Source organism: Roseburia sp. AF20-18LB (assembly GCF_003461185.1).
In the GTDB taxonomy this organism is placed as follows: Bacteria; Bacillota; Clostridia; order Lachnospirales; family Lachnospiraceae; genus Roseburia_C; species Roseburia_C amylophila.
The window spans coordinates 1-50,338 of sequence record NZ_QTWP01000010.1 but is presented as its reverse complement, the minus strand read 5'-3'; the positions used below and the strand labels follow the sequence as shown (position 1 = coordinate 50,338).

53 protein-coding genes are annotated in these 50,338 nt (G+C 41.2%); 44 read left to right on the top strand and 9 right to left on the bottom strand.

The window, feature by feature from the left end:
- Nucleotides 1-289: 289 nt before the first annotated feature.
- The 19 genes from DWX65_RS13460 (at nucleotide 290) to DWX65_RS15220 (ending at nucleotide 18,407) form a co-directional block, all read left to right on the top strand.
- A complete protein-coding gene (locus tag DWX65_RS13460) occupies nucleotides 290-478 on the top strand; it encodes a hypothetical protein (RefSeq protein WP_117699007.1) in 189 nt (62 codons plus the stop codon).
- 182 nt (nucleotides 479-660) lie between these two features.
- Entirely contained in the window at nucleotides 661-1,089 is a 429-nt protein-coding gene (locus tag DWX65_RS13455; protein ID WP_055291182.1) for a hypothetical protein, read from the top strand.
- A 69-nt stretch (nucleotides 1,090-1,158) separates the two neighbouring features.
- On the top strand, nucleotides 1,159-1,353 hold the full coding sequence (locus DWX65_RS13450) for a hypothetical protein (protein ID WP_117691176.1): 195 nt from the start codon (nucleotides 1,159-1,161) through the stop codon (nucleotides 1,351-1,353).
- Between the two features lie 112 nt (nucleotides 1,354-1,465).
- A complete protein-coding gene (locus DWX65_RS13445) occupies nucleotides 1,466-1,666 on the top strand; it encodes a hypothetical protein (protein ID WP_055237874.1) in 201 nt (66 codons plus the stop codon).
- A gap of 342 nt (nucleotides 1,667-2,008) precedes the next feature.
- On the top strand, nucleotides 2,009-3,004 hold the full coding sequence (locus tag DWX65_RS13440) for a LuxR C-terminal-related transcriptional regulator (protein ID WP_117947267.1): 996 nt from the start codon (nucleotides 2,009-2,011) through the stop codon (nucleotides 3,002-3,004).
- A 277-nt stretch (nucleotides 3,005-3,281) separates the two neighbouring features.
- Nucleotides 3,282-4,238, top strand: coding sequence for a LacI family DNA-binding transcriptional regulator (locus DWX65_RS13435; protein ID WP_117947268.1), 957 nt, complete (start codon nucleotides 3,282-3,284; stop codon nucleotides 4,236-4,238).
- 327 nt (nucleotides 4,239-4,565) lie between these two features.
- Nucleotides 4,566-5,828: an ABC transporter substrate-binding protein gene (locus tag DWX65_RS13430; protein WP_117842209.1), complete on the top strand. Its 1,263-nt coding sequence runs from the start codon at nucleotides 4,566-4,568 to the stop codon at nucleotides 5,826-5,828.
- 65 nt (nucleotides 5,829-5,893) lie between these two features.
- Nucleotides 5,894-6,763, top strand: a complete 870-nt coding sequence (locus DWX65_RS13425; protein WP_117947269.1) for a carbohydrate ABC transporter permease — start codon at nucleotides 5,894-5,896, stop codon at nucleotides 6,761-6,763.
- A complete protein-coding gene (locus tag DWX65_RS13420; RefSeq protein ID WP_117842211.1) occupies nucleotides 6,763-7,611 on the top strand; it encodes a carbohydrate ABC transporter permease in 849 nt (282 codons plus the stop codon). The genes DWX65_RS13425 and DWX65_RS13420 overlap by 1 nt, the downstream gene beginning before the upstream one ends.
- A 15-nt stretch (nucleotides 7,612-7,626) precedes the next feature.
- Nucleotides 7,627-9,936 carry a glycoside hydrolase family 65 protein gene (locus DWX65_RS13415; protein WP_118173607.1) on the top strand — a complete coding sequence of 770 codons (2,310 nt, stop codon included), beginning with the start codon at nucleotides 7,627-7,629 and terminating at the stop codon, nucleotides 9,934-9,936.
- Between the two features lie 28 nt (nucleotides 9,937-9,964).
- Nucleotides 9,965-10,786: an alpha/beta hydrolase gene (locus tag DWX65_RS13410; RefSeq protein ID WP_117947271.1), complete on the top strand. Its 822-nt coding sequence runs from the start codon at nucleotides 9,965-9,967 to the stop codon at nucleotides 10,784-10,786.
- A 1-nt stretch (nucleotide 10,787) separates the two neighbouring features.
- Nucleotides 10,788-11,429: a beta-phosphoglucomutase gene (gene pgmB, locus DWX65_RS13405; RefSeq protein ID WP_117947272.1), complete on the top strand. Its 642-nt coding sequence runs from the start codon at nucleotides 10,788-10,790 to the stop codon at nucleotides 11,427-11,429.
- Entirely contained in the window at nucleotides 11,426-12,214 is a 789-nt protein-coding gene (locus DWX65_RS13400) for a polysaccharide deacetylase family protein (protein WP_242997877.1), read from the top strand. Before pgmB ends, DWX65_RS13400 begins: the two co-directional genes overlap by 4 nt.
- Nucleotides 12,215-12,386: 172 nt before the next feature.
- A complete protein-coding gene (locus DWX65_RS13395; protein WP_117842215.1) occupies nucleotides 12,387-13,787 on the top strand; it encodes an alanine/glycine:cation symporter family protein in 1,401 nt (466 codons plus the stop codon).
- A 114-nt stretch (nucleotides 13,788-13,901) separates the two neighbouring features.
- Complete coding sequence (locus DWX65_RS15040) at nucleotides 13,902-14,078, top strand: hypothetical protein (RefSeq protein ID WP_158564748.1); 177 nt, start codon at nucleotides 13,902-13,904, stop codon at nucleotides 14,076-14,078.
- A gap of 90 nt (nucleotides 14,079-14,168) precedes the next feature.
- Nucleotides 14,169-16,220 carry a DHH family phosphoesterase gene (locus tag DWX65_RS13385; protein ID WP_022242557.1) on the top strand — a complete coding sequence of 684 codons (2,052 nt, stop codon included), beginning with the start codon at nucleotides 14,169-14,171 and terminating at the stop codon, nucleotides 16,218-16,220.
- Complete coding sequence (gene rplI, locus DWX65_RS13380; protein ID WP_117699175.1) at nucleotides 16,217-16,663, top strand: 50S ribosomal protein L9; 447 nt, start codon at nucleotides 16,217-16,219, stop codon at nucleotides 16,661-16,663. Before DWX65_RS13385 ends, rplI begins: the two co-directional genes overlap by 4 nt.
- A 16-nt stretch (nucleotides 16,664-16,679) precedes the next feature.
- Complete coding sequence (dnaB, locus tag DWX65_RS13375) at nucleotides 16,680-18,011, top strand: replicative DNA helicase (RefSeq protein ID WP_117699176.1); 1,332 nt, start codon at nucleotides 16,680-16,682, stop codon at nucleotides 18,009-18,011.
- 201 nt (nucleotides 18,012-18,212) lie between these two features.
- Nucleotides 18,213-18,407 carry a hypothetical protein gene (locus DWX65_RS15220; RefSeq protein WP_147339170.1) on the top strand — a complete coding sequence of 65 codons (195 nt, stop codon included), beginning with the start codon at nucleotides 18,213-18,215 and terminating at the stop codon, nucleotides 18,405-18,407.
- A gap of 97 nt (nucleotides 18,408-18,504) precedes the next feature.
- Here the strand turns inward: DWX65_RS15220 and DWX65_RS13365 are convergent, their stop codons facing one another.
- From DWX65_RS13365 to DWX65_RS15710, 5 genes are all read right to left on the bottom strand, one after another.
- Entirely contained in the window at nucleotides 18,505-19,578 is a 1,074-nt protein-coding gene (locus DWX65_RS13365) for an N-acetylneuraminate synthase family protein (protein ID WP_118173606.1), read from the bottom strand.
- The gene (locus tag DWX65_RS13360) at nucleotides 19,575-21,215 is read right to left on the bottom strand and encodes a cytidylyltransferase domain-containing protein (RefSeq protein ID WP_118173605.1); all 1,641 of its coding nucleotides are present in this window, start codon (nucleotides 21,213-21,215) and stop codon (nucleotides 19,575-19,577) included. Before DWX65_RS13360 ends, DWX65_RS13365 begins: the two co-directional genes overlap by 4 nt.
- A 350-nt stretch (nucleotides 21,216-21,565) precedes the next feature.
- On the bottom strand, nucleotides 21,566-21,895 hold the full coding sequence (locus DWX65_RS13355; protein WP_118173604.1) for a hypothetical protein: 330 nt from the start codon (nucleotides 21,893-21,895) through the stop codon (nucleotides 21,566-21,568).
- 234 nt (nucleotides 21,896-22,129) lie between these two features.
- Nucleotides 22,130-22,321 carry a hypothetical protein gene (locus DWX65_RS13350; protein WP_117842360.1) on the bottom strand — a complete coding sequence of 64 codons (192 nt, stop codon included), beginning with the start codon at nucleotides 22,319-22,321 and terminating at the stop codon, nucleotides 22,130-22,132.
- A 103-nt stretch (nucleotides 22,322-22,424) separates the two neighbouring features.
- On the bottom strand, nucleotides 22,425-22,541 hold the full coding sequence (locus DWX65_RS15710) for a hypothetical protein (RefSeq protein ID WP_334294170.1): 117 nt from the start codon (nucleotides 22,539-22,541) through the stop codon (nucleotides 22,425-22,427).
- Nucleotides 22,542-22,932: 391 nt separating this feature from the next.
- On the opposite strand from DWX65_RS15710, the gene DWX65_RS13340 reads away from it, so the two are divergent.
- Nucleotides 22,933-23,514, top strand: coding sequence for a MerR family transcriptional regulator (locus tag DWX65_RS13340; protein WP_118173603.1), 582 nt, complete (start codon nucleotides 22,933-22,935; stop codon nucleotides 23,512-23,514).
- A gap of 108 nt (nucleotides 23,515-23,622) precedes the next feature.
- Here DWX65_RS13340 and DWX65_RS13335 read toward each other — a convergent pair whose 3' ends face one another.
- Nucleotides 23,623-23,793, bottom strand: coding sequence for a DUF362 domain-containing protein (locus tag DWX65_RS13335; protein WP_022242564.1), 171 nt, complete (start codon nucleotides 23,791-23,793; stop codon nucleotides 23,623-23,625).
- A 218-nt stretch (nucleotides 23,794-24,011) separates the two neighbouring features.
- Here DWX65_RS13335 and DWX65_RS13330 point away from each other — a divergent pair, with 218 nt between their 5' ends.
- The 5 genes from DWX65_RS13330 to DWX65_RS13310 all read left to right on the top strand — a co-directional run bounded on the left by DWX65_RS13330 (nucleotide 24,012) and on the right by DWX65_RS13310 (nucleotide 28,347).
- Entirely contained in the window at nucleotides 24,012-24,221 is a 210-nt protein-coding gene (locus DWX65_RS13330) for a DUF1858 domain-containing protein (protein WP_118173602.1), read from the top strand.
- Between the two features lie 653 nt (nucleotides 24,222-24,874).
- Nucleotides 24,875-26,059: a hypothetical protein gene (locus DWX65_RS13325; protein WP_147339169.1), complete on the top strand. Its 1,185-nt coding sequence runs from the start codon at nucleotides 24,875-24,877 to the stop codon at nucleotides 26,057-26,059.
- Nucleotides 26,060-26,063: 4 nt separating this feature from the next.
- Nucleotides 26,064-26,861 carry a hypothetical protein gene (locus DWX65_RS13320; RefSeq protein ID WP_117947278.1) on the top strand — a complete coding sequence of 266 codons (798 nt, stop codon included), beginning with the start codon at nucleotides 26,064-26,066 and terminating at the stop codon, nucleotides 26,859-26,861.
- On the top strand, nucleotides 26,858-27,700 hold the full coding sequence (locus DWX65_RS13315; protein WP_118173600.1) for a hypothetical protein: 843 nt from the start codon (nucleotides 26,858-26,860) through the stop codon (nucleotides 27,698-27,700). Before DWX65_RS13320 ends, DWX65_RS13315 begins: the two co-directional genes overlap by 4 nt.
- A 2-nt stretch (nucleotides 27,701-27,702) precedes the next feature.
- Nucleotides 27,703-28,347, top strand: a complete 645-nt coding sequence (locus tag DWX65_RS13310; protein ID WP_117698866.1) for an ATP-binding cassette domain-containing protein — start codon at nucleotides 27,703-27,705, stop codon at nucleotides 28,345-28,347.
- Between the two features lie 54 nt (nucleotides 28,348-28,401).
- Here DWX65_RS13310 and DWX65_RS13305 read toward each other — a convergent pair whose 3' ends face one another.
- Entirely contained in the window at nucleotides 28,402-29,184 is a 783-nt protein-coding gene (locus tag DWX65_RS13305; protein ID WP_118173599.1) for an adaptor protein MecA, read from the bottom strand.
- Between the two features lie 227 nt (nucleotides 29,185-29,411).
- Between DWX65_RS13305 and DWX65_RS13300 the strand changes: the two genes are divergently transcribed.
- The 4 genes from DWX65_RS13300 (at nucleotide 29,412) to DWX65_RS13285 (ending at nucleotide 34,430) form a co-directional block, all read left to right on the top strand.
- Nucleotides 29,412-30,695, top strand: a complete 1,284-nt coding sequence (locus DWX65_RS13300; protein WP_158564747.1) for a serine/threonine protein kinase — start codon at nucleotides 29,412-29,414, stop codon at nucleotides 30,693-30,695.
- Between the two features lie 6 nt (nucleotides 30,696-30,701).
- Complete coding sequence (locus DWX65_RS13295) at nucleotides 30,702-31,262, top strand: hypothetical protein (protein WP_118087993.1); 561 nt, start codon at nucleotides 30,702-30,704, stop codon at nucleotides 31,260-31,262.
- A gap of 359 nt (nucleotides 31,263-31,621) precedes the next feature.
- Nucleotides 31,622-33,445 carry a glycosyl hydrolase family 18 protein gene (locus tag DWX65_RS13290; RefSeq protein ID WP_199535055.1) on the top strand — a complete coding sequence of 608 codons (1,824 nt, stop codon included), beginning with the start codon at nucleotides 31,622-31,624 and terminating at the stop codon, nucleotides 33,443-33,445.
- Between the two features lie 238 nt (nucleotides 33,446-33,683).
- Complete coding sequence (locus DWX65_RS13285) at nucleotides 33,684-34,430, top strand: N-acetylmuramoyl-L-alanine amidase (protein WP_242997876.1); 747 nt, start codon at nucleotides 33,684-33,686, stop codon at nucleotides 34,428-34,430.
- Between the two features lie 86 nt (nucleotides 34,431-34,516).
- Here DWX65_RS13285 and DWX65_RS13280 read toward each other — a convergent pair whose 3' ends face one another.
- A complete protein-coding gene (locus DWX65_RS13280) occupies nucleotides 34,517-35,557 on the bottom strand; it encodes an aldose epimerase family protein (RefSeq protein WP_118173597.1) in 1,041 nt (346 codons plus the stop codon).
- 172 nt (nucleotides 35,558-35,729) lie between these two features.
- Between DWX65_RS13280 and DWX65_RS13275 the strand changes: the two genes are divergently transcribed.
- From DWX65_RS13275 to DWX65_RS13205, 15 genes are all read left to right on the top strand, one after another.
- Entirely contained in the window at nucleotides 35,730-36,779 is a 1,050-nt protein-coding gene (locus tag DWX65_RS13275) for an L-threonylcarbamoyladenylate synthase (protein WP_117698872.1), read from the top strand.
- Nucleotides 36,780-36,790: 11 nt separating this feature from the next.
- A complete protein-coding gene (locus DWX65_RS13270; protein WP_117698873.1) occupies nucleotides 36,791-37,249 on the top strand; it encodes an arsenate reductase/protein-tyrosine-phosphatase family protein in 459 nt (152 codons plus the stop codon).
- 1 nt (nucleotide 37,250) lies between these two features.
- Nucleotides 37,251-37,880: a uracil phosphoribosyltransferase gene (upp, locus tag DWX65_RS13265; RefSeq protein ID WP_022242835.1), complete on the top strand. Its 630-nt coding sequence runs from the start codon at nucleotides 37,251-37,253 to the stop codon at nucleotides 37,878-37,880.
- A 591-nt stretch (nucleotides 37,881-38,471) separates the two neighbouring features.
- Nucleotides 38,472-38,957 carry a deoxycytidylate deaminase gene (locus DWX65_RS13260; protein ID WP_022242836.1) on the top strand — a complete coding sequence of 162 codons (486 nt, stop codon included), beginning with the start codon at nucleotides 38,472-38,474 and terminating at the stop codon, nucleotides 38,955-38,957.
- A gap of 580 nt (nucleotides 38,958-39,537) precedes the next feature.
- Nucleotides 39,538-39,792 carry an AtpZ/AtpI family protein gene (locus DWX65_RS13255; RefSeq protein ID WP_118173596.1) on the top strand — a complete coding sequence of 85 codons (255 nt, stop codon included), beginning with the start codon at nucleotides 39,538-39,540 and terminating at the stop codon, nucleotides 39,790-39,792.
- Nucleotides 39,773-40,180: a hypothetical protein gene (locus DWX65_RS13250; RefSeq protein ID WP_022242838.1), complete on the top strand. Its 408-nt coding sequence runs from the start codon at nucleotides 39,773-39,775 to the stop codon at nucleotides 40,178-40,180. Before DWX65_RS13255 ends, DWX65_RS13250 begins: the two co-directional genes overlap by 20 nt.
- Nucleotides 40,181-40,259: 79 nt before the next feature.
- Complete coding sequence (atpB, locus tag DWX65_RS13245; RefSeq protein WP_117698891.1) at nucleotides 40,260-40,946, top strand: F0F1 ATP synthase subunit A; 687 nt, start codon at nucleotides 40,260-40,262, stop codon at nucleotides 40,944-40,946.
- 25 nt (nucleotides 40,947-40,971) lie between these two features.
- The gene (gene atpE, locus DWX65_RS13240) at nucleotides 40,972-41,226 is read left to right on the top strand and encodes an ATP synthase F0 subunit C (protein ID WP_007890533.1); all 255 of its coding nucleotides are present in this window, start codon (nucleotides 40,972-40,974) and stop codon (nucleotides 41,224-41,226) included.
- Between the two features lie 48 nt (nucleotides 41,227-41,274).
- Complete coding sequence (gene atpF / locus DWX65_RS13235) at nucleotides 41,275-41,790, top strand: F0F1 ATP synthase subunit B (protein ID WP_117698877.1); 516 nt, start codon at nucleotides 41,275-41,277, stop codon at nucleotides 41,788-41,790.
- Nucleotides 41,778-42,344, top strand: a complete 567-nt coding sequence (gene atpH, locus DWX65_RS13230; protein ID WP_118057587.1) for an ATP synthase F1 subunit delta — start codon at nucleotides 41,778-41,780, stop codon at nucleotides 42,342-42,344. The genes atpF and atpH overlap by 13 nt, the downstream gene beginning before the upstream one ends.
- The gene (gene atpA / locus DWX65_RS13225; RefSeq protein ID WP_118173595.1) at nucleotides 42,341-43,846 is read left to right on the top strand and encodes a F0F1 ATP synthase subunit alpha; all 1,506 of its coding nucleotides are present in this window, start codon (nucleotides 42,341-42,343) and stop codon (nucleotides 43,844-43,846) included. Before atpH ends, atpA begins: the two co-directional genes overlap by 4 nt.
- A gap of 32 nt (nucleotides 43,847-43,878) precedes the next feature.
- Complete coding sequence (gene atpG / locus DWX65_RS13220; protein WP_117841865.1) at nucleotides 43,879-44,733, top strand: ATP synthase F1 subunit gamma; 855 nt, start codon at nucleotides 43,879-43,881, stop codon at nucleotides 44,731-44,733.
- Nucleotides 44,734-44,774: 41 nt separating this feature from the next.
- Nucleotides 44,775-46,166 (top strand): F0F1 ATP synthase subunit beta, encoded by a 1,392-nt coding sequence (gene atpD, locus DWX65_RS13215; RefSeq protein ID WP_117841866.1) that lies wholly within the window; start codon nucleotides 44,775-44,777, stop codon nucleotides 46,164-46,166.
- 11 nt (nucleotides 46,167-46,177) lie between these two features.
- A complete protein-coding gene (atpC, locus tag DWX65_RS13210) occupies nucleotides 46,178-46,585 on the top strand; it encodes an ATP synthase F1 subunit epsilon (protein ID WP_022242845.1) in 408 nt (135 codons plus the stop codon).
- Nucleotides 46,586-46,956: 371 nt separating this feature from the next.
- The gene (locus DWX65_RS13205; protein WP_199535054.1) at nucleotides 46,957-49,422 is read left to right on the top strand and encodes a cation-translocating P-type ATPase; all 2,466 of its coding nucleotides are present in this window, start codon (nucleotides 46,957-46,959) and stop codon (nucleotides 49,420-49,422) included.
- Here DWX65_RS13205 and DWX65_RS13200 read toward each other — a convergent pair.
- Complete coding sequence (locus DWX65_RS13200; RefSeq protein WP_118173594.1) at nucleotides 49,385-49,831, bottom strand: Lrp/AsnC family transcriptional regulator; 447 nt, start codon at nucleotides 49,829-49,831, stop codon at nucleotides 49,385-49,387. The two genes, DWX65_RS13205 and DWX65_RS13200, sit on opposite strands and share 38 nt — an antisense overlap.
- Nucleotides 49,832-50,338 lie beyond the last annotated feature (507 nt).

Genomic DNA, 50,338 nt, shown 5'->3' with positions numbered 1-50,338 from the left:
CAGAATGGGATTAGCCATCAACACGTTTTGTCCTATAACCCTATTAATAGTCCCTTTTTTTAAGGTATATTCAAACAGCAAGAGTTTGCAATAGCTGACTCTTGCTGTTTTACTGTGCAGTGCAATTCTTGCACTTGAACTTATCTTCCGGTCAAGTGTTTTAAATTCCCTGTTTTAAAAAATTCCCGGGTAAATGAAAAACCTACACTTTCGGGTAGTTTACAGGCAGGTTATTCGTAATTATTATAAAAACAGATAAAAAGTGTCGAATCGTGTCGGAGGGGAATGCATGAAAAACCGGGATAATGAATTTTTCAGAGAAGAAGAACTGGATGAACTGGTAGAAAAGAGAGATTATGAAACTCTTCGGGATAAGATGAGCAGGATTTTTGCCTGTCCGTGCTGTCTGAATGGATTTAAGCATGTAGAAAATATCTCGAAGTTTTTTCAAAGTCCCTATTTACATTTGTGTGTCTGATGTATCAACAGTATAATTATACATTTCACGAATTGCGTAAGCAATTAGAAAATCAAGTAGTCCAAATTCCATAAAATGAAATTTTAGGGCAAATTACAGACATTGGCTTGGCTGTAGTATTTTTAAACAACGTGTGTTAGACTACTGTTATACAAATTTGAATTCGTAGGAGGTATCGAAAAATGAATAGGAAAACTTTATTCTGTTTTCTGACAGCTTTGATAATGATTTTTGTTCTTGCCGGCTGTAGTGGAAAGAATAGTGGTGGGAATATTGACAATGTTCAAATTCCTGATTGGAAACCATCGGAAATATATTCAGACAGTGATATTGAGGCGGCTTTCCAAACAGTAAAAGACTATTTCGGCAACGAATTTGACGGCTGCACACTGACAAAACTGTCCTATCCCGGAGATACATACGCCGATGAATTTGATGAATGGGCTGAACAATATGACGCGGATGAAGCAATCGTAATATTATCATCTTTCGATGTAGACTCATCAGGCGGGGATGGTTCGCTTAATCCGGATTCAACATATGATGATTGGAAATGGATTCTAATTAGGAATGACAGTGGGAATTGGGAACATGTTGACCACGGGTATTAAAGCGACAAATTACAGGCTTCTGTTGAGTCTGTAGTCACGTGAAGATTTGAAGTTTATGGAGGAATAAAGATGGATTGTTTAAGATGTAAAGAGGAAATGATTAAAGCAAAATTAAAAGGAGATGCAGTAGGTACGGTTGTTTATTTAACTAATAAGAAAAACGGTATCTTTGAGAATGAAAAGAATAGTACTGTTTCATGTTATGTATGTCCAAAATGTGGATATGTTGAATTGAATGCAGATAATGCGAAAAAATTGATTTGATAATTTCCACTTGAAACTTTCAGTAATACTGAAAAAATTAAAGAAAGTACAAAGCTCGCGAAGCTTTGAATTTTGCGTAGAGGAACAAGGCTGAGGTAAGAGGTAATTTTCTATGAAAGTACATTACAAAGGAGTTTTATGTAATCTCGCCACATATCGTGTTATGGGAGAAGATAAACCTGCATTATATTATATTGATAGTCCAGATCAAGAAACAATGCTTAAAGCAGGATTTGTAGATGTTCAGCCCTGCTTATGGGTCAAAGTATTAACCGATGAGGAATATAATGAAATTACTAATATTTTGTATTAAATAGACAAATTTCAGTTTGTCAATTACAAGTGACATTGAAAGAGTCAGCCCATTCAAGGTGCTGGCTCTTTCAAAAATTCCATTCTAATAAATTGCACGACAACTTAAAGTAAAAATGAATACCCATTAGTAAGAAGTGAATAGAAAAATGAATAAAAGAGTGGTGTTTCGTATAATTATGAGTTAGTATGCATCAGACACACTTTTGTAAAAAGGGAGTTTTCAAAAGAGGAAATCAGGAAAACACCAACACTTGCGGCAGCAGAAGCTGTTATTCAGGCTATTTACGGGAATCTGGAAAAGGCGGAGAAATATGCTTCATATGTAGGGGATGAACGTCTGATGAAGCTGCATCTTGATGTAATTATTCCGGGAACTGACCGGGAGAGGGCAAGAGCTGCATTGCTTAAGCTGGCTGAAATATATAATAATTATGGCATTTTGCCGAATCTTCCTCTGGCAGCAGGCAGAATTACCATGATAAACGGATTCCGGGATATGACCATGTATGGAAATTATGTGCATGACCGGAAGGAACAGCTAAAGGACTGGGTAAAATGCTTCTATGGAGACAGTTCCCTTGGAATTGCAGAAATAACTTATGCAGAAGTATGCTATCAGAGAGATGAATGTTTTGAAGCAATTACTACATTAGTTGGAATTATTCCATTTATAGAAAAAGAAGGCGAAATTGCTGTTCTGTTTATTGCTTTGAGCCTTCAGATGCGGATTATGATAGCAACCGAACAGATAGCGGTGGTATATCCGATCCTGGAAGAGATATATCAGAGACTTCATAAGGAACAGAGCAGATGGCTTTTAGAGAATTTCGGAGCAATGAAAGCCTGGGGACTGTTGTATGATGGTGATGTGGATACAGTAACGGAATGGATGGAAAATGAGGCGCCCAGCGAATTTGGAGAACTGAATATGCTGGATACCTATAAATATATGATAAAGATGCGGGCATATATTCTGGAAGAAAAATACCTGGCAATGCTTTCGCTGGCAGAGTATTTGAGGGAGCCGCTGCGAAAGGGTGACCGTGTCATGGATTTATGTGAAATGAATCTTTTATGTGCAGTCAGCTATTTCTTAAGTGACCGGAAAGAGGATGCATTTCAGCTTATAGATGAGCTGCTTCCGATTGTAAAAGAAAGACGATTTGACCGGCTGATAGCAGATGAGCGTTCTAATCAGGAAATTGCAGATTTCATGGGAATCAGCATCAATACCGTAAAGTTTCACAGAAAAAATATATTTGCGAAGCTCCGGGTCAGGACGAGAAGACAGGCAGTACGGGTAGCAAAAGAGAACCGCCTGGTCTCGTTGAGATAAATAGTCATATTGAGGGAAGTACGCTTAGCGGGCTTCCCGTTTTTATTTTACAGGAAATTGCTTTCCTGTAAAGTAAAAAACGCTCTGCGAGGATGCGCACTGCGGCGTATAAGGTAGATGTCGCAGGCGACCGCCGCAGGCGCGGGAATGTGCCAAGGCACATTTTTTGTTATAACATTCAGTTGAATTTATATAAAAATTGTGATACGTTTACTAAAGAGGTATTAAACAAAGGTAATTATTTACTTTGGGAGCAGAAAGTAAAGTGAGGAAGCGTATGACAGTAAAAGAAATTGCAAAGCTGGCGAATGTATCGCCGGCAACCGTATCCAATGTACTGAATCACCGGAATAATGTTGGGGAAGAGACAAGGCAGCGGATCTTAGAGATTTGCAAGGAAAATGGCTATGATATTAACAAGGGGAAAAATAGGAAGCCGGCAGAAGATACAAACACCATTCTTTTTAATTTCAGTGATTATGAGCGTAACTTTTATCTGAAAATCATTCATGGAATCAGTGACTATGTGTATTCCAGAGGATATGATTTAATGATATGTACCAATAAATCCTGTGAAAAATTTATGGACCCGGCATTGACTTGTGGAACCATTATGCTGGATATGAAATGTAAGAATTCTACTTTAATTCAGAAAGCTAATGAAGGTTATCCCATTGTGGCGCTGGACCGGATTATGGATGTGCCGAATATTAAGAGCGTGGTAGTCAATAATTATGCACCAATGTCAGAACTGGTGCAGGGGCTGGTAGATAAAGGTTATCGCCGCTTTGGATATATTGCAGGAATAGATACACTGGATAACCAGGAGCGTTATCAGGCATTAAAGGATGTGCTGCAGAAAAATGGAATTTCATTCAGCAGGGAAAATTACTTTCTGGGTGATTATTATGAGAAGAGTGGCTATCAGTCAGCCAGACTGATGCTGTTATCGGATAATATTCCGGAAGTGCTGGTCTGTGCCAACGACAATATGGCAATCGGAGCAATGAAGGCACTGCGGCAGGAAGGCCTTAAGATTCCGGATGATATAGCAGTAACCGGATTCGATGGAACCGAGATGTCAGAACTGATGGGACTTACCACTGTAGATATCCCGGATTATGAGAGAGGCTATCTGGCAGCCCAGTTCCTGCTTCAGAACATTGCGGGAAGCTGCAGCTTTGATACCTTTAAGATTGCCGCAAAGGTTCACTGGAGAAAGACCACACGATAGAAAATAAGATAAAAAACAGGACATGGAGGAATCTTCTGGTACAGAGGGTTCTTCTTTTTTCGCGAGTAGCGAGAAATTCGCAAAGCGTGTTTCGTGTAGTTTGTGCGAGTACCGAAAATTTACTATAATAATATTATTTGTTTTACTAAAGAAAAGGTAAATATTTACTAAATTTACTAAATGCAAGTCTAAAAACAGTCGTTTTACACAACAAAGCCATACAAAAACAGTGAAAAAGGTAGAAAAATAACGAAGAGGATTGACGAATTAGTAAAATTTATGTAAAGTATAGTTATCAAAAACAAAGCAATACAAGGAGGGTACAAAATGAAAAAGAGAAAAATCGTATCATTAGTATTGGCAACTGTATTAAGTGCTTCCATGGTATTAGGAGGATGTGGTTCTAACGGAGGATCCGATGCTTCCAATACAGAGGGCGCAAGTGGAAAGAGCAGCGGAAAGATTACAATCTTCCAGCAGAAGACAGAGATTTATGATCAGTTAAAAGAACTGGCAGTTGACTACGAAAAAGAAACCGGTGTTGAAGTTGAAGTATGGCAGATTTCCGGAGATGATTATTACCAGAACTTAAAGACATATATGTCCAGTGAATCCGGTCCTACCGTATTCTCACTTTCATCCAGTACAGAGATTGCTGAGATGTCAGCTTACTTAGAGGACTTAAGTGATTTAAGCTTCTTAGACAAGATTAATGATGACCTCATTGCAAAGAGCGATGATAAGACAGTCGGAGTTCCGATGACAGCAGAAGGCTTCGGACTGGTTTATAACAAAAACTTAATCAGTGAAGACCAGATTAATACAACCGATGCATTGGTTCAGACTATCAAAGATGCAACAGCAGATGGTGAGACAGGACTTGGACTTTCACAGGAAGCTTACTTCTTAATCGGACAGATTTTAAATACTCCATTCGCATTACAGGATGATCCGGCACAGTTCTGCCAGGATGTATACGATGGAAAAGTAAATATCGCTGATGTAGAAGAGTTCCAGGAACTTGGAAAGATTTTTGAAGCAATCAAAGAGAACCAGAAGAATCCGCTGGAAGTATCTTATGATGACAACTGTGGTGACTTCGCAACCGGCAAGACAGAGATGATCCATCAGGGTAACTGGTGCTACTCCTTATTCTCATCCTATGATGTAGATTTTGATATGGGAATTGCTCCATTACCAATTGCAGGCAACAAATCCATCGCAGTCGGTGTTCCTTCTGTATGGTGTGTAAATACAGATGCAAGCGACAGTGACAAACAGCTGGCAAAAGATTTCTTAAACTGGTTATACACAAGTGAAACAGGAGCTGATTACCTTACAAACAAATTCGGATTTATTCCGGTAGTAGATGGTATGGAAGCTGATAACTTAGACCCATTATCACAGGCAGTATCTGATGCAATCGCTGAAGGCAACATCATTCCTTGGACATTCAACGAAGAGTGGCCTGCAGGTATCATTACAACTTACCTGGTACAGAACGCAGAGGAATATTTCTCCTCGGATATGACAACGGATGAATTTTTAAAAGCATTAAATGATTCATTCGTAACAGCAGCAAATGAGTAAACATTAATTGCAGGTGCTGTCTCTGGCAGCACCTGTTCACATTAGAAAAGGAATGAGGGACAAAGATGAAGATAAAAAAAGGCTGGTATGCATTATTTACCGCTCCATTGATGATTATGTTTTGCATTATAGTAATCATTCCGTTTTTTACGGGAATGGGTTATTCCCTTGTATCCTGGGATGGACTGGCAAAAAGTGAAAAGGTGTTTGTAGGATTATCAAACTATGCAAAGATTTTTTCGGATAAACAATTTCTGACATCATTAGTAAGAACAACAGCATTTACATTAATTACCGTAGTAATTGTCAATGTACTGGCACTGGCATTTGCAGTACTGGTAACAACCAAACTGAAGGTGCGTAATGTGGCAAGAACCATGTTATTCTTACCATACCTGATTGGTGGATTGATTTTAGGTTATATCTGGCAGTACGTTCTTGGAGACGCCATGAGTACGATCGGAAATATGACCGGATTAACAAACATATTTTTTAACTGGCTTGTAAATAAGAAAATGGCTTTCTGTGCCATGATTGTAGTATCTACATGGCAGATGGCAGGATATATGATGATTGTATATATCGCAGGATTAGAAGCAATTTCCGATGATGTAATCGAAGCTGCAGAGGTTGACGGGGCAGGCTTCTGGAGAACTTTAATCAACATTAAGCTTCCGCTGATTATGTCATCCATTACAATATGTCTGTTCTTAACATTATCCAACTGTTTCAAGATTTATGATGTAAACGTTTCCCTGACAGGCGGTGGACCAAACAACTCAACAGAAATGGTATCCATGAATATTTTTAATGAAATCTTTACCAAGAGCCATTTCGGATATGGGCAGGCAAAAGCAATCGTATTCTTTGTCATCATTGCATTGATTACATTAATTCAGGTTAAGATTACCGGAGATAAGGAGGTGTCAGCATAATGAAGAAAAGACCAGTTGGAAAAGTAATCGTAAATGTTCTGGTAATATTGTTGTGCTGCGTATGGCTGGTTCCGGTATATATGGTAATCGTAAATGCCTTCAAGAGCCGTGCAGAATTATATGAAAATATCTTTGCATTTCCAAAGCATTTTACACTGGAATATTTTCAGGGCGCTTTAAAGAAAATGGATTTTTTAATGGCATTTAAAAATTCCATTATTGTAACTGTAATTGCAGTAGGAATTATCGTATTACTGAGTGCCATGACAGCATGGATGTTTGTCCGCTCTAATAATAAATTGAGCAAATTCTTATATGGCGTACTGATTCTTACCATGCTGATTCCTTTCCAGACCATCATGATGCCATTGATGCAGGAAATGAACCAGTTCGGCAAATTCTTCGGAATTCCGTTTAAAGATTCCTTAGGTGGATTAATCTTTATGTATGTAGGCTTTGGTGCCGGCATGGGTGTGTTCTTATTTCATGGATTTATCAAATCCTCCGTTCCGGTATCCTTAGAAGAAGCCGCAATTATTGATGGATGTAATACCTGGCAGCTATTCTGGAGAATTGTATTCCCGATTTTAAAATCCATTACCGTAACCGTAATTATTCTGGATGTTATCTGGATCTGGAACGACTACTTATTACCATCACTGACACTGACCAGTATCAAAAATAAGACCATTCCGCTGGCAATGTCACTGTTCTTCGGACAGTATACCATCGAGTGGAATATGGCAATGGCGGCACTGACATTTACCATTATTCCGGTTATCATTTTCTATCTGCTTTGCCAAAAGCATATTATCAAAGGTGTAGCAGCCGGTGCAGTAAAGGGTTAAGGAAAGGGAGCACTTATGAATAAAGTTTATCAGGTAACAGGAATTGGATTAAATGAGAAGAACCTGCAGCTGCAGGAAACCATTTTTCATAATGCCAATGGCTATATCGGAGTACGCGGCACTCTGGAAGAAGGCGTTCCGGCAGATTTCGACACCATGCGGGGCATATATATTAATGGCTTTTATGATATTGCACCTATGAAGCAGGCGGAAAAACTGTGCAATCTCGTGGAAGATAAAGAGAGCATGCTGAATGTGGCAGATACCCAGACCATAGAGGTGTCCTTTGACGGGCAGAAATTTTCCATGGCGGATGACGCAGACTGCCGTTATGTAAGAACACTGGATATGGAAAAAGGAATTACCAGACGTGAAGTAGACTGGAGCAACAAGGAAGGAAAGCAGCTTCATTTTAATATTACAAGAATGGCTTCCTTTGAAGAACGTTCCCTTTTTACCATTGATTACTGCTTCCAGTCCATTGATTTTTCCGGAACGGTAGAAATACATTCCAGACATTTCGGACTGGTCAGAAATTATTTTAATCCAAAGGACCCAAGACTGGCAGGGGAAAGCCACAATCATTTGAAAAAAGAAGATGTTCACATATGTGAATCCGGTGCATGTCTCGTAAGTTCTACCGTAGAGAGCCATCTTAAGGTGGCAAGTGCAGTGGCAAATATAGTCACTGTTAACCAGAAGCGCCAGCCATCAGAAGTAGTAACCTATGATGAGACCGCACATGCAATGGACGTAAGCTACCGCTTTGATATACGGCCGGGAGATGAAGTAAGAATCATAAAATACAGTATTTTTACAGATTCTATCCGGGAAGAGGATTGCAGAAAAGCCGCAGACGAGAAGCTTTCCAAAGTAGTGGAGCAGGGAATTGCTTCTTATTATAAAAAACAGCAGGAATATTTAAAAGAGTTCTGGAACAACTCTTCCATGGAAATCGTGGGAGACAGAGACTTAAATGAATCCCTCTGCTTTAATATGTATCAGCTTCTGCAGTCAGCCGGTTACGACGGATATTCCAGCATTGCGGCGAAAGGCTTAAGTGGTGAAGGCTACGAAGGACATTATTTCTGGGATACGGAAATGTTTATGGTACCGTATTTTGCCATGACCAATCCGGCAATCGCTAGAAAGCTTTTGGAATACCGCTATAAGACATTGGGAAAAGCCAAAGAAAATGCGGCTTTATTAGGACATAAAAAAGGTGCACTCTATCCATGGCGTACCATTACCGGCAAAGAATGTTCCGGTTATTTCCCATCCGGAACAGCCCAGTATCATATTGATGGAGATATTGCATACGCAGTTATTTTATATTATAAGACCAGCGGTGACTGGGAATTCATCAAGGAAATGGGTTTAAAGATTCTCTTAGAGACCAACCGGCTGTGGCTTGATGTAGGAAACTACTATAAAGACCGCTTTGTAATCAATGATGTAACCGGACCGGATGAATATACCTGTATTGTAAACAACAATTATTATACCAATGCCAGCGCAAAATACAGCATGCAGTGGTTTTTGAAATTTGCAAAACGGCTGGCAGAAGAAAAAGAAGCTTATCAGGAATTTTGTAAAGAAAATGACCTGACAGAGCAGGAAATCGAGGCAATGGAAGAAGCGCAGGAGAAAATGTATCTTCCATATGATGAAACCCTTGGCATCAATCCGCAGGATGACTCCTTCTTGCAGAAACCAATCTGGGATTTAGAGCACACACCACAGGAAGAATTCCCTCTGTTACTGCATTATCATCCGTTACATTTATACCGTTATCAGGTATGTAAACAGGCAGATACAGTGTTAGCACATTATCTTTTTCCGGATTATCAGGACAAAGAAACAGAAGAGAACTCTTTCCGCTATTATGAGAAAATTACAACCCATGATTCATCCCTTTCCACCTGTGTATTCAGTATCATGGCATCCCGACTGGGCTTAAAGGATAAGGCATACTATTACTTTGGCGACTCTGCCAAGATGGACCTTTTGAATACCCACAAGAACAGCAAGGATGGAATACATGCAGCAAATATGGGTGGAAGCTATATGGCAATTGTCAATGGATTTGCCGGATTACGGGCAGAAGAAGAGACACTTTTCTTAGCACCATCTATACCGGAAAAGTGGCAGGGATATCATTTCCGTGTCCGTTATCATGGAAGCCTGTTAGAGATATGCGTAAATAAAGAAACCTGCAGTGTAGAACTGTTAGAAGGCGAAGCGGTTTCACTTTGCATCTATGGACAGGAGTATACGATGGATGCAGGCAGCCGGAAGGCAGAATTATCTTATCAGGAGAATTAGTAAAGAATAGAAAAAAGAAGGTGAAGTTATGAAATATAACGTAATACCGGTTCAGACGCCAAAGGCGACCGATGCAAAATTGTATACTTATATTTTAGATAATTTTGAAGAGATTGACAGCAATCGTACCCGCCCGCTGGTACTTATCTGCCCGGGCGGCGGCTATGAATTTACTTCTGACCGTGAAGCCGAGGCAGTTGCGGTGCAGTATATTGCCAGAGGATTTCATGCCTGTGTCCTGCGTTACAGCGTGGCACCGGCAGAATTTCCACAGTCCTTATGCGAACTGGCATGGAGCGTTGCATATTTAAGAGAACATGCCGGGGAATATGGCATCAAAGAAGATAAGATTATCGTAGCCGGTTTCTCAGCAGGCGGTCATCTGGCAGCAAGCCTTGGTGTGTTCTGGGACAAAGACTGGCTTGCAAAAGAAACAGGACTTACCGCAGAGCAGATGCGACCAAATGGATTACTGCTTTCTTATCCGGTAATTACATCTGGAACATATGCACATCACGGCAGCATTGAAAACCTGATGGGAACGAAAAAGAGCAAAGAATTAGAAGAGCTTTTAAGTCTGGAGCATCAGGTAGGAAAGCAGGTGCCGCCGGTGTTTATCTGGCATACCTTAACGGACCAGTCGGTGCCAATCCAGAATACACTGATGTTTACGGAAGCACTGGTAAAGAATCAGGTTTCCGTGGAAGCTCACATTTTCCCGGAAGGACTGCATGGACTTTCGCTTGCCAATGAAGAAACGCAGATTACGGAGACAGGATTCGGTATTCAGAAACGTTGTCAGGACTGGATAAAATTAGCTGGAAAATGGGTGGCAGATTTGGAGGGATAAGATGAAATTTAAAGGAATTTTATTTGACCTGGATGGAGTACTGGTTCATACCGATAAGCTCCATTATCGTGCATGGAAGAAAATAGCTGATGAATGCGGCATTCTCTTTAATGAAGAGATTAACAATCTGCTGCGGGGTGTAAGCAGAATGGAAAGCCTTGAAATTATTTTAAGAAACTACCATGGACCGGCACTTTCCCAGAAAGAAAAGGAAGCACTGGCAGAAGAAAAAAATAATTACTATAAAGAAGAATTAAAGAGCATGACACCGGATGATGTAACAGGTGAAGTCCGGGAGACCTTAGCTGCATTAAAGGCAGCAGGCATAAAAGTTGCGATTGGTTCTTCCAGCAAGAATACCAAATTTATTTTAAAACAGGTAGGACTGGATGATGTATTTGATGCAGTTTCTGACGGCACCAATATTACAAAATCCAAACCTGACCCGGAAGTATTCTTAAAAGCGGCAGAGTATATCGGACTTCCACCAGAAGAGTGTCTGGTAGTTGAGGATGCAGTTGCCGGAATTGAAGCAGCAAAATGCGGTGGAATGAAGGCTGCCGGAATCGGAGATGCCGCTTTCTATGAGAAAACGGATTATCCGATGACAACATTTGCTGATCTTAAGGAAATTGCATTGTGATTTATTATACATATCCGGGTTTCCGGAATAAAGCACTGACCATAAGCTATGATGATGGCTTATGGTCAGATGTGCATTTACTGGAAATATGCAACCGTTATGGAATCCGGGGAACCTTCAACCTGAATTCCGGCTGTATGCAGGAAGAGAGAAGAATTGGAAAAGACAGGATAGCAGAGCTTTATAAGGGACATGAAGTTGCAACCCATGGCGTGGAACATCTGACCATAGCCCGCTGTCCTATGACAGATGTAGTAAAAGAAATATTAAACGACCGCGAGGCATTGGAAGAACTGACCGGAAAAATCGTCTGCGGTCATGCTTATCCGAATGGTTCCTACAGCCATGAAATAAAAACACTTCTTCCCTCCCTTGGCATCCATTATGCCAGAACAGCAACGGACAGCGGAAAATACACGCATCCGCAGGATTTCTATGAATGGAATCCTACCTGTCACCATAACAACAGACTGCTCGAACATGCGAAAGAATTTCTTGCCTTTGATCTGCCACAGTTCCAGTATCTTTTCTATGTCTGGGGACACAGCTATGAATTTGACCGGGATAAGAACTGGGATGTGATAGAAGAATTCTGCAAAATGACAGGCGGCAGGGAAGATATCTGGTATGCTACCAATGCAGAGGTCTGCCATTATCTTATGGCAGTAAAAAGCGTATATACCAGCGTGGATGAAAAAATATTATTTAACGGAAGCGGACAGGATATTTATCTTCTCCGCAACGGAGAGAAAATCTGCATTCACCCGGGCTTATATTCTGTTTAAAGTCATGGTAAATTGAGAAAAATTATGCTATAATTCATGCGTTACACTGACTTTACAGGTGGGATGAAGGGTGGAAAGGAGACATCCGAAAACCTGATTTTCATAATCTTCTCTCCGGATATGTTTTTCCCCCTCCATCCCACCGGAAAATAAGATAAAAGGGGAACACATAATGTTAGCAATGATTGAATCCATCAACAGTGCAGTGAATAATTTCATCTGGGGCGTTCCAGCCATGATCTGCATTATCGGGGTCGGACTTTATTTGAGTATCCGGACCAACTTTCTACAGATTCGTAAATTCCCATATGCGATGAAAATTACATTAGGGCGGATGCTCAAGAAAAGAGAAGCCTCTGACGGAGCACTGACTCCATTCCAGGCAGTCTGTACGGCACTGGCGGCAACAGTAGGAACCGGAAATGTAGCCGGCGTGGCAGGTGCGATAGCCATTGGTGGACCGGGAGCTGTATTCTGGATGTGGATATCCGCATTGCTGGGAATGTGTACCAAATTCTCGGAAGTAACCCTTGCGGTGCATTTCCGGGAAAGAAATAAAGAGGGCGATTACGTTGGCGGACCAATGTATTACATCAAAAATGGATTAAAGAAACACTGGCACTGGCTGGCATATCTGTTTTCTGCATTTGGTGTGCTGACGGTATTCGGAACCGGTAATGCCACACAGGTCAATACCATTACAACAGCAATTGATTCTGCATTATATAATTATAATCTACTCTCAGAAGATGGAGCAGCAACCTTAAATCTTGTTATCGGAATCGTACTGGCGGTTCTGATTGCACTGATTCTCCTGGGCGGAATCAAGAGAATCGGACAGGTGACAGAGAAACTGGTGCCATTTATGGCAATTATGTATATTCTGCTGGCAGTAGGTGTCGTAGTAGTACATATAGGAAGCATTCCGACCGTATTTTCTTCTATTATACGGGGCGCATTTGACCCGGCAGCCGTAACAGGCGGTGCAGTGGGAAGTTTCTTTATGAGTATGAAAAAAGGAGTATCCCGTGGAATCTTTTCCAATGAAGCAGGACTTGGTACCGGCTCTATTGCACATGCCTGTGCAGACACCAGAAAACCGGTAAAACAGGGCTTCTTTGGAATTTTTGAAGTATTTGTAGATACCATTGTAATCTGTACTTTAACTGCACTTGTCATTCTTTGCAGTGGAGTTCCGGTTGGATATGGTGCGGCAGCAGGCGCAGAACTTACCATCAGTGGATTTACTTCTGTATATGGCGGCTGGGTGTCTATTTTTACTGCAGTTGCCATGTGCTGTTTTGCATTTTCAACGATTATCGGCTGGGGACTTTACGGAACCCGCTGTATAGAATTCCTGTTTGGAAGCAGAGCCAATAAGCCATTTATGCTCCTTTATTCACTGGTTGCCATCGTGGGTGCAACTATGAATCTGGGACTGATGTGGAGTATAGCAGAGACCTTTAACGGACTTATGGTAATCCCGAACCTGATTGCCGTATTCTTATTGTCCGGTGTCGTAGTGAAGATGGTAAAAGATTATTTTGATGGCAAAGAAGAAGTAAGCCAATAAGAAATAAAGAAGCAGTCCAGCGAGGCAGCCGGTTATCTTTCATTAAAAGATGACCGGCTTTATTATATTCTGGTGCCGCTGCTGGAGCAGAAACGGGCGCAGGTGAAAATCCGGGTGGCAGCAAAACAGGACAGGGCGAATACCAGAGGACAGAAACGTTATCAGAATCTTGATTTCTGGATAAAAATACCACTGAAGTATGCCGGAACTTTCCCGGAAAGCGTTGCATTACAGATAGAAAACCTGCTTTTATCTTACGAAAAGAAGATTCATGCCGGAAGCGAATTGTAAAACAGATAAAACAATGCTATAATACACTCTGTATATGTATGTGGTCGTAACAATTGTGTAAAAATATCCGCATTTATATAGGAGAAATTTATGAAGAAAAAAATCAAGCTGAAGGGTCATCTGAAAAATTATATGTACTGGCCGCTGATGCTTACTATTTTACTGGCATGCATGAACGTGCCGATGTATTTTGTAAATGAAGGGGCAGCGTTACTGGTATCCATTTTCCTTGGGATTTATCTCATTGTTGTGGTGATATCTTATAATGTTAATAAACCGGTGCTGGTGAATGAGCTGATTAATTTTGCCACTCAGTACGGAACGGTGCAGAAGAAGCTGCTCAATGAATTCGAAATACCGTATGCACTTTTGGACTATAACGGAAAGGTTCTCTGGGTCAATGAGAAATTTACGGAGATTACCGGAAAGACCAAGAATTTCCATAAATCCATCACCAGCATTTTCCCGGGCATTACCAGAGAGCTGATTCAGCAGGAGCAGTTCGTGGAAGATGTAAATATGGTCTGGCAGGAGCATAATTTCCGTATTGAAATGAGCAAGATTTATTTTGAGGAAATGGCGGAAAACAGCAGCATTGTATCTATTGAAGAGGATGAACAGTATCTGACAGCGCTGTACCTTTTTGATGAGACAGAGCTTTATAATTACATCCGTGAAAATGAAGAACAGAAGCTGGTGGCAGGTCTTGTATACATAGACAACTATGACGAGGCGTTAGACAGTATTGAAGACGTAAAACGTTCACTTTTAGTGGCATTGATTGACCGGAAGGTAAACCAGTATTTTACGAAAATGGATGCACTGGTGCGTAAGATTGAGAAGGATAAATACTTTGTGGTATTCCAGCATAAATATCTTGCGGAGCTGCAGAGCGACCGGTTCAGTCTGATTGAAGATGTTAAGACTGTCAAAGTCGGAAATGAAATGGCGGTGACTTTAAGTATCGGAATCGGTGTCGGCGGTGATACTTATAATCAGAATTATGAATATTCTCGTATGGCAATCGACCTGGCACTGGGCCGGGGCGGCGACCAGGTGGTAGTCAAAGAGGGTGAAAACGTTGTCTACTATGGCGGTAACAGCAAGCAGGTAGAGAAGAACACCCGTGTAAAAGCAAGAGTCAAAGCCCATGCACTGAGGGAGATTATCGAGAGCCGTGAGCATGTTATGATTATGGGACATTCCATTTCCGATACAGATGCTTTTGGTGCGGCAATCGGAATCTACTGCGCCGCAAGAGTATTAGGAAAGAAAGCGCAGATTGTTTTAGACCAGGTAACTTCATCCCTTCGTCCATTGAAGGAAGGTTTTACCACAGAGAAGGGTTATCCGCCGGATATGTTTGTTTCCAGTGAACGTGCGCTGGAGCTGACGGATTATAATACACTGGTTATGGTGGTGGATGTAAACCGTCCGAGCCATACGGAGTGTCCGGGCCTTTTGAAGCGGACCGACAGTATCGTAGTATTTGACCATCACCGCCAGAGCAGTGAGGTCATTTCCAATCCGGTACTTTCCTATATTGAGCCGTATGCATCTTCTACCTGTGAAATGGTAGCAGAGGTGCTGCAGTATTTTACAGAAAATATCAAGCTGGCACCCCACGAAGCAGACTGTATTTATGCGGGAATCTTAATCGATACCAGCAACTTTATGACCAAGACCGGTGTCCGTACCTTTGAAGCAGCCGCTTATCTGAAACGTTGCGGAGCGGAAGTAACCCGTGTAAGAAAAATGCTTCGAAATGATATGGATGCCTACAAAGCCAGAGCAGAAGTGGTCCGCCATGCGGAAGTATACCGCGGTGCATTTGCCATTTCCATCTGTCCGGCAGATAAGATTGAAAGCCCTACCATCGTAGGAGCCCAGGCGGCAGATGAGCTGTTAAATATTGTCGGAATCAAAGCGTCCTTTGTATTAACCGAATATCAGGGCAAAATATATGTAAGTTCCCGTTCCATTGATGAAATCAATGTGCAGAAAATCATGGAACGTCTTGGGGGCGGCGGACATCTGAATATGGCAGGCTGCCAGCTTCGTGACTGTACCGTGTCCCAGGCACAACGCATCATAGAAGACACCATCGACGAAATGCTTGAGGAAGGAGATATAGAAGAATGAAAGTAATTTTATTAGCAGATGTAAAATCCCTTGGAAAAAAAGGTGAGGTAGTGAATGTAAGCGATGCATACGCAAGAAATCAGTTAATTCCGAAGAAATTGGGAGTTGAAGCAAACAGCAAGACCTTAAATGACTTAAAGCTGCAGAACAAACATGCAGATAAGGTTGCAGAAGAGAATTATCAGGCAGCATTAAAGCTGGCAGATGAGATAAAGGATAAGACCGTAGAAGTGAAAATGAAAGCCGGAGAAGGCGGAAGAACCTTTGGTTCTGTGTCCACCAAAGAGATTTCCCAGGCAACGCATGATCAGCTGGGTCTTGAGTTAGACAAGAAGAAAATGCAGTTAAAAGAAGCCATCAAATCATTTGGTGTATATGAAGTGCCGGTTAAGGTTCATCCAAAGGTAACTGCAACATTACGTGTAAAAGTAACGGAAGAGTAGATTAGGAGGAACCTCCATGGAAGAGGCACTGGTAAAGCGGATTATGCCAAACAGTCTGGAAGCCGAGCAGTCAGTTATCGGTTCCATGATTATGGATAAAGAAGCAATTATGACAGCCGGAGAGATTCTCATCGAAGAGGATTTCTATCACAAGCAGTATGGAATTTTGTTTGAATCCATGCTGGATTTGTTTAATGCAGGAGAACCGGTTGACCTGATTACATTGCAGAATAAGTTAAAAGAAAAGGATGTGCCGGCGGAAATCAGCAGCCTGGAATTTGTAAGGGACTTGGTAACATCGGTACCGACATCCGCCAATGTAAAATATTATGCCAATATCGTCAAAGAGAAGGCAGTTCTGCGTAAGCTCATTAAGACCACCCAGTCCATTGAAGATGAATGTTATCTTGGAAAAGAAAGTGTCGAAGACATTCTGGCAGATACCGAGAAGAGCATTTTTAATCTGGTGCAGAATCGTGGCGGCGGAGATTATGTCCCAATCAAGCAGGTCGTAATCAATGCGCTGGATAAGATTGAAAAAGCATCCAAGCAAAAAGGCTCCGTAACCGGAATTGCTACCGGCTTCGTGGATCTGGATTATCAGATGGCAGGTCTGCAGCCTTCCGATTTGATTCTGATTGCAGCCCGTCCTTCCATGGGTAAAACGGCGTTTGTATTAAATATCGCACAGTATGTAGCCATTCATTCCCAGCAGACAACAGCAATATTCTCTCTGGAAATGAGTAAGGAACAGTTGGTAAACCGTATGTTTTCTCTGGAATCAAGAGTAGATGCCCAGAAGCTGCGTTCCGGTAATTTGACAGATGCAGACTGGGAAATGCTGATTGAAGGAGCAGGCAACGTAGGCCGTTCCAAATTAATCATTGATGATACGCCGGGTATTTCCATATCCGAGCTTAGAAGTAAATGCCGTAAATATAAATTAGAGCACGATTTGAAATTAATCATCATCGACTACTTACAGTTGATGTCCGGCTCCGGCAGACATTCCGAATCCCGTCAGCAGGAAATCTCAGATATTTCCCGTTCCTTAAAAGCGCTGGCCCGTGAGCTGAATGTGCCGGTAGTGGCACTGTCCCAGTTGAGCCGAGCCGTAGAACAGCGTCCTGACCATCGACCAATGTTATCCGACCTTCGAGAGTCCGGAGCTATCGAGCAGGATGCCGACGTTGTAATGTTCATCTATCGTGATGATTATTACAACAAAGACAGCGAAATGAAAGGAATCTCCGAAATCATCGTAGCCAAGCAAAGAAACGGTCCTATCGGAACTGTCAACCTGGTATGGCTGCCTCAGTACACGAGATTCGCCAATATGGAGAAATAAACATCCCCGGGTGTTGCCTGAAAAAGCAGCATCCGGGGTTTTTATACGAGTAGCGGGAAACACACAAGGCATGTTTCTCGTAGTTTTTTGTTTTCATCGGCAAAAAACAAGTACATATAGAAATTAATTTACAGCTTTTCCCCACAGAATGGACAGAAATCATCCGGCGTAATACCCGTTAAATGTAACTGCCGATGGCAGATGGGACAGCGGATGCTAAGAATACCAAAAATAAGAGATACAAAAGAAATAAGAATACCGATAATAAAAAGGGGATGCAGGGTCTCTATTCCGAATATCAGTCCGGAAATTCCTGAAAGTATTAAACCCAGCATAATAAAAATGAGCATGATATATCTGCAAAGATTCGGATTTCTCATAAAAACACTTCTTTGAATAATGAATTGATGCAATTACAATATTAAAGTTAAGAAAAATCTAGCATCAGGGTAGCGTAAAAAGAAGGTAAAATAATAGTTATCCCTTTCTATTTCTAGTCGTTTTTCATCATACTCCATTGTAAAATCGTATCCTCTGCCACATCCACCGTCAGTGTGCGTCCGATAATTTCTTCCATCCGTTCCGGTGAAATTCCAGTTCCCGGTCTCTTGAAGGTCAGCATTTCTCTTGTGATCACAGTTCCTTTTGCGATATCACAGGTCGTTACCAGAGAACGTCTTGCATTCTTTCTGGCAATCTGTTCTGTCTCTAAGCAGCATAAATCACCTTTACCACGGATGGTATCAATAAATTCAAGTCCAGCAAGAATCTTTCTTGCATCATCCGGGTCCATGGCATGATAATGGTCATTTCCTTTTAAAGTCTTGTCCAGCGTAAAATGCTTCTCTATCACTACTGCCCCCAGATTATATGCTGTCTTAATCACATCTGCACAAACATCCGGCTTCGTATGGTCTGAATATCCGATCATCAAATCCTGATACTTCTCTTTCAGACTTGCTATCTTATTCAGATTGGCATGCTCATATGGTGTTGGATATTCCAGTACACAATGCAGAATACAGAGTGGCTGGTTATTTACCTTACGGATTGTTGCTATCATACGGTCAATCTCATCTTCATTGGCTGCACCTACCGAAATAAGCATTGGCTTATTCTTTTTTGCCTGATATTCCACAAACGGAAGGTTGTTCATATCGGATGAAGATACTTTATAAACATCCATCATCTTATCAAGATAATCTGCGGATTCGATATCGAATGCTGTGGATAAGAATTCAATTCCAATCTCATCGCTATAATCTTTCAGTTCCTGATATTCTTCTTCACCAAACTGGTCAAATTTCTGAAAAAGTTCATGCTGTGATGTTGTAGGTTCCTCTGTTGTATCCCAGTAGGATGGTGAATCTTTCGCTGCTAATGTATCAGCCTTATATGTCTGAAATTTCACTGCATGAATTCCGGCATCTTTTGCTTCCTTCATCATTAACTTTGCAGCTTCCATATTGGAAATGTTCATTTTCTTTGCAATGTCATAATAATTTACACCAATCTCTGCAATCAGTACTGCTTTATGTGTCAGAGCACGTTCGATAATTTTGCTCATAAATTTATCTCCTCATCTTCTAAAATCAATCCGATTACCCGCTTAACGCCGGATTTCAAGTCATGCTGCATCATCAGACTTCGCATTTCATTCCGAATCTGCGGTGTCTCAACCAGCCAGCGGAAGGTGGTCTCTATAGTTTCATCCGCTACATTTTTTCCCAACCCCAGATTTAAGAATCCATTGTTCATCTGTGCAAAGGTATGCTTCATCTCACGCTCATTCTGAGCCATTACTACTGCAGGTACGCCCATGGTGGCAAGTTCATAAACAGTTCTGCCCTGAGAAGTAAATGCCAGATCGGCTTTGCCAAACAAGTCGCTGATATGTTTTAAATTCTGCTCTACATAGATGCCTGCTGTCTCATCTGTCTTAATCTGATTTGCTTTCTGGTCATACCCTACGCCCAGTGCAAAATGGAATTTAATCTCCGGATAATCCTTATGAATCCGCTTTGCCATCTCATAGATTCTCTTCGTAAAGTTCGCTGGGTCTGTTCCTCCGAAAATAACCACTATATTCTGCACCTGCTCGCGAAATACGGATGGTGTGGCACAGAAAAATTCATCCCGAAGACATACATAATTGGCCCCCCAGTAATAATTATCACCTCTGGTATGGTCTTCATACAGCGCATTAATCACTGCATCTGCATAATCAGCTCCATCGCCGAGATCTTCTATGGTTACGACACGTTTCACATATTTTTTTAATTCTCTGATATAATTCGCTTTGGTATTCAGGCAGTCATTGACTACGACATCCGGCTTCCATTCCTGCACAAATTCCATGAATTCTTCATCACTTGTAATCGTATGTACCGGCATATTTGCTTCCTGCAGTTTTTTCAGTCCCGGTTCATACTGCTCTTTTGTCACAAAGAGAATCTCCTGTCCGGTCAGATTATATGCCAATGTCAGACAGTGATAAATATGTCCCATTCCAAGCTCTTTGTATCCGTCTGCCCGGAGAATAATCCGTTTCTTCTTCAGTTCATGTTCACATAATACCCAGTCGGAAGCAGCATCAATATCCACCGCTTCACGTTCCGGCATCTCATAGACAGATACTTTCTTACCAATCCGGCTGTTTTCCTTCATACAGCCTCTTCTTGTAATCAGAAATGCACCTGTCTCAAGATAGTTCGGCGGCAGCTGCTGACGGTTCAGACGTTTCTCATAATTTGGTACATAGCAGCCATCCTTCTTCGTCCAGGATAAATGCGGCTTATTTACCACACTGATATAAGTGTCATCGGAAGAAGCTAAAAAGCTTTCCAAAGCCTTGTCCAAGGTATCAGAAGAAAGTAACGGTGATGTTACCTGTAAGGTAATTACCACATCATAATGTATGCCCTTCTTCTGTTCCATGGTGCATACTGCATCATAGATAACCGGATCTAATGTCACTGCATCTTTTGCCAGCTCACTGTCTCTGGTCATGGTCTCAACGCCATAAGAAGAAGCTATTTTCAAAATCTCTTCATCATCCGATGAAACTACAACATCATCAATGCTCGGACAATTTTTTGCATTGTGAATTGCATAATAAATAAGTGGTTTTCCGTTCATCAAACGGACATTTTTCCGTGGTATTCCTTTTGAGCCGCCACGAGCCGGTATTACTGCTAAGATCATTATCCTTCCTCTCTTTCCAATCCAATATTTTGATATATTACCCCATCAGTTCCTTCTTCAGATTACTCAATGCATTAAACTTTCATATCATCTCCGTTGGGAATTTTTGTTCTTTCTTGTTCATGATTTCATTTAGAACAGAATTTCCATCATCAGCAAGTTTGGCATAACCAGCTTCAATAATGTCTTTCATTGTTTCGTACCGATAAGCCTTATAGATAATTGTTTTTACACCAAATGCATTCCTTCATAAATAGCTGTGCTAAAGACCCCTATTTGATGCGTGGATATAGAGAAATAGTAATACAGATCTTTTTCATTATTATCAATGACTTCTATTTCTGAATTAACTAACTCTGGATATATTTTTTCCAACGTATATATTCATTTGGATGTAGTTTATAAATAATTCTTGTAGGAATTCCTTTTTTTCTAACTAAATTTTTTAATTCTATTGCCAATTTAAGCAATGCTTCTCCTACTGGGACTTGAGAAAGAATTAAAATAGTTGGAAAATCCTCTATTGCTTTCATTGTAGTAACAAATTCTTCAAGATGTGGATTTCCTATCGCCACCATTTTCCCCGGATAACAAGTTGTCTGGTTCCCATATTCTTCAAATGTAAGCACTTCATCAGGAATAAAATTATCTTTTTGGGGAATATTATACTGTATATTCATTATAATATGTAAAATAGCCCGTTAGACTTCTATTAATACAATCTATAACCTCTGCGTCAGTTAAATCTGTACCCAACTTCTTATTTAGAATAGCCACCTGCCTTTTTACTATGTTTTTTCTTCTTCATAAAAAAATGTCTTTTTTTCAAATTTATCAAACGCTTAATTTCCATATAATCAGAATAGGCAAGACATCTTCTCCCTATATCTTTTCTAAATCTTACTAGAGGGTGCCTAAACAAAGAATTCACTAAAACGTAAAGCCCACTCTTGCTTTTCTTTAAATGACATTTCCAAATTATGATCCGGATGTGCTTGTCCTATATGTTCTCCCCTTTTTATTTTTAATGTCCAAAACTCCTTTCTGCATCCGCAAACATCTCTATTATATTCATTTTCATTCTGCTTTAAAACTTCTTGTAACACATCTCATACTTTTTAAAAGCCTCTAATTTAATTAATAATATTGCTGTTTGAATAGTATCTAATCTTGAATTTACACCAATTCTTATATTATCATATTTCCTTTTCAATGTACACTTAATGAACGTAATCCTTGTGCGCCATCTTCTAATATCTTCATTCCATATGGATTAGCTATATTTCTTAATTCTATATGATCAGCTGGTTGACCAAACAAATCCATTGCTACAATCACTTTTTCAACAGTTTTAATCGTATTATATCACATAAAATACTGCGAAAACTGAAAATACAATGATTAATGTATTGGAAAACCTTCCGATTTTGCAATGAGTTTTTCATTTAAGGAATTTAAAAAATCTGCCATCAGTGTAGCGTAAAAAGAAGATAAAATATGAAAGAAGAGGCAATCGAGCTTAATCATTTAGCAGAATGCCGGTGAAGAGATAAAAGAATGATATAAACTTGTAACTGCAGATAATGACCATAACGGCGTAGGAGAAGCCATTCAATACGCACAATATGTCGGAATAATACGATGGAAAATAATTGCACTGACAAAAGCCGCAGCGTTATAATTTTAAAGAAGAAGCAGTGGCAAAGGAGGAGCAATTATGGACAAGCAACGGTATATGATTTCAGATGCTGCAGCACTTGTAAATGTAGAATCCCATGTACTTAGATACTGGGAAGAAGAGTTAGAACTTACGGTACCCCGCAACGAAATGGGACACCGTTATTATACAAAAGAAAACATTGAACAATTCATGAAGATAAAAGAATGGAAAGAGCAGGGTTATCAGTTAAAGGCAATCAAGCTTTTAATACATAATGGCGGCAGGGAAGATGCACCGGAGCTATTAGCGGCAACAGCAGCATCGGATCCGGCAAAGCAGACTCTTTCCACGGAGGTAGAGGACAACACAAGGCGGATGGAGCAGTTCCAGCATATGATGGCACAGATTGTAAAAGGCGCGATTGCCGAAAATAATCATGCATTGGGAAAAGAAGTCAGCGAACTGGTGCGGGATTATGTATTAAAAGAAATGAATTATCTGATGAGGGAACAGGATGAAGCGGAGGAAGAACGCTATAAGAAACTGGACGAGCTGATTCGTCAGAGCCTGAAGGCAAAGGGAAAGAAAGAGAAGAAGCTGTTTCATAAGAAACAGGAATGGAAACCGAATGAAGCATAGCCTCACAAATGAGGGCATAACTACGAGAAACACGCTTTGCGAGTTTCTCGCATAAAAAAAGAAGCTGTGTGGCGAAACCAACAGCTTCTTTTGAATTAAGTACGAAAATTATTCCTGGCTGATAGCTCCTGTAGGGCAAGCACCTGCACAAGTTCCACACTCGATGCAAGTATCAGCAGCGATTTCGTATTTTCCATCTCCTGCAGAGATAGCTCCAACTGGGCATTCACCTTCGCAAGTACCGCAGCTTACACATGAATCAGAAATTACATATGCCATTTTATCGTCCTCCTTTAAAAATAATAAACAATGTATAGGCTAGAATTCTAGCTTGCAATTATTTTAATACAAAAAATTATGATTTACAATACCTCTTCCGCATGTACTAAAGAAAAAGCAATCGTGTATATAATTACGGACAAAAGGGAAAACTAATTGCATATTTTATCGGGAGGGATTATAATAACACCATTGACAACAAGAAGGAGGAAAAGAATATGGCACAGGTTAATAAGGATACCATGATTGGTGAATTACTTCAGATCGATGAGAATATTGCACCGATTCTTTTAAACATAGGAATGCATTGTTTAGGATGCCCATCTTCACAGATGGAGACAATTGAACAGGCAGCAATGGTTCATGGAATCGAGCCACAGTCTTTAGTTGATGAAATCAATGATTTCCTTGCAAAAGACGGCAAGTAAGAAATAGAGACAAATAAAAGACCAGAACAGTCCGATAATCGAATGCCGTAAGGCTTGAAGATATCGTGCGTTCTGGTCTTTTTTTTGTAGTCGTGCATCCGTAAGAAGCTGTCAGTGACAGGTTCTGCAGATTATAATGATACAGAAATAGTGTGATAGAAAAAGTGAGTTTTATTATAAAATATACAGGTAAGATTGTATAAAATATACAAATATTTATAATTCGTTTTGATAATAATTGATATTGACAGAAAAAATGAAAAATACTAAGCTTTTAATAGTTATTGAAAACAAGAGGAGAGGGAGTTATGATGACAAGAAAATTCTTAGTTGCGGTTATCGCTATATTTGATATTCAAAGTCTTGGATATCAAATTTTCCAGAATAAAATCATATAGAGAAATGTAAGCAGAGGATTCCGGTTCTTTAAGTAAAGAAAAGAGAATTCTATTTTGTGATATTTAAATTTATTTCCAAAATATTGGAAATTGACAAATGATGCAAGTCCGTTTGCTGTTTCTGTAAAAAATGAATCACAGGCGCGCAGCACATTCTCATACCATAACAATATCTGGAAGGTACACATCTTAAAGAATGGAAAGAACTTATATATATTGCAGGTGGGGTTAGCCCCACCTGTAAAAGGAGTAGATATGAAAATAAATAACTGCAAAAAAGTTATTAAAACAATTGCCTTTTATACAGTAGTAATAATATGCATAGCAATTTTATGGCAGCAGGCTCATCTGCCATATGAACGAACAGAATATCAGAAGATAGCGGAAAATGACACAGAAAAGAAACAGAGTTCAGTATCTTTTCCGGAAGAATATAAAAAAACAGTGAACGATAGTTTTGCGTTTGATGCAAAGATAATTACAGGGGAAAATATTGATTATGAAAATTTATATGCATCAACAGCAAGCATTGTTTATCCGGATGCGGATAAGTGGAAAACAATGTTCTTAAAGGATAATTTAAACTATGAAGAAAGCTGTTTTGAAACAGAAAGCCGAAATGGGGACAGGTTGAATGCTGAAGTTTACGATAATGAATTAGAGGGATTTTTACGTTTAGATGCCGAACAGGGACTTTACTGGAAAGAACCGTTAATGAGATATTTAGTGCAGGTACTGCATATGAATGGTGAATATGGGGCAGAGGATCCAATGGATAATGAGCGTGTGTTTCGGGACGCAGATGATTTGACTGGTTTTAGCAGAGAAGAAGCATGGGAAAATGCATGTGAACAAATGAGCATGCTTGGAATAGAAAAAAGCAGTCTGCAATATGATGAAAGCTATTGTATGCACGCAGAAGATTTAAAAGAGCAGACGCAAATATTACAAAAGGATGGCAGTTTATCCGAAGAAGATGCAAAAGAAGAATGGTCAGAAGAGGAAGAGGGTTATCTATTCTATTTTTCTCAGACTTTACAGGGAATCGAAATTTTCCGGTATGAAAATATCAGGGATTATCCGGGAATGTATGGTGATATGCAGGTGTATGTAATGAAAGATGGATTAGGGGAACTTCAGATTCCTGTTTTATATTCCTGCAAATTAGAAAAAAAGAAGTTATCACTGGTTTCTTTTGATAAAATTGCAGAGGTTTTAGAAAAGAACTATGGAAGTGTTATTACGGAAGAACCAATAACTGTTCGGAAATGTCAGCTTGTAATGTATCCATTACAAAAGAAGAACGGGGTATATGATATGGTGCCGGTATGGATATGTCAGATTGGGAAATATCAGGGAGAAGGACGGAATGAATCATATAATTATATACCAATTAATGCTGTCACAGGAGAAGAGATGGTTGAACTGGAGGTAGAGTAGTAATATGCTGAAAAAATATTTAAAAATGGATTTATACAGGGTATTTACTTCAGCACCATTTTGGCTTGGAGTGATAGGTGTATATATTACGATGAATCTAATGGCGAAGGTTGGACAACCGGCAATAGATGTTATTAGCAGATATAAAGTTATGAAATTTCAGAGTGTTACAATTGCAATATTTGCATTTAGCAGCTTTGCATATGGAAATGCATTAAGAGAAGATCAGGAACATCATTTTTGGCAGAATGAAATTTTGCGTGGAGATTTAAAGAGTTATATATGGTCAAAAGTATTAAGCGGATTTCTGGCAGCAGATATTACTGTTTTCGCAGGACAGTTACTCTTTTTTCAGCAGGATAGTTTTTGGCATCCCCTGCTGATGTTAGAGGATGAATTTTTTACAGCAAATGGTGTCGATTTGCGTGGAAATTGTTTTGGATGGTTTGCAATGCATGGAATGCCAATATTATATTTGGTTTTTTCTGCAATTATATTTGGATTGTTAGGAGGCATTCTGTGTCTGGTATCCATGCTGCTGTCTCTATTGGCTAAGAATCAGATGTTTGCAATCTGCATTCCTATGGCTGGTTATTATTTTATCGTTACATATCTTGGCGTATTATTTCCACAAGGTGGTATTTGGGATTGGAATTCTCTGTTTATGTTTTCTACAGATGTATTTGGAAATGCATGGATAAGTCTTGGATACATATTCTTAATGACAATACTTTGTGTTATCGTATTGGGTAATTTAATTGCAGCCAGAGTAACAAAAGAGATAAGGGGGGAAAGTATGTGAATTTGCAGTCAAAAATACAGAATCTTTATTGTAGAATGAAGTCCATGCGTTTTTTGACATTACTTATCATTTGGGGATTTATGGTAGATGATATGTTAAGACTCTACCGGAATCTTGCAATGGAATTGAGCGTAAAAGACAGTTTTGCAATATTACCTTTTATTCAAAATGATGATTTCTTTATGAAGGTTGTACTTTTAAGTGTGTTATGTTTTTATTCGAATGCTCCATTTATGGAGAGAAATGAATTATATTTTGTACAGCGTATAGGAAAAAAGCGGTGGGGAAGTCGAAATATTTTTTATATTTTCGGAAGCAGTATTTTATTAGCTGTAATACTGGTATTATTAAGCATTTTATTGAACTTTCCGGCAGTTGATTTTAGCAATTCATGGGGAAGTCTGTACAGGACGGTTTCTGTTTATGGTATGGAAAAATATCAGATTCCGCTGATTGTGGATACAAAAGTAATGTCAGCATTTACACCCTACCAGATGATGGGGCATGTAATTTTAATGGATATATTAGCATTTGCAGTAATTGGAATGCTATTATATACATTAAGTCTTTATGTTAGAAGAGTAGGTGCATATATAGTCACTATTCTGCTTATTTTCTTTTCTACAATGGTAAACTATCTGGATGCCGGTGCAAAATTAGGACTTATATATTTTTCACCATTTTCATGGGAAAATGTGGGAAATTGGAGATATGGATATGATTTGAGTAAACCAAATTTTGTATATATCTATGTAGGTTATTTTCTGATTCTGTTTCTGCTGGTGGTTGCAGGTCAGAGACAGATTCAGAGAATAGACTGGATAAGCAGGGAGGAATAGCTATGGCAGAGGTTATTAAAGTAGAACATATTGAGAAATCTTTTAAAAAGCATAAAGTATTAAAGGATGTATCATTGACTTGTGAAAGTGGAAAAATATATGGAATTGTAGGGTATAATGGTTCAGGAAAATCAGTACTTTTTAAGTGCATTAGTGGATTCTATCTTGTAGAAAAAGGAACAATAACAGTTCGTGGGAAAATGGTTGGAAAAGATATGGATGTGGTTCAAAATCTGGGAACAATTATTGAAGAACCGGCATTTATAAAGCAGTACAGCGGACTTAAAAATCTTGAACTGTTATATATGATTAATCATAAGAAAAATCGGGAATATGTAAAAGAAAGTATGAGAAAAGTCGGACTTGATCCGGAGCTAAAGAAACCGGTAGGAAAATATTCTCTGGGTATGAAGCAGCGTCTTGCAATTGCACAGGCAACGATGGAAAATCAGGATATTCTCATTTTAGATGAACCGATGAATGGATTAGATAAAGATGGGGTTGAACAAATGAGAAAATTGTTTCTTTCTTTTAAAGAAGAGGGAAAAACTTTACTACTGGCCAGTCACAATCGAGAGGATATAGAATTATTATGTGATGAAGTATATGAGATGGAGCATGGTCGGTTACATAAATTAGAAAGATAAACAAAAAAAGAATTGCCATTGAGTGAAACTCAAAGCAATTCCTTTTTATCGTTTTTAAATTTCCGCCAGTACCTGCAGTGCCTGCTCTTTAATCAGAGGCAGGAAATGCTCATCGAAGTAAGCCTGCGAAGCACGGCTGTATTTTTCAGTGGAAGCGTATTCCGATAAGATGTTGCAGACCTTATTGAAATCTTCCGGAGAATGGTGTCCCTTGTGCAGTACCAGATAAAAGGCACTCTTATTCGGATTCTTGTAAAGGAAATTCCGGTCGTTATAAAAGCCATTTAAAATACGGGCAAGATTGCTGATTTTCTCTAAGCTGTCGAAGACGAACAGCCGGGTAATATCTACCACCGGTTCTACGACAGGCTTCGGAGCAGGAGTGGCAGCCTTCTTGACAGGAGCTTCTGCCGGGGCAGCAGCCTTCACTGACTTGGCAAGTTCGCTCTTCTGCTTCTCCTGAAGCTGTTTGAAGAAGCCTAAAATATCATCGGCTCCGGCGGCAGGAGTGCTCTTTGCATCTGCAAAATCCGGATATTCATTTTCATCCGGCTCTGAAAATTTGGAAAACCGGGTGTCTAACTCTTCCGGGTATTCTACCTTGGTAATAATAAGCAATACTGTATCTTGTGTCAGGGGAACGGCTTCTATCATAAGAGGCATATCCTCGGCTTCAAATCCAAATTCATAATTCGCCTGCTGCATCATGTCACGAAACAGGGACTTTGCTTTCTCCGTGCCATATGCCAACTCACTCAGCTTCAGATGGCGGTCATCTAAGTCTGCTCTGGTAAGTGTGCAGCGAATCTGGTTGTCATTCACTTTTTCAATTTTCATAAAAATCACTTCCTTATCTATAGAAAATTGTATGAAGTTTACGCCTATATTATAATGGAATGAAAAATACTTGTAAACCGGTAAAAAATATTAAAGTTTTCTAAAAAGTCTAAAAAAACAGATTTTCTATTGCAAAGCATAATTGCCTTGTGCTATAAACTATTCCAAGAGATGCGTTCCGGTTCCTTTGAAAGAAGGAAGGGGCGGAACATATAGAAACACAAATTTTGTTTGACAGATACGAGCTGTTGTCGGAGTTAGGAAGCGGCGCAGCAGGAAAGGTGTATCTTGCCAGACATCTGAAGTTGGAGACATATCGTGCAATAAAGTGTATTTCAAAGACACGTTCTATGCCGTCTTCAATTCTTTCTGAAGCGAACATTCTCGCTAAGTTACGACATCCCGGAATTCCAATTGTATATGATATAGAGGAAGATGAAGCCTTTTATTATATCATTGAGGAATATGTTGAAGGGGAATCGTTAGAGAAGTTGCTTTGGAATACGTCAGTTTCCCAGGAGTATATGATACAGATTGGCATACAGCTTTGCGGAATCGTTTCATTCCTGCACAGCCAGAAACCATTTCCGGTATTACATCAGGATTTAAAACCGTCACACATTATAGTATGTGGGAATCAGGTAAAATTAATCGATTTTGGAATTGCATCATATATTACCAGTCGTGGAAAAAATTATCAGAACTATGGAACAAAAGGTTTTGCGGCACCGGAGCAGTACGGGGAATATGAACTGCATACGGCAAGCGATATTTATGCAATCGGGGCTATTTTTTCACTTTATATTAAGAAGCATTCCCACAAAAGCAGCCCGGCATTCCGGCATATCGCACAAAAAGCCACAAGAAAAAATCCAAACAAGCGTTACAAAAGCGCCGGGGAATTACAACAGGCACTGACCCGTGCGTTAAAGCAGAAGGGGAATCGGAAAGAGCATCTCTTAAAAAGCATATCTGTTGTGGGGGCAGAATCCGGAGTCGGAACCACCCATATAGCCATTGCACTGACTTCATTTTTTAATGCGGGGGGCGCAAATGCCCTGTATCGGGAAATTCAGTCCGAAAAGAGGGAAAAGATAAGTAATGTGGTGGAACAAATTGGGCGGAGCCGTGAGGCAGAGTGCGAAGAAGATATCGTCATCTGCCGGAATTTCCGGGGAAGTGAGTCAATCGGCAGCGGGGAAGACACACTTATTTTCGATTATGGAGCTGCAGTGGAAGAAGCCTGCATGGAAGAGGCTGAGATTACAGTACTCGTAGTGAATCTGTCTTTGTGGAAGCGGGAGGCTTCCATGAAAGCCTGGCAAACGTTACGTTGTGTACCAAATCTTAAAATTATCTGTAATCACAGCAGCCCCATGGAGGCGAGAGAATTTGCAGCTTTCATCGGAAGAGAAGTGTACTGTTATCCGAGGGACACAATGCCATTTGATGGTGGCAGAGAAAAGGAAGCATTCTTCACACAAATGCTTTCGAAAGAAGGGAGAAGATAACAAACCATGGAAGAAAGAAAAAGTATCGGAATATTTGGTGTGCAGCAGGGCGTGGGTGTGACGCATCTGTGCACTGCGCTGACCCATTACTGTGCGGACTGCCTGAAAAGTCACACGGCATTGGTGGAATTAAGTGGAAATCACGAATTGGAAGAACTGCAGAAACAGCAGCAGGGTAAATGGGGGCGGCCGGACAGAAAACACTATTTTGCAAATGCGGGAAGTGATAATATGCCGGAATATATCCGACAGGGCTATGAATATTACATCATAGACGGCGGAAGTGAGTTTTACAGGATTCGTCGGGAATTCTTGCGCTGTGACCGGAAGCTGATTCTGGTTTCCTTAAGTCCATGGAAACGAAAGGAATTAGAGTATTTTATGTCCGTCATATGGGAAGAGGAAAAGTATTTGGATAACGTGACGTTTCTGGCACAGTTTGGGATGAAAAAAGATAAAAAAGATTTTCAGAAACAATACCGCATACCAATCCATACCCTTCCTTTTATGGAGGACCCGCTTCATTTAAAAGAAGCAGAGCGCCTGTTTTTAAAAACTTTAGTTTAACATATCACGAACGCTTATCCTTTTGGAAAAGGAAAGTAGAAAGCAGGCATGTAAATTTAACAGAAACCAAAAACAAAAAAAGATGAATAAATAGAAATATATGCTTTTGATGTGAGAAGGTTACCCTGAATGCTTACTCACACCGCTGCAGAATGCAGCACAATGTAAAGAAAAAGAAAGGTAAGAGGCACAGACAAAAATGATAGTCTGTGCCTCTTTTTACGCGGGAAATTCGCAAAGCGTGTTTCCAGGTGGTTTTTACTTGAAATTTTCCCACCAATGACGTATGCTTATGGCAAAGAAAACAAAAATGGAAAACCATAAGAAAATAGAACAGTAAAGTACAGGAGGACGCAGGCTTGGAGAGAACGCAGCGAACGAACAGACCGACAAATGGAAATAGAAATAGAAATAGAAACAGGAACCGCAGACGGAACAGAAAAAACACGAAATTAGCACCGGTTATTGTGGTAATCGTATTGATATTACTGGTGCTGCTGATTGCCGTAGGAACGAAAATTATTCAGAAATATATTCCGAGTAAAGAGCATCAGGATATGACAGAATATTATCATTTACAGGCGGATGATGATATTTCGCTGGTGGTGGATCATGAAGTGTTAGAGATACCAGGCAAATATATTGACGGCGAAGTATATGTGGATTATGAAACGGTACATGACCGCTTCAATGACCGTTTTTACTGGGATGCCAATGAAAATGTATTGCTTTATACACTGCCGGATAATCTCGTTACCGTGGCAGCAGGCAGTAATACTTATCAGGTAGGCAAGGAAAACCAGAGTGCAGATTATACAATTGTCCGGAATGACAGCAATACTATGTATCTTGCACTTGATTTCGTAGAGCAGTATACCAATATTACCCACGAAGTATATGAAGACCCGAATCGTACCGTAATCAATACTGTGTGGGGGGATGTGGATACAGCACCGGCGAAGAAGGCAACACAGCTTCGTTTAAAGGGCGGTATCAAGAGTCCAATCGTGAAAGACTTAGAAAAAGGTGAGACCCTGACAATTTTGGATGCAGGTGACAGCTGGACCAAAGCCATGACAGAAGATGGTGTTATCGGATACCTTAAGAATAAGTTCGTAGGAAAAGTAACCACTGAAACCTTGAACAATGATTTTACAGAGCCGGAATTTACCCATATTTCCAAGGACTTTACCATAGAAATGGCATGGCATCAGGTGACAACAAAGGATGCCAACAGCACCATTGCAACGGTATTACAGAATACCAAGGGAATCAATGTAATCGCACCGACCTGGTTCTACTTAAATGATAATAACGGCAACATTGCAAACCTTGCATCGTTGGATTATGTAAACTACTGCCATCAGAATAATATTGAGGTCTGGGGACTGGTAAGCAATCTTGAAAATAAAGAAGTGGACACAGCTGCTGTTCTGACCCATACCTCTACCAGACAGTATCTGGTCAATCAGATTATTTCAGCAGCAATCCAGTACGATTTGGATGGAATCAATCTGGATTTTGAATCCTTAAACAGTGAAGCAGTGGGAGACAGCTATATCCAGTTTATCCGCGAACTTTCCTTAAAATGTGCAAACAACGGCGTGGTATTGTCCGTGGACAACTATGTGCCGAGTGCTTATACTGCATTTTATGACCGGGAAGAGCAGGCAAATTTTGCGGATTATGTAGTGATTATGGGATATGATGAGCATTATGCCGGCTCAGATGAAGGATCTGTTGCATCCATTGGATTTGTAACCAACGGAGTAGCCGATACCTTAAAGGAAGTACCTGCAGACCAGATCATTCTGGGATGTCCATTCTATACAAGAATATGGTCAGAGACACCAAAAGCAGATGATGAAGAAGATACAACAGCTGCAGCAGCAGAGGATTATGTACCATATGATTTGACCAGCGAAGCTGTTGGTATGGATACGGTACAGAAACGTCTGGAATTAAATGGAGCAACGCCGACCTGGTCGGAAGAAGATGGGCAGAATTACGCAGAATATGTAAATGATGGGGTTACCTATAAAGTCTGGATAGAAGACGCAACTTCTCTTGAGAAGAAGTTAGAAGTCATGAAGTCAAATAAACTTGCGGGAATATCTTTCTGGAAGCTTGGCTTTGAGACAGACAGCATCTGGGATACCATTATAAAATATACAAATAACTAAAGTGTAAAACCGCAAAGGAGAGGCCCGTGAAAAAGTTGTTATGGATATTTCCGAAGAATTCTCCAGGGATGGCGACAAAGTAGTGGAAGCCAGACAGGAACTGAAACGGATTGTAGTAGAGATTACCGAAGAAATTGCGAAGTTTAAAGTAGATTAACAGATAAAACATGATAATTGAGCCGGCACTTTCATATTTATTATAAAGAAAAAAATTAGGAAGTGTGGTTTGAAAAAAAGAATGGAATTATATATGGCGGTTCTTCTACTGGTGGCAGTATGCCTGTTATCAAAAGAAGGAGCAGTGCTGGTAAGCAGCATGCGGGCAGCAGAAGAAAAGCCATGTATCGTTGTGGACGCAGGCCATGGCGGTGATGACCCGGGCAAAATCGGGATTCACGGCGAACTGGAAAAGGACATTAACCTTGCCATTGCAAAGAAGGTAAAAGCCCGTCTGGAAAAAGAAAATATAACAGTGATTCTGACCCGGGAGACAGACGAAAGTCTTGATAAAGGGGAGAGCGGCAGCAAAAAGGTGGCAGATATGCGTAACCGCTGCCGGCTGATTGATGAGGCGAAGCCGTTATTTACCATAAGTGTCCATCAGAACAGTTATACGGAAGAGTCCATAAGCGGAGCCCAGTGCTTCTATTTTGGACAGTCCGAGGAGGGCAGAAAAATTGCCGGGATTATGCAGGAAAGCCTGCGGTCGCATCTGGATACGGAAAATAAGCGGGAAGCAAAAGCCAATGAGAGTTATTATCTCCTGAAAAAAACGGCATATCCTACGGTAATCGTAGAATGCGGCTTCTTAAGTAATTCTGAGGAGGCCGCGAAATTATCTACCGGGGAATATCAGGAGGCAGTGGCAGAAGCTATTGCAGATGGAATTCTAGACTGTCTGGGCAATGAAACAGCAGATACAGAAGAAGCCGGCATGAGTAATGAGACTGCAGATACAGAAAAACAGAAAGTGAAACAGCATTGAAATGCATCAGAAATAAAGAAAGATTACAAAAAAGATTCCAGCCATAATGGTCTGGAATCTTTTGCTTTCTTATATTTTTTTCGGGTTTAGCCCATCACAGAAAAATGATAGAGTGTCTTGGAACGGAAATTCTCGCCTGCTTTTAAAACAACAGAAGGGAAATGTTCGATATTAATTGCATTTGGATAATGCTGTGTCTCTAAACATACTGCGGAATATGGCGGATAATCTTTGCCATCAATTCCTTTCTGATGAAGGGTATAACAAGGGACATAGAGCTGTACACCCGGCTGGTCGGTAAAGCAGGTCATCCGTATGCCGCTTTCCTTAGACTGTAAAACAGCCGCCTCTCTTAAGCCATCCCCGTTGATTACAAAGTTATGGTCGTAAGTACCGCCTAATTTTAACTGGGCATTGTCACAGTGAATGCCGTCACCGATTTTCTTCATCTCACGGAAATCAAATGGGCTTCCCTCCACAGAGAGAAATGCACCGGTAGGACACTGTGTGTCATCCAGTTCTGTAATCGCATCTGCATCAATGCGTAATTCCTGATCTAATACGGTACCGTTTCCTTCCCCATTCAGATTGAAATAACCATGGCTGGTAACAGAAAATACAGTATCCTGATCACAGGCTGCATCGTAAACAATAGATAATTCATTGTCTTCAGACCATCCGTAGGTAACGGAAACTGTAAGGTTACCCGGATAACCTTCTTCTCCATCCGGAGAAATGCGGGTAAAAGTAACTTTATCATCTGTAATTTTTCCGGTCCATACACGCTGACCAAATCCCGTAGGACCACCATGCAGGTGGTTTGGCCCATTATTAATGGCAAGATTGTATTCTTTATCATTTAAGGTAAAGTGCCCTTTGGCGATACGGTTGGCGCATCGACCGACAACAGCTCCCAGGCTGGCATCATCAGCAAGATACTCATCGGCATTCATTAAGCCTAAAATTACATCGGTCAGTTTTCCCTCTTTATTCGGAACCATAATCTTAATAATACGACATCCATAATCCGAAAGTGTAACGGAAGCACCGGATGCATTTTCAATAGTATAAAGGGAAATCGGCTTATTATCTTTGGTCATGCCAAATTCGCTTTTTGTAATTTTCATCTGGAAACTCCTTTCCATAATATTCTAGTGAACATACTGATTATGCCACACTTAGGGCTACATAGCAAGTAGGAAGTGCGGTTTTCGGGTGTTTTCGATTTTCGATGGAAATGGATTTTGAAAACAATTCCAGTTCTTGAACACATAAAGGGAACGTGATATAATAAGCGTTATGAAAACAGAAGTGATAAAAATAGATCAGAATAATATGGATACAGAAGCACTGGAACGTGCAGCCGCAATTATCCGGGATGGAGGGCTGGTGGCATTTCCAACTGAGACGGTATATGGACTGGGCGCAGATGCACTGAGTGCAGAGGCATCGAAGAAAATTTATGCGGCAAAGGGAAGACCATCTGATAATCCTTTGATTGTCCATGTGGCAGAATTTTCAGACATGGAGAAAATCGCACAGGAGATGCCGGAAGAAGCAAAGAAACTTGCAGATGCATTCTGGCCGGGCCCGCTGACCATGATTGTGCGCAAGAATGATAAGGTTCCATATGAAACTACAGGGGGGATGGATACGGTGGCAGTCCGCATGCCAAATCACCCGGTTGCACTGGAACTGATCAGGAGAAGCGGTGGATATATTGCGGCACCGAGTGCCAATACATCCGGTAAACCGAGTCCGACTCTGGCAGAGCATGTAGCATTTGATATGGATGGCAGAATTCCGATGATACTGGATGGGGGTCCTGTGGGAATTGGAATTGAATCCACGATTGTTGATCTGACAGAAGACATACCAATGATTTTAAGACCGGGCTATATTACACCGAAAATGTTAGAAAAGGTAATCGGGGAAGTGAAAATGGATCCTGGAATTATTGCTTCGGATTCGCTGCAGAAGCCGAAAGCACCGGGAATGAAATATAAGCATTATGCACCGAAAGCAGATTTGATTCTGGTAGACGGAGAAGAAGAGAAGGTAGTAGCAAAGATTAATGCTTTGACAAAGGAAGCGGTTCTACTGGGGAAGAAGGTAGGAATCATCGGAACAGACGAAACGATAGACCGTTATCCGGAAGGCGAAGTGGTAAGTATTGGTGCACGCAGTGATGAGGATGCAATTGCAAAGCATTTGTATAAACTGTTGCGGGACTTTGATGAGAAAGAAGTAGATATTATTTACTCTGAGAGTTTTGCAACTCCGCGTATTGGGCAGGCAATTATGAATCGTCTGCTGAAGGCTGCAGGACATCAGGTGATTACAGTTTAGAGGAGGTTTTTATGAAGCCATACAATCGCATTGTATTCGTGGCAGAAAGCGGAACATGCAGGGCACCCATGGCGGCCGGTATTTTTCGGGAATATTCCCTGAATCATCCGGTAGAAGTGCTGGTGAGAGGTCTTGTGGTATTATTCCCGGAACCACTGAATCAGAAGGCAGAAGCTGTTATGATAAGCAATGGCATTAACATGGAAGGTTTTATGTCAAGCCAGATTACAGCAGGGGATTTTGGCGAAGATACATTGGTGCTTACAATGGAAGCACAGCAGAGACAGAAATTATTGGAAATGTTTCCGGAGGCGAAGGAAGAAAATGTCCAGGTACTGACGGAGTTAGTAGGGGATGAACTGGAAATCTTAGATCCTTACGGCGGCACACTTCAGTCATACGGGCTTTGCTTTGAGACCATGAATAAGAGTATAAAAAAATTAGTGAAATTATTAAACGAAGGAGAATGATATGTCAAAAGTATTTGTAATGGATCATCCACTGATTCAGCATAAAATCGGCTGGATAAGAAGAAAAGAAACGGGTTCTAAGGAGTTCCGTACATTAATCAGCGAAATCGCTATGTTAATGTGCTACGAGGCAACCAGGGATTTGAAACTTACCGATATCGAAATCGAGACTCCAATCTGCAAGACAACTGTAAAAGAGTTAAAAGGAAAGAAATTGGCAGTAGTACCAATCTTGCGTGCAGGTCTTGGAATGGTAGACGGAATGCTTGCAATGATTCCTGCAGCAAAAGTCGGACACATCGGACTTTACCGTGACCCACAGACATTAAAACCGGTAGAATATTACTGCAAGCTTCCAGAGGATTGCGATGAGCGTGAAGTATTTGTTGTAGACCCGATGCTGGCAACCGGTGGTTCTTCTATAGCAGCCATCCAGATGTTAAAAGACAGAGGTGTAAAGAACATCCGCTTTATGTGTATCATTGCAGCACCAGAAGGTGTAAAGGCAATGCAGGAAGCACATCCGGACGTAGACATTTATATCGGAGCATTAGATAAGAAATTGAATGAGCACTGCTATATCGTACCAGGACTTGGTGATGCAGGAGACAGAATATTCGGAACAAAATAAGTTCGAAGATATATGAAATGTGAAGGGTTCTTAAGTTGAAAGGCTTGAGAACCTTTTTTACATTACTGTCTGGCGCAGTCCACATCCTTCACTTTGAATACGGCATAAAGCCTGCAAGGGACACTAAGAATTTCGAAAAAGATACAGTCTATTCCGGCAACCGGTGCAAATTCACATCCATGTTCATCTGCACCTCACCGGCACATCCCTGTGCCGGTGTTGCCTAGAAACAGACGAAATTCCAAGTGCCCCTAACAGCCTTTATCATGTATCCCAAGTGAAGGAAGCGGGCTTCGCCCATCAAGTGGCAATCAAATATTCTATTGAGCCAAATGCACCGTTAAGAAACTCATCAGGCTTCCTGACAAGCTTACTGTTTATCTGCTTATCGAAAAACGAGTCCATCGCTTCTTTGAATTTAAGAACTGTGTCATTTCCATGAAAATCTCACAGAAACCGTATAAAACCATAAAAAAATATGGTAAAATAGCAACAGAAAAATAGCAGCGTAATGATAATAAAATGCGAAGCAGAAATAATGAAAAGTGAAATAAAAGAAAATGTAAAAAACCGCAGCAAGGAGGAAATAAAATGAGCCAGAAACGGGAAGACTATATTAGTTGGGATGAATATTTTATGGGCGTGGCAATGTTATCCGGAATGCGCTCCAAGGACCCGAATACACAGGTGGGAGCCTGCATTGTCAGTGAGGATAACAAGATCCTTTCCATGGGATACAACGGACTGCCGAAGGGCTGCTCCGATGATGAATTTCCATGGGTAAGAGAAGGTGCACCGCTTGAGAATAAATACTTTTATACGACACACAGCGAACTGAATGCCATCTTAAATTACCGGGGTGGTTCCTTAGAGGGAGCGAAAATGTATGTGTCCCTGTTCCCTTGTAATGAGTGCGCCAAGGCAATCATTCAGGCTGGAATCAAGACTATCGTATATGACAGTGACAAGTATCAGAATACACCGGCAGTTATTGCTTCCAAACGGATGTTAGATGCGGCAGGCGTGCGCTACTATCAGTACACCCACACCAACCGGGAAATAAATATTACCTTGTAACGACTGGAGAAATAACGAACAATGGCAGAGGTTTACAACCAATTGAACAAATGACGAAGGTGCAGGAAAAACCCACTGGTAATATTTGTTAAAATTATGTAAAATTGTAAAATCATAAAGCTAATTTATAGACATTTTTCATAAAATATTTATAGACAATTTCCTCAAAAATGATATAATGAGCGTAAGCGAGTCATCGTGCTGACACGTTTGACGAACGGCGAATGTTGATTGTGAGCTGTATCTGCTCACAATATAATGAGCATAAGCGAGTGCAAATGGAAAGCGATTTGTTTTGAAACTTTTTGATTAGAAAGGGCATTTGTCTGATATGCGTTGAAATGCCAGCGGTTCTTAGATATGTGTTTTGCTTGATTGTGAACTGTCTTTCCGCTGCTTTGACCGGCGCAGACTGTCAAACATTGGAAAGACTGTTTTAATATCAGAAAGCAAAACATATATCTTAGAACTGCGGTATTTCAGGGCAGAAGAAAAGTCCTTTCTATATCAAAAAAGTTTCTAAAATAAAAGCTTAGTATTTGCAGAGCGTTTCACGAAAATGTAAGGGAAGGAGCTATTCATGAAGAACAGAAATAAAGTGTATGATTCCTTGATTTTAATCATGCAGTTCGGTATCAACATGATAGTTCCTATTTTTTTATGTGTTGGACTCGGGGTTTTTATTTACCGAAGATACGGGCATCCGTGGCTGGTGATTCTGCTGTTTTTCCTTGGGGCGGCAGCGGGATTCCAGAATTGCTACCGGATGGCACAGAGGCTTTGGCAGAAAAAAGGCACGGGAAAGGTTAAATCAGATGTTAAAAAGGATAAATGATGCATTACCGGAATTAATTCTGGGAATCCTTATATACGAAATTGTGGTGGAATTTACCGGTATCTGGTTTGTAAAGGACAAATTGGGATATTCCAACGGCCTTCTGATTGGAGCAGCAACCGCAATCGGAATGGCAATCCATATGGCAGTGGTTCTGCGGGACAGTATGGATATGGCAGAATCCGGAAGGACAAGACGGATCGCATTGCAGTATGTGCTGCGGTATCTCGTAGTTGTAGCAGTCTTTTTTGCTACGGCATACTTTGAAATAGGCAATGTGATTGTAGCATTTGTGGGAGTAATGGGATTGAAGGTTGGAGCTTACGTTCAACCCTTTACACATAAAGTAATTTTAAAACTTTTAGGGAGAGGTGATGAATCTTCTTAGGGTGAAGAAAAATATAATATAAGGAGGTGAAAGCGTGGATAACGGAATTTTAGCAGCGGGTGCCCAGGATATAGATTTTATGATTCATGGACTGTTTTCCTATAAGATTTTCGGACATGAGGTATGGATTACTACTTCTCATGTATGTATTCTGATAATCATGCTGATACTGATTGCCTTTTCGTTTATTGTAAAGCATAAGATGAAAGCGGCAACGGAGGTACCGGGCGGATTCCAGAATGTAGTAGAACTTATGGTGGAAAAATTAGATGGCGTGGTTGACGGTGTCATGGGGAAAAATGCACCGAAGCTGGTGAATTACATCAGCACCATTTTTATCTTTATTCTCATGAGTAATATATCTGGATTATTCGGGCTAAGACCGCCTACCGCAGATTATGGAACGACACTGGCGTTGGGACTTATCACCTTTTCGCTGATCCATATCTGTCAGATAAAGTACCAGAAACCAAAGAAAATCTGGGAAGATATGTGTTCACCGTTACCACCATGGCTGCCATTGTGGCTGCCAATCAATATCATCAGCGAGATTGCTGTGCCGATTTCCCTGTCACTTCGTTTGTTTGCAAACGTATTGTCAGGAACCGTAATGATGGCATTGGTCTATGGACTGTTGTCCAAGATTGCAATTGTATGGCCGGCAGCGCTTCATGTGTACTTTGATTTGTTCTCAGGAGCAATTCAGACGTATGTATTCTGTATGTTGACTATGACATATGTGAACCAGCAGATGGAAACAGAATAGAACAGTATAAGGAGGATTTATAATTATGAACATTACAGGACAGGATTTAATTTTAGCATGCTCAGCAATTGGTGCAGGACTTGCAGTTATCGCAGGTATCGGACCTGGTATTGGACAGGGTATTGCAGCAGGACACGCAGCAGCAGCTGTAGGTCGTAACCCGGGAGCAAAGGGAGATATTATGTCAACCATGCTTCTTGGACAGGCAGTAGCAGAGACTACCGGTCTTTATGGTCTGTTGATTGCAATGCTTCTGCTTTTCGTAAAACCACTGGTATAAAGTGCGAAGGAATGATTACGAAAAGAAAGGAGGCACAGCAGGAAGAAAATGACCAGATTATTTAATCTTGATTTTCAGTTATTGCATGATACCATCCTTATGGCGATATCCGTTTTCGTATTGTTTACCGTAATGTCTTATAACCTTTTCGAGCCGGTTCGTAAGATGTTAAAGGGACGTCAGGAGAAGATAAAGACGGAACTGGAGTCTGCGGCAAGCGACCAGGCAGAAGCAGCAGAATTAAGACAGCAGTATGAAGAGAAGCTTAAGAACGTCGATAAAGAGGCGGAGGTTATCTTAAGTGAAGCCAGAACCAAAGCCCTGCGCAATGAGAATCGAATCATTGGAGAGGCGAAGGAAGAGGCTGCGCGGATTATCCGGCGTGCCAATGAAGAGGCAGAGCTGGAGAAGAAACGCGTGATGGATGAGATGAAACAGGAAATGATAGAAATTGCATCTATGATGGCAGGCAAAGTGGTAGCCGCATCCATTGATACAACAATACAGGATGCCCTCGTGGAAGAAACCTTGAAAGAGATGGGTGATACAACATGGCAAAATTAGTTTCCAAAACATACGCAGATGCATTGTTTGAACTCGCCGTGGAAAAGGGATGTGAAGATGCCTGGTTAGAAGATGCGAAAGCACTTCTTGAGATTCTCCATGAGAATGAGGAACTGGCAAAATTGATGAATCATCCGCAGATTGTAAAAGAAGAGAAGATTCAGATCATTGAAAACATATTCAAGGGAAAGACCGCGGACGAAATCGTGGGATTGATGTGCCAGCTGATAGAGAAAGACCACTTTAAAGATATGGAAAGCGTATTTGCATGCTTTGTGGATTCCGTAAAAGAATATAAAAATATCGGAACGGCATATGTCATTTCTGCGATGGAGCTGTCAATGCAGCAGAAAGATGAAATCGTAAAGAAACTATTAGAAACCACACATTATGTAGAAATTGAAATGAATTATGAGGTGGATGCATCACTCATAGGAGGCATGGTCATCCGCATAAAAGACAGGGTAGTGGACAGCAGTATCAAAACCAGGCTGCAGAAGCTAACCAGTGAATTATCCAAAATACAGTTGAAAGTAGGTGAAACCGCTTCATGAAATTGAAACCAGAAGAAATCAGTTCCGTTATCAAAGAGCAGATCGAGCGGTATGCATCCCAGTTGGAAGTGGCAGACGTAGGAACTGTCATTCAGGTGGCAGATGGAATTGCACGAATTCACGGCCTTGAAAATGCAATGCAGGGAGAACTTTTGGAATTCCCAGGCGAAGTATATGGAATGGTGCTGAACTTAGAGGAAGATAATGTAGGTGCGGTTCTTTTAGGAGATAAGCGTTCCATCAACGAAGGTGATACCGTAAAGACCACCGGACGTGTAGTAGAGGTTCCGGTCGGAGATGCATTACTGGGACGAGTAGTAAATGCGCTGGGTCAGCCGATTGATGGAAAAGGACCGATTGAGACGGAGAAATACCGCCAGATTGAACGTGTGGCATCCGGTGTTATTTCCAGAAAATCCGTAGATACACCATTACAGACCGGTATTAAGGCAATTGATTCCATGGTGCCGATTGGACGTGGACAGCGTGAGCTTATCATTGGAGATAAGCAGACCGGTAAAACAGCAATTGCGATTGATACCATCATTAACCAGAAGGGACAGGGCGTAAAATGTATTTACGTTGCCATCGGTCAGAAAGCATCTACCGTAGCATCCCTGGTAAAAACATTAGAAGAATTCGGTGCATTAAGCTATACCACAGTTGTTGTATCAACAGCAAGTGAGCTGGCACCATTACAGTATATTGCACCGTATGCAGGCTGTGCAATAGGTGAAGAGTGGATGGAGAACGGAGAAGATGTATTAATCGTTTATGACGATTTGAGCAAGCATGCCGCTGCATACCGTACCCTTTCCTTACTGCTTAAGAGACCACCAGGACGTGAGGCTTATCCAGGAGACGTATTCTATCTGCATTCCAGATTATTAGAGCGTGCAGCAAGACTTTCCGATGCTTTGGGTGGAGGTTCTCTGACCGCACTGCCGATTATCGAGACACAGGCAGGAGATGTATCCGCATACATTCCGACCAACGTAATTTCCATTACAGACGGTCAGATTTATCTGGAAACAGATATGTTTAATGCAGGTTTCCGTCCGGCAATCAATGCAGGACTTTCCGTATCCCGGGTTGGTGGAGCTGCACAGATTAAGGCAATCAAGAAAATTGCAGCACCAATCCGAGTAGAGCTGGCACAGTATCGTGAGCTGGCAGCATTTGCACAGTTTGGTTCCGAACTGGATGCTGATACCAAAGAGAAATTAGCACAGGGTGAAAGAATCCGTGAAATGTTGAAACAGCCACAGTATCAGCCGATGCCGGTGGAAAAACAGGTAGCAACTATCTATGCTGCAACCAAGAAATATTTACTGGATATTCCGGTGGATGAAATTCTGGCATTTGAAAAAGCATTATTAGAGCTCATTGATACCAAGTATCCGGAGATTTTCGAATCCATTCGTGAAACAAAGCAGTTAGACGAAGAAACAGAGCAGAAATTAATTACAGCAATTGAAGCATGTAAGAAAGATTTCAAATAGGCATGTAATATGGTAAAAGGCGGTGAGAGACTATGGCGTCCATGCGTGATATAAAGCGGCGCAAAAGCAGTATTTCCAGCACACAGCAGATTACAAAGGCCATGAAGCTTGTTTCTACCGTAAAACTGCAGAAGGCGAAGGGACATGCAGAACAGGCAAATCCGTATTTTAATTATATGTATCAGACCGTAACTTCCATGCTGGCAAAGAGCGGTTCCATCAATCATCCGTACCTTACCGGTAAAGATTCCGAGCAGAAGGCAGTGATTGTAATTACCTCGAACCGTGGACTGGCAGGAGGCTATAATGCGAATGTCGTAAAGCTGATTACAGAGAGTGACCTTCCAAAGGACAAGCTTTCTATTTATGCAGTTGGTAATAAGGGAAGAGAGTCCTTAGAACATAAGGGATATTCCATTGTAAAGGAACTTCCGGAGCTGATAGAGACACCGGCTTATGATGAGGCGTCCGCATTGGCAAGGGAAGTGCTGGCAGCCTATGAAAAAGGTGAAGTTGGCGAAATTTACCTTGCTTACACACATTTTAAGAATACGGTGGTACATGAGCCGAAATTAATCAAGCTTCTTCCGGTGGATATCGAAGATATGCCGGAGCAGGAAGAAGATAATGTGCTGATGAATTATGAACCAAACCAGGAGGAGGCGCTTAATTTAATCATACCAAAGTATGTAACGAGCCTTCTTTATGGAGCACTGGTAGAAGCAGTAGCCAGTGAAAATGGTGCAAGAATGCAGGCAATGGATTCTGCAACCAGCAATGCAGAGGATATGATCAGTGACCTGTCACTGAAGTACAATCGTGCCCGTCAGGGTTCCATTACACAGGAGCTGACAGAGATTATAGCCGGAGCATCGGCAATTTCTTAATCATATCCATAAGAATAGAGAATAAGGAGTGATAGAAAAAGATGGCAGAAACAAATATTGGAAAAATCACTCAGATAATAGGTGCTGTATTGGATATTAAATTTACCGAAGGAAAGCTTCCGGCAATCAACGAAGCAATCCGTATTACCAGAAAAGATGGTGAAGTTCTGGTAGTAGAGGTATCACAGCATTTAGGAGATGATGTCGTACGTTGTATTGCCATGGGACCAACCGACGGATTAATCCGTGGCATGGATGCAGAGGCAACCGGTGCACCGATTTCCGTACCGGTAGGTGAGCATACCTTAGGCAGAATGTTTAACGTATTAGGCGAGCCAATTGACAATGAGGCTCCACCACAGGATGTGGAATATATGCCGATTCACCGGAAAGCACCAAGCTTTGATGAACAGGCAACTTCTACAGAAATGTTAGAGACAGGAATCAAGGTTGTTGATCTTCTCTGCCCGTACCAGAAGGGTGGAAAAATCGGACTTTTTGGTGGCGCAGGAGTAGGAAAAACCGTATTGATTCAGGAATTGATTCATAATATTGCAACCGAGCATGGTGGATATTCCGTATTTACCGGTGTAGGTGAGCGTACCCGTGAGGGAAATGACCTTTATTATGAAATGAAGGAATCCGGAGTTATTGATAAGACCACCATGGTATTCGGTCAGATGAACGAGCCGCCTGGAGCACGTATGCGTGTAGGTCTTACCGGACTTACCATGGCGGAGTATTTCCGTGATAAAGGTGGAAAGGATGTACTGTTATTCATTGATAACATTTTCCGTTTCACACAGGCAGGTTCTGAGGTGTCCGCACTGTTAGGACGTATGCCTTCCGCAGTAGGATACCAGCCGACCTTACAGACTGAGATGGGTGCATTGCAGGAGCGTATCACTTCTACCAAGAATGGTTCCATTACATCTGTTCAGGCAGTCTATGTACCGGCGGATGACCTTACTGATCCGGCTCCGGCAACTACATTTGCCCATCTGGATGCCACTACTGTACTGGATCGTTCTATCGTAGAGCTTGGTATTTATCCGGCAGTAGACCCACTTGGTTCTACATCCAGAATCCTTGACCCTCGTATTGTAGGGCAGGAGCATTTTGAGGTAGCCCGTGGAGTACAGGAGATTCTTCAGAAATATAAAGAATTACAGGATATTATCGCAATCCTTGGTATGGATGAGCTGTCAGAAGAGGACAAGCTGGTAGTAAGCCGTGCAAGAAAAGTACAGCGTTTCTTGTCACAGCCATTCTTCGTAGCAACCCAGTTTACCGGTCTTGATGGAAAATATGTACCGGTAGCCGAGACCATCCGCGGCTTCCGTGAAATCTTAGAAGGAAAGCATGATGATGTACCGGAGAGCTATTTCCTGAATGCCGGAAGTATTGACGAAGTACGTGCCCGTATGAAGTAAGGGGTGAAGCCATGGCAGACGAGAAGAAAGCATTTGAGGTAGAAATCATTACCCCGGAGCGAATCTTTTATACCGGGGAAGCAACCATGATAGAATTCAATACAACAGAAGGAGAAATCGGTGTCTATCCGGACCACATTCCGCTGACAACGGTGCTTGCTCCCGGTGTTGTGACCATTACCAATGGCGAAGATGTAAAAGAAGCTGCGGTTCATGCAGGCTTTGCGGAGATTTTGGGCGATAAGGTAACACTGCTGGCAGAGATTGCCGAGTGGCCGGATGAAATCGATGAGAAGCGTGCCGAGGCAGCAAAAGAGCGTGCCGAAGCCCGTATTGCAGCTAAGGCTGCAGATACAGATATGCTCCGTGCGGAATTTGCATTGCGTAAGGCGCTGGTGCGAATTGAAGTGAAACATTAAAAACGGTGTATACAAAAGATAAAAAATGATGTAAGGAAGGTACCCTCTTTACCGTAGAAATCGGCAGAGAGGGTATTTTTTACTTTACAGGAAATTACTTTCCTGTAAAGTAAAAAACGCTCCGCGAGGATGCACACTGCGGCGTATAAGGTAGATGTCGCAAGCGACCGCCGCAGGCGCGAGAATGTGCCGAGGCACATTCTTTGTTTCCTTTACAGGAAATTGTTTTCCGGTAGAGTGAAAAAGGGGGATATGTTTTAAGAAAGGTTTCTACATAGTTTATAATAATTTAAGAAAATATTTATACCATACCATAGGGGAAAGCTATATAATGAATTTCAAACAGAGTGAAAAGGATGAAGAAACAGTTTATGAGTGAAAACAGAATGCCGGAAGAAAAACATATCCTGCGGGGATTATCAAAGGAAGAAGTAGAAGAACGCTTTATAGAAGGATTTGTAAATAAAACAGACATCAGCACGGAGAAGAGTGCAAAGGAAATCGTAAAGTCCAATGTATTTACGTACTTTAACTTTATTTTCTTAGTCATTACGATTCTGCTTTGTGTGGTCGGTTCTTTCCGGAACCTGACTTTCCTGCCAATCATCATCGGAAATACGCTGATTGGAATTATTCAGGAATTGCGGGCGAAGAAAGTCTTAGATAAGATGAGCCTTCTGAATGCACCCCATGCCATTGTTATCCGGGATGGAGAGCAGAAGAAAATTTTATCGGAGCAGCTGGTGAAGGATGATGTCATTTTACTGGCTGCAGGAACCCAGATTTGTGCAGACGCCGTTGTTCTGGAAGGCACGATTCAGGTAAATGAATCATTGCTGACCGGAGAAGCCGATGAAATTGAGAAAACACCGGGAAGCAGGCTGATGTCCGGAAGCTTTGTGGTATCCGGAGAATGTTATGCGAGACTGGAGAAGGTAGGAAAGCATTCTTATATTTCCAGGCTGACTGCAGAAGCAAAAGCGATGGGAAATGAAGAACAGTCCGAGATGATCCGCTCTATTAACCAGTTGGTAAAATGGATTGGTATTGTGATTATTCCGATTGGAATCATTTTATTCTGGCAGGGCTATATCGTAAATGGAGAGACTTTCCAGAAGAGCATCGTTTCCATGGTGGCAGCAATTATTGGAATGATACCGGAGGGATTATATCTTCTGACGACCATTGCTCTGGCACTTGGAACCATGCGTCTGGCAAAGCGGCATGTACTGCTCCATGACATGAAGAGTATCGAAGCACTGGCAAGAGTTGATGTGCTCTGTGTCGATAAAACCGGAACCATAACGGAAGCCGGTATGGAAGTGGCAAAAATTGTTCCGGCGAAGGATGCGGAAAATACGTTTCTTCAGTCTCTGCTTCGGGATTATGCGTCAGCAGTGCCGGATAATAATGCTACTATGGAAGCAATTCGTGATTATCTGGAGCGGAAGGGCAAAGATAAGGATAGAGATAGTGATACCGATACCGATAATGACAGCAATAAAGATAAAACAGCGGAAGTACAGACCTTTATGGCTGCCCGGCGGAAAGCACTGGAGGTTATGCCGTTTACTTCTGCAACAAAATACAGTGGCGTTGTATTTGAGGATGGAAAATATCTTCTGGGTGCGCCGGAATTTGTCATGGGAAATGCCTTTGAAGAAATTGCAGATGAGATTAGGGAATATACGAAAAAAGGTTATCGTGTGCTTTTGCTGGCAAAATATCCGGGCAGTGATATCAAGGGAACCCTGACCGAAAAACCGGAGCCGCTGGGTTATGTGATTCTTTCCAATCCAATTCGTGAAAATGCGAAGAAGACCTTTGGTTATTTTAAGACTCAGGGTGTAGCAGTGAAAGTAATTTCCGGTGATAACCCGGAGACCGTATCCGAAGTGGCACGATGTGCCGGAATCGAGCATGCGGAGAAATATGTGGATGCAGGCACACTGGATACCGATGAGAAAATTTATGATGCGGCAGACCGCTATACTGTATTTGGACGGGTAACTCCGAAACAGAAGCAGAAGCTGGTACATGCATTGCAGGATGCGGGACATACCGTAGCAATGACCGGCGATGGAGTTAACGATATTCTGGCAATGAAGGATGCAGATTGCAGCGTGGCGATGGCGTCCGGAAGTGAAGCAGCAGCGCAGGCGGCACAGGTAGTTCTTTTAGATTCCGATTTTGCCCATATGCCGGATGTGGTATCAGAAGGACGGCAGGTAGTAAACAATGTGCAGCGTTCTGCCAGCCTGTTTCTGGTAAAAAATATATTCTCTCTGTTAATGGCAATCTTTGCAGTGGTATCGACAATTACTTATCCGTTAGAGCCGGCACAGATTTCCCTCATCAGTATGTTTACCATTGGGGCACCGGGATTCTTACTGGCATTGGAGCCAAACCGCAACCGTATTGAAGGACGGTTTTTACGGAAAGTATTATTAAAAGCATTTCCGGCAGGACTGACCGATGTATTAATCGTTGGTTCGCTGGTAGTCTGCGGAGAAGTATTTTCTATACCTGCCTCCGATGTGGCAACTGCATCCACCATGCTTTTATGTGTTGTAGGATTTATGATTCTGATTAAAATCAGCCATCCGATGAATAAGTTTAAATATGGAATTTTAATTTTTAATATCGCCGGGCTGCTTTTCTGCGGCATCTGCTTAAACCAGTTATTTGCCATGAGCCAGATGTCTAAGATTAGTATTCTTCTGATGATTGTATTTGCTTTTGCTGCAGAGTCACTGTTCCGTTACCTGACAATCGGGGTGGAAGGAATTGCAAAATTCATCAGTTCACGGGCACATCGCGGTGCTCCACAGAAGTAGAGAATACAATTAGTGTTTTGGTTCGTCCGAAATGCTGCAGTTCGTTGATGAAGTGGTCAAGCTGGATGGTAGTCTGAAACATGACTTCCACCAGCATGGCATAATCACCGGTGACACAATTACATTCAATCACATTGGGAATTCTATCGATGAAAGGGTAGAATTCCTTTTTTTGTGCCGGTTCCACCTCGAGATTAATGAAAGCCTTAATGTGATAGCCAAAGAGCATGGGATTTACAGTGGCATGATAGCCGGTTAAAATCCCTCGTTTTTCCAACCACTCAATCCGGGCAGAAACCGCCGGGGAAGATAAAAAGACTTCCTTTGCAATATCCTTGACCGGAGTGCGGGCATTTTCCTGTAAGATCCGGATGATGCTTTTGTCAATGTTGTCTAATTCTTTTTCCATAGAGGCTCCTTTCGTTTCCTGAAAAATACAGTTGATGTAAAAAATGAATTTATCTGCAAATATAATGCTGAAAAATGACAAATGAAATAGCAGGTAAAGTAATATATAAAATTTTGTAGCCGGTGAATATCAAATGGCAGGCAGCTGCAGAAAATATCTTCCTGACTCTGCGGGCAGATATATTTATGACACGGTTAGAGGCACTTGGCATTTTGTAGAAACATAGGCAACGCTGGTGCATGGACGCACCAGCGAGGCACAGATGAACATGGATGTGAATTTGTGCCGGTTGCCGGTTATTTTTCTATTCCTATCAAAATGCCTTAGTGCCCCTTGCCGTGGAATACATATCTGCGCAGAGGCAGGAGAATATTTTGCTGTATACACTGTCTGGATTTTACACATACAAGTATGTTGGCTTATTTTCAAGTATTATATCATACCTCTATTTTGTTGAAAAGACAGAGGTGAATTGGAAAATTAAATTCCAGTCCATTCACCCAAAAA

Coding starts and splice junctions, on each gene's coding strand:
- DWX65_RS13275 (WP_117698872.1), top strand. CDS start 35,730: ATGAAAACAGAAGTGATAAAAATAGATCAGAATAATATGGATACAGAA.
- dnaB (WP_117699176.1), top strand. CDS start 16,680: ATGGAAGAGGCACTGGTAAAGCGGATTATGCCAAACAGTCTGGAAGCC.
- DWX65_RS13425 (WP_117947269.1), top strand. CDS start 5,894: ATGAAGATAAAAAAAGGCTGGTATGCATTATTTACCGCTCCATTGATG.
- DWX65_RS15710 (WP_334294170.1), bottom strand. CDS start 22,541: ATGGATTTGTTTGGTCAACCAGCTGATCATATAGAATTAAGAAATATA.
- atpG (WP_117841865.1), top strand. CDS start 43,879: ATGGCGTCCATGCGTGATATAAAGCGGCGCAAAAGCAGTATTTCCAGC.
- DWX65_RS13435 (WP_117947268.1), top strand. CDS start 3,282: ATGACAGTAAAAGAAATTGCAAAGCTGGCGAATGTATCGCCGGCAACC.
- atpE (WP_007890533.1), top strand. CDS start 40,972: ATGAACATTACAGGACAGGATTTAATTTTAGCATGCTCAGCAATTGGT.
- DWX65_RS13295 (WP_118087993.1), top strand. CDS start 30,702: ATGGAAGAAAGAAAAAGTATCGGAATATTTGGTGTGCAGCAGGGCGTG.
- DWX65_RS13440 (WP_117947267.1), top strand. CDS start 2,009: ATGAAGCTGCATCTTGATGTAATTATTCCGGGAACTGACCGGGAGAGG.
- DWX65_RS13285 (WP_242997876.1), top strand. CDS start 33,684: ATGGAATTATATATGGCGGTTCTTCTACTGGTGGCAGTATGCCTGTTA.
- DWX65_RS13305 (WP_118173599.1), bottom strand. CDS start 29,184: ATGAAAATTGAAAAAGTGAATGACAACCAGATTCGCTGCACACTTACC.
- DWX65_RS13325 (WP_147339169.1), top strand. CDS start 24,875: ATGAAAATAAATAACTGCAAAAAAGTTATTAAAACAATTGCCTTTTAT.
- DWX65_RS13205 (WP_199535054.1), top strand. CDS start 46,957: ATGAGTGAAAACAGAATGCCGGAAGAAAAACATATCCTGCGGGGATTA.
- DWX65_RS13385 (WP_022242557.1), top strand. CDS start 14,169: ATGAAGAAAAAAATCAAGCTGAAGGGTCATCTGAAAAATTATATGTAC.
- DWX65_RS13270 (WP_117698873.1), top strand. CDS start 36,791: ATGAAGCCATACAATCGCATTGTATTCGTGGCAGAAAGCGGAACATGC.
- DWX65_RS13360 (WP_118173605.1), bottom strand. CDS start 21,215: ATGATCTTAGCAGTAATACCGGCTCGTGGCGGCTCAAAAGGAATACCA.
- atpH (WP_118057587.1), top strand. CDS start 41,778: ATGGCAAAATTAGTTTCCAAAACATACGCAGATGCATTGTTTGAACTC.
- rplI (WP_117699175.1), top strand. CDS start 16,217: ATGAAAGTAATTTTATTAGCAGATGTAAAATCCCTTGGAAAAAAAGGT.
- DWX65_RS13335 (WP_022242564.1), bottom strand. CDS start 23,793: ATGGCATATGTAATTTCTGATTCATGTGTAAGCTGCGGTACTTGCGAA.
- DWX65_RS13460 (WP_117699007.1), top strand. CDS start 290: ATGAAAAACCGGGATAATGAATTTTTCAGAGAAGAAGAACTGGATGAA.
- DWX65_RS13430 (WP_117842209.1), top strand. CDS start 4,566: ATGAAAAAGAGAAAAATCGTATCATTAGTATTGGCAACTGTATTAAGT.
- pgmB (WP_117947272.1), top strand. CDS start 10,788: ATGAAATTTAAAGGAATTTTATTTGACCTGGATGGAGTACTGGTTCAT.
- upp (WP_022242835.1), top strand. CDS start 37,251: ATGTCAAAAGTATTTGTAATGGATCATCCACTGATTCAGCATAAAATC.
- DWX65_RS13395 (WP_117842215.1), top strand. CDS start 12,387: ATGTTAGCAATGATTGAATCCATCAACAGTGCAGTGAATAATTTCATC.
- atpF (WP_117698877.1), top strand. CDS start 41,275: ATGACCAGATTATTTAATCTTGATTTTCAGTTATTGCATGATACCATC.
- DWX65_RS13365 (WP_118173606.1), bottom strand. CDS start 19,578: ATGAGCAAAATTATCGAACGTGCTCTGACACATAAAGCAGTACTGATT.
- DWX65_RS13455 (WP_055291182.1), top strand. CDS start 661: ATGAATAGGAAAACTTTATTCTGTTTTCTGACAGCTTTGATAATGATT.
- DWX65_RS15220 (WP_147339170.1), top strand. CDS start 18,213: ATGGGACAGCGGATGCTAAGAATACCAAAAATAAGAGATACAAAAGAA.
- DWX65_RS13415 (WP_118173607.1), top strand. CDS start 7,627: ATGAATAAAGTTTATCAGGTAACAGGAATTGGATTAAATGAGAAGAAC.
- DWX65_RS13250 (WP_022242838.1), top strand. CDS start 39,773: ATGTTAAAAAGGATAAATGATGCATTACCGGAATTAATTCTGGGAATC.
- DWX65_RS13420 (WP_117842211.1), top strand. CDS start 6,763: ATGAAGAAAAGACCAGTTGGAAAAGTAATCGTAAATGTTCTGGTAATA.
- atpD (WP_117841866.1), top strand. CDS start 44,775: ATGGCAGAAACAAATATTGGAAAAATCACTCAGATAATAGGTGCTGTA.
- DWX65_RS13450 (WP_117691176.1), top strand. CDS start 1,159: ATGGATTGTTTAAGATGTAAAGAGGAAATGATTAAAGCAAAATTAAAA.
- DWX65_RS13200 (WP_118173594.1), bottom strand. CDS start 49,831: ATGGAAAAAGAATTAGACAACATTGACAAAAGCATCATCCGGATCTTA.
- DWX65_RS13260 (WP_022242836.1), top strand. CDS start 38,472: ATGAGCCAGAAACGGGAAGACTATATTAGTTGGGATGAATATTTTATG.
- atpA (WP_118173595.1), top strand. CDS start 42,341: ATGAAATTGAAACCAGAAGAAATCAGTTCCGTTATCAAAGAGCAGATC.
- DWX65_RS13445 (WP_055237874.1), top strand. CDS start 1,466: ATGAAAGTACATTACAAAGGAGTTTTATGTAATCTCGCCACATATCGT.
- DWX65_RS13340 (WP_118173603.1), top strand. CDS start 22,933: ATGGACAAGCAACGGTATATGATTTCAGATGCTGCAGCACTTGTAAAT.
- DWX65_RS13310 (WP_117698866.1), top strand. CDS start 27,703: ATGGCAGAGGTTATTAAAGTAGAACATATTGAGAAATCTTTTAAAAAG.
- DWX65_RS13280 (WP_118173597.1), bottom strand. CDS start 35,557: ATGAAAATTACAAAAAGCGAATTTGGCATGACCAAAGATAATAAGCCG.
- DWX65_RS13355 (WP_118173604.1), bottom strand. CDS start 21,895: ATGAATATACAGTATAATATTCCCCAAAAAGATAATTTTATTCCTGAT.
- atpC (WP_022242845.1), top strand. CDS start 46,178: ATGGCAGACGAGAAGAAAGCATTTGAGGTAGAAATCATTACCCCGGAG.
- DWX65_RS13410 (WP_117947271.1), top strand. CDS start 9,965: ATGAAATATAACGTAATACCGGTTCAGACGCCAAAGGCGACCGATGCA.
- DWX65_RS13255 (WP_118173596.1), top strand. CDS start 39,538: ATGAAGAACAGAAATAAAGTGTATGATTCCTTGATTTTAATCATGCAG.
- DWX65_RS13330 (WP_118173602.1), top strand. CDS start 24,012: ATGGCACAGGTTAATAAGGATACCATGATTGGTGAATTACTTCAGATC.
- DWX65_RS13320 (WP_117947278.1), top strand. CDS start 26,064: ATGCTGAAAAAATATTTAAAAATGGATTTATACAGGGTATTTACTTCA.
- atpB (WP_117698891.1), top strand. CDS start 40,260: ATGATTCATGGACTGTTTTCCTATAAGATTTTCGGACATGAGGTATGG.